Source organism: Pantoea sp. PSNIH1 (assembly GCF_007680655.1).
Taxonomy (GTDB): domain Bacteria; phylum Pseudomonadota; class Gammaproteobacteria; order Enterobacterales; family Enterobacteriaceae; genus Pantoea; species Pantoea eucrina.
The window spans coordinates 1201921-1259591 of record NZ_VEIP01000001.1 but is presented as its reverse complement, the minus strand read 5'-3'; the positions used below and the strand labels follow the sequence as shown (position 1 = coordinate 1259591).

General features: G+C 58.9%; 50 protein-coding genes (2 of these 50 only partly in view). 34 read left to right on the top strand and 16 right to left on the bottom strand.

Annotated elements, in window-relative coordinates; genetic code table 11:
• The 3 genes from FS690_RS05850 to FS690_RS05840 all read left to right on the top strand — a co-directional run.
• Positions 1–169, top strand: the 3' end of a protein-coding gene (locus FS690_RS05850) for a Yip1 family protein (RefSeq protein WP_039383350.1). It extends 419 nt beyond the left edge of the window; only the last 169 of its 588 coding nucleotides appear in the window; the start codon falls outside the window, past its left edge; it ends in the stop codon at positions 167–169.
• A gap of 186 nt (positions 170–355) precedes the next feature.
• Positions 356–1294, top strand: a complete 939-nt coding sequence (pbpG, locus tag FS690_RS05845) for a D-alanyl-D-alanine endopeptidase (RefSeq protein ID WP_071669009.1) — start codon at positions 356–358, stop codon at positions 1292–1294.
• Between the two features lie 162 nt (positions 1295–1456).
• Positions 1457–3910, top strand: coding sequence for a DUF3772 domain-containing protein (locus FS690_RS05840; RefSeq protein WP_108569713.1), 2454 nt, complete (start codon positions 1457–1459; stop codon positions 3908–3910).
• Positions 3911–3958: 48 nt separating this feature from the next.
• On the opposite strand, the gene dld is transcribed toward FS690_RS05840, so the two are convergent.
• The gene (gene dld, locus FS690_RS05835) at positions 3959–5668 is read right to left on the bottom strand and encodes a D-lactate dehydrogenase (protein WP_108569714.1); all 1710 of its coding nucleotides are present in this window, start codon (positions 5666–5668) and stop codon (positions 3959–3961) included.
• A 155-nt stretch (positions 5669–5823) separates the two neighbouring features.
• Here dld and bglX point away from each other — a divergent pair, with 155 nt between their 5' ends.
• The 9 genes from bglX (at position 5824) to FS690_RS05790 (ending at position 17050) form a co-directional block, all read left to right on the top strand.
• On the top strand, positions 5824–8121 hold the full coding sequence (gene bglX / locus FS690_RS05830) for a beta-glucosidase BglX (protein ID WP_108569715.1): 2298 nt from the start codon (positions 5824–5826) through the stop codon (positions 8119–8121).
• A 74-nt stretch (positions 8122–8195) separates the two neighbouring features.
• The gene (locus tag FS690_RS05825; RefSeq protein WP_039383363.1) at positions 8196–9074 is read left to right on the top strand and encodes an oxygenase MpaB family protein; all 879 of its coding nucleotides are present in this window, start codon (positions 8196–8198) and stop codon (positions 9072–9074) included.
• A gap of 129 nt (positions 9075–9203) precedes the next feature.
• A complete protein-coding gene (locus FS690_RS05820; RefSeq protein WP_039383365.1) occupies positions 9204–10313 on the top strand; it encodes a suppressor of fused domain protein in 1110 nt (369 codons plus the stop codon).
• Positions 10314–10520: 207 nt separating this feature from the next.
• Entirely contained in the window at positions 10521–12416 is a 1896-nt protein-coding gene (locus FS690_RS05815) for a methyl-accepting chemotaxis protein (RefSeq protein ID WP_071669012.1), read from the top strand.
• A 202-nt stretch (positions 12417–12618) separates the two neighbouring features.
• The gene (gene idi / locus FS690_RS05810; protein ID WP_039383369.1) at positions 12619–13152 is read left to right on the top strand and encodes an isopentenyl-diphosphate Delta-isomerase; all 534 of its coding nucleotides are present in this window, start codon (positions 12619–12621) and stop codon (positions 13150–13152) included.
• Positions 13153–13312: 160 nt separating this feature from the next.
• The gene (locus FS690_RS05805) at positions 13313–14221 is read left to right on the top strand and encodes an ABC transporter substrate-binding protein (RefSeq protein WP_145339184.1); all 909 of its coding nucleotides are present in this window, start codon (positions 13313–13315) and stop codon (positions 14219–14221) included.
• Between the two features lie 3 nt (positions 14222–14224).
• The gene (locus FS690_RS05800) at positions 14225–15391 is read left to right on the top strand and encodes an ABC transporter permease (protein WP_108569719.1); all 1167 of its coding nucleotides are present in this window, start codon (positions 14225–14227) and stop codon (positions 15389–15391) included.
• Complete coding sequence (locus tag FS690_RS05795; protein WP_039383375.1) at positions 15384–16319, top strand: ABC transporter ATP-binding protein; 936 nt, start codon at positions 15384–15386, stop codon at positions 16317–16319. The genes FS690_RS05800 and FS690_RS05795 overlap by 8 nt, the downstream gene beginning before the upstream one ends.
• Complete coding sequence (locus FS690_RS05790) at positions 16316–17050, top strand: ABC transporter permease (protein ID WP_104084692.1); 735 nt, start codon at positions 16316–16318, stop codon at positions 17048–17050. Before FS690_RS05795 ends, FS690_RS05790 begins: the two co-directional genes overlap by 4 nt.
• Before the next feature lie 169 nt (positions 17051–17219).
• Here the strand turns inward: FS690_RS05790 and FS690_RS05785 are convergent, their stop codons facing one another.
• Positions 17220–17954, bottom strand: a complete 735-nt coding sequence (locus FS690_RS05785; protein ID WP_039385767.1) for a MerR family transcriptional regulator — start codon at positions 17952–17954, stop codon at positions 17220–17222.
• Between the two features lie 151 nt (positions 17955–18105).
• On the opposite strand from FS690_RS05785, the gene FS690_RS05780 reads away from it, so the two are divergent.
• The 4 genes from FS690_RS05780 to ybiB all read left to right on the top strand — a co-directional run bounded on the left by FS690_RS05780 (position 18106) and on the right by ybiB (position 22449).
• The gene (locus FS690_RS05780) at positions 18106–18669 is read left to right on the top strand and encodes a helix-turn-helix domain-containing protein (protein ID WP_145339183.1); all 564 of its coding nucleotides are present in this window, start codon (positions 18106–18108) and stop codon (positions 18667–18669) included.
• A complete protein-coding gene (locus FS690_RS05775; protein WP_145339182.1) occupies positions 18666–19181 on the top strand; it encodes a GNAT family N-acetyltransferase in 516 nt (171 codons plus the stop codon). Before FS690_RS05780 ends, FS690_RS05775 begins: the two co-directional genes overlap by 4 nt.
• A 92-nt stretch (positions 19182–19273) precedes the next feature.
• Positions 19274–21409, top strand: a complete 2136-nt coding sequence (gene dinG / locus FS690_RS05770) for an ATP-dependent DNA helicase DinG (protein WP_108569722.1) — start codon at positions 19274–19276, stop codon at positions 21407–21409.
• Between the two features lie 71 nt (positions 21410–21480).
• A complete protein-coding gene (gene ybiB, locus FS690_RS05765; RefSeq protein ID WP_039383385.1) occupies positions 21481–22449 on the top strand; it encodes a DNA-binding protein YbiB in 969 nt (322 codons plus the stop codon).
• A gap of 48 nt (positions 22450–22497) precedes the next feature.
• On the opposite strand, the gene FS690_RS05760 is transcribed toward ybiB, so the two are convergent.
• The 3 genes from FS690_RS05760 to hutH form a co-directional block, all read right to left on the bottom strand.
• On the bottom strand, positions 22498–23655 hold the full coding sequence (locus FS690_RS05760; protein WP_108569723.1) for a M20 aminoacylase family protein: 1158 nt from the start codon (positions 23653–23655) through the stop codon (positions 22498–22500).
• Positions 23656–23825: 170 nt separating this feature from the next.
• Positions 23826–25511 (bottom strand): urocanate hydratase, encoded by a 1686-nt coding sequence (hutU, locus tag FS690_RS05755; protein ID WP_071669017.1) that lies wholly within the window; start codon positions 25509–25511, stop codon positions 23826–23828.
• Between the two features lie 10 nt (positions 25512–25521).
• Entirely contained in the window at positions 25522–27075 is a 1554-nt protein-coding gene (hutH, locus tag FS690_RS05750) for a histidine ammonia-lyase (RefSeq protein WP_039383390.1), read from the bottom strand.
• Positions 27076–27393: 318 nt separating this feature from the next.
• Here hutH and hutC point away from each other — a divergent pair, with 318 nt between their 5' ends.
• Positions 27394–28149, top strand: coding sequence for a histidine utilization repressor (gene hutC / locus FS690_RS05745; protein WP_039383392.1), 756 nt, complete (start codon positions 27394–27396; stop codon positions 28147–28149).
• Here the strand turns inward: hutC and FS690_RS05740 are convergent.
• Together FS690_RS05740 and FS690_RS05735 are read right to left on the bottom strand one after the other, a co-directional pair.
• Complete coding sequence (locus tag FS690_RS05740) at positions 28133–28675, bottom strand: HutD family protein (RefSeq protein WP_108569724.1); 543 nt, start codon at positions 28673–28675, stop codon at positions 28133–28135. The genes hutC and FS690_RS05740 overlap by 17 nt on opposite strands.
• Positions 28672–30027, bottom strand: a complete 1356-nt coding sequence (locus FS690_RS05735; protein WP_108569725.1) for a formimidoylglutamate deiminase — start codon at positions 30025–30027, stop codon at positions 28672–28674. Before FS690_RS05735 ends, FS690_RS05740 begins: the two co-directional genes overlap by 4 nt.
• 85 nt (positions 30028–30112) lie before the next feature.
• Between FS690_RS05735 and hutI the strand changes: the two genes are divergently transcribed.
• Positions 30113–31330 (top strand): imidazolonepropionase, encoded by a 1218-nt coding sequence (hutI, locus tag FS690_RS05730; RefSeq protein ID WP_108569726.1) that lies wholly within the window; start codon positions 30113–30115, stop codon positions 31328–31330.
• A complete protein-coding gene (hutG, locus tag FS690_RS05725; protein ID WP_104084698.1) occupies positions 31327–32112 on the top strand; it encodes an N-formylglutamate deformylase in 786 nt (261 codons plus the stop codon). The genes hutI and hutG overlap by 4 nt, the downstream gene beginning before the upstream one ends.
• A gap of 4 nt (positions 32113–32116) precedes the next feature.
• On the opposite strand, the gene FS690_RS05720 is transcribed toward hutG, so the two are convergent.
• Positions 32117–32743: a flavin reductase family protein gene (locus FS690_RS05720; protein ID WP_071669021.1), complete on the bottom strand. Its 627-nt coding sequence runs from the start codon at positions 32741–32743 to the stop codon at positions 32117–32119.
• Between the two features lie 161 nt (positions 32744–32904).
• Between FS690_RS05720 and rlmF the strand changes: the two genes are divergently transcribed.
• Positions 32905–33828 carry a 23S rRNA (adenine(1618)-N(6))-methyltransferase RlmF gene (rlmF, locus tag FS690_RS05715; RefSeq protein ID WP_108569727.1) on the top strand — a complete coding sequence of 308 codons (924 nt, stop codon included), beginning with the start codon at positions 32905–32907 and terminating at the stop codon, positions 33826–33828.
• Between the two features lie 65 nt (positions 33829–33893).
• Here rlmF and glnQ read toward each other — a convergent pair whose 3' ends face one another.
• From glnQ to rhtA, 5 genes are all read right to left on the bottom strand, one after another.
• Complete coding sequence (glnQ, locus tag FS690_RS05710) at positions 33894–34616, bottom strand: glutamine ABC transporter ATP-binding protein GlnQ (protein WP_108569728.1); 723 nt, start codon at positions 34614–34616, stop codon at positions 33894–33896.
• On the bottom strand, positions 34613–35272 hold the full coding sequence (gene glnP / locus FS690_RS05705; RefSeq protein WP_039383407.1) for a glutamine ABC transporter permease GlnP: 660 nt from the start codon (positions 35270–35272) through the stop codon (positions 34613–34615). Before glnP ends, glnQ begins: the two co-directional genes overlap by 4 nt.
• A gap of 86 nt (positions 35273–35358) precedes the next feature.
• Positions 35359–36105: a glutamine ABC transporter substrate-binding protein GlnH gene (glnH, locus tag FS690_RS05700; RefSeq protein ID WP_039383409.1), complete on the bottom strand. Its 747-nt coding sequence runs from the start codon at positions 36103–36105 to the stop codon at positions 35359–35361.
• Between the two features lie 305 nt (positions 36106–36410).
• Complete coding sequence (gene dps, locus FS690_RS05695; protein ID WP_145339341.1) at positions 36411–36914, bottom strand: DNA starvation/stationary phase protection protein Dps; 504 nt, start codon at positions 36912–36914, stop codon at positions 36411–36413.
• Between the two features lie 305 nt (positions 36915–37219).
• Positions 37220–38110 (bottom strand): threonine/homoserine exporter RhtA, encoded by an 891-nt coding sequence (rhtA, locus tag FS690_RS05690; protein WP_039383412.1) that lies wholly within the window; start codon positions 38108–38110, stop codon positions 37220–37222.
• Positions 38111–38479: 369 nt separating this feature from the next.
• Between rhtA and ompX the strand changes: the two genes are divergently transcribed.
• Positions 38480–38992, top strand: coding sequence for an outer membrane protein OmpX (gene ompX, locus FS690_RS05685; protein ID WP_094111982.1), 513 nt, complete (start codon positions 38480–38482; stop codon positions 38990–38992).
• A gap of 138 nt (positions 38993–39130) precedes the next feature.
• On the opposite strand, the gene FS690_RS05680 is transcribed toward ompX, so the two are convergent.
• On the bottom strand, positions 39131–39322 hold the full coding sequence (locus FS690_RS05680; protein ID WP_071669023.1) for a hypothetical protein: 192 nt from the start codon (positions 39320–39322) through the stop codon (positions 39131–39133).
• A 224-nt stretch (positions 39323–39546) separates the two neighbouring features.
• Between FS690_RS05680 and mntR the strand changes: the two genes are divergently transcribed.
• The 8 genes from mntR (at position 39547) to FS690_RS05640 (ending at position 49940) form a co-directional block, all read left to right on the top strand.
• Positions 39547–40005: a manganese-binding transcriptional regulator MntR gene (gene mntR, locus FS690_RS05675; protein WP_039383416.1), complete on the top strand. Its 459-nt coding sequence runs from the start codon at positions 39547–39549 to the stop codon at positions 40003–40005.
• Between the two features lie 21 nt (positions 40006–40026).
• Positions 40027–41136 (top strand): SLC13 family permease, encoded by a 1110-nt coding sequence (locus FS690_RS05670; protein ID WP_039383419.1) that lies wholly within the window; start codon positions 40027–40029, stop codon positions 41134–41136.
• Positions 41137–41297: 161 nt separating this feature from the next.
• Entirely contained in the window at positions 41298–42455 is a 1158-nt protein-coding gene (locus FS690_RS05665) for an HlyD family secretion protein (RefSeq protein ID WP_104084701.1), read from the top strand.
• Positions 42452–44020: a DHA2 family efflux MFS transporter permease subunit gene (locus FS690_RS05660; RefSeq protein ID WP_071669025.1), complete on the top strand. Its 1569-nt coding sequence runs from the start codon at positions 42452–42454 to the stop codon at positions 44018–44020. Before FS690_RS05665 ends, FS690_RS05660 begins: the two co-directional genes overlap by 4 nt.
• A 1-nt stretch (position 44021) precedes the next feature.
• Entirely contained in the window at positions 44022–45536 is a 1515-nt protein-coding gene (locus FS690_RS05655; protein WP_108569730.1) for an efflux transporter outer membrane subunit, read from the top strand.
• Positions 45537–45778: 242 nt separating this feature from the next.
• A complete protein-coding gene (locus tag FS690_RS05650; RefSeq protein WP_108569731.1) occupies positions 45779–47257 on the top strand; it encodes a sugar porter family MFS transporter in 1479 nt (492 codons plus the stop codon).
• A gap of 404 nt (positions 47258–47661) precedes the next feature.
• Complete coding sequence (locus FS690_RS05645) at positions 47662–48063, top strand: H-NS family nucleoid-associated regulatory protein (RefSeq protein ID WP_039383432.1); 402 nt, start codon at positions 47662–47664, stop codon at positions 48061–48063.
• A 284-nt stretch (positions 48064–48347) separates the two neighbouring features.
• Positions 48348–49940, top strand: a complete 1593-nt coding sequence (locus FS690_RS05640; protein ID WP_039383434.1) for an ABC-F family ATPase — start codon at positions 48348–48350, stop codon at positions 49938–49940.
• A gap of 55 nt (positions 49941–49995) precedes the next feature.
• Here FS690_RS05640 and moeB read toward each other — a convergent pair whose 3' ends face one another.
• A complete protein-coding gene (gene moeB, locus FS690_RS05635; RefSeq protein WP_039383436.1) occupies positions 49996–50751 on the bottom strand; it encodes a molybdopterin-synthase adenylyltransferase MoeB in 756 nt (251 codons plus the stop codon).
• Positions 50751–51986 carry a molybdopterin molybdotransferase MoeA gene (moeA, locus tag FS690_RS05630; protein WP_145339181.1) on the bottom strand — a complete coding sequence of 412 codons (1236 nt, stop codon included), beginning with the start codon at positions 51984–51986 and terminating at the stop codon, positions 50751–50753. Before moeA ends, moeB begins: the two co-directional genes overlap by 1 nt.
• Before the next feature lie 284 nt (positions 51987–52270).
• On the opposite strand from moeA, the gene FS690_RS05625 reads away from it, so the two are divergent.
• The 5 genes from FS690_RS05625 to gsiD form a co-directional block, all read left to right on the top strand.
• Positions 52271–53221 carry an isoaspartyl peptidase/L-asparaginase family protein gene (locus FS690_RS05625; protein ID WP_145339180.1) on the top strand — a complete coding sequence of 317 codons (951 nt, stop codon included), beginning with the start codon at positions 52271–52273 and terminating at the stop codon, positions 53219–53221.
• Positions 53222–53233: 12 nt separating this feature from the next.
• Entirely contained in the window at positions 53234–55069 is a 1836-nt protein-coding gene (gene gsiA / locus FS690_RS05620) for a glutathione ABC transporter ATP-binding protein GsiA (protein WP_145339179.1), read from the top strand.
• A 61-nt stretch (positions 55070–55130) separates the two neighbouring features.
• Positions 55131–56666 carry a glutathione ABC transporter substrate-binding protein GsiB gene (gsiB, locus tag FS690_RS05615; protein ID WP_145339178.1) on the top strand — a complete coding sequence of 512 codons (1536 nt, stop codon included), beginning with the start codon at positions 55131–55133 and terminating at the stop codon, positions 56664–56666.
• A gap of 48 nt (positions 56667–56714) precedes the next feature.
• Positions 56715–57635 (top strand): glutathione ABC transporter permease GsiC, encoded by a 921-nt coding sequence (gene gsiC, locus FS690_RS05610; RefSeq protein ID WP_039383449.1) that lies wholly within the window; start codon positions 56715–56717, stop codon positions 57633–57635.
• A gap of 10 nt (positions 57636–57645) precedes the next feature.
• On the top strand, positions 57646–57671 hold the beginning of the coding sequence (gene gsiD, locus FS690_RS05605) for a glutathione ABC transporter permease GsiD (protein ID WP_039383451.1). 880 nt of this gene lie beyond the right edge of the window; the window shows 26 of its 906 coding nt (coding positions 1–26); it begins with the start codon at positions 57646–57648; the stop codon falls past the right edge of the window.

The window sequence follows — 57671 nt, the reverse complement described above, 5'->3', positions numbered from 1 at the left end:
GGTCTACACCGGCTACCTGCTCTATGTCGGCATCCCGGTGTTTTTGAATATCGACCGCGAAGAGAGCATGCGCTTCTCCGGTTCAACGCTGGCGATAGGGGTACTGGTATTTGAAGTGCTGCTGGCGCTGACGGTTGTGCTGTGGGGCTATGGACCAAGGCTGTTCTGATTTCCCTGCTTTTTTCTGAGGCCGCACATAACTGCGGCCTTTTTAACGCCCGGAAACAATCTCACTAAGAAATTTGCCGCATTTGCGCGTATTATGCCGCTGCCAGCCCGCACCCTGACAGGCCTGATGCGGGCGGCCTGTGGAGCTTTCACAGCGCAAAACTCCTGATCGGATCTCACTGACACGATGTCTGTTAAATTACCTGTTTCTCTGCTGTCGCTGGCGCTGTTTATGACGGCCCCGGCGGCGGTAACACCTGTACTGGCTGCACCGGCCGCGCTGTCGGGTCTGGCACCGCTGGCCCAGCCGCAAATCGCCTCCGGCAGCGCAATGATTGTTGATCTCGATACCGGCAAGGTGCTGTTCTCCAGCCATCCTGACCGCGTGCGGCCTATCGCCTCCATTACCAAAGTGATGACGGCGATGGTTGTGCTGGATGCAAAGCTGCCGATGGATGAGATGCTTTCGGTAGATATCAGCCAGACGCGCGAGATGCGCGGCGTGTTTTCGCGCGTCAAACTCAACAGCGAAATCAGCCGCCGCTCGATGCTGCTGCTGGCGCTGATGTCGTCTGAAAACCGCGCGGCGGCCAGTCTGGCGCACCACTATCCGGGCGGCTATAACGCCTTTATCCGCGCCATGAATGCCAAAGCGCGCGCGCTGGGTATGACGCATACGCGCTATGTAGAACCCACCGGCCTCTCCACGCAGAACGTCTCCAGCGCCAGCGATCTGGTTAAGTTGCTGAAAGCGACGCGTCAGTACCCATTGCTGGGCCAGCTCAGCACCACGAAAGAGCAGACGGCGGTGTTTCAGCACCCGAGCTACGCACTGCCGTTCCGCAACACCAATCACCTGGTTTACAAAGAGGGCTGGCGGATCCAGCTGACGAAAACAGGGTACACCGATGAGGCGGGCCACTGTCTGGTGATGCGTACCGTGATCAACAACCGCCCGGTGGCGCTGGTGGTACTGGATGCGTTTGGTAAATATACCCACTTTGCCGATGCTAATCGCCTGCGCGACTGGCTGGAAACCGGTAAAGCGGCCCCGGTTCCGGCGGCAGCGCTGGCATATAAAAAACAGAAAGCGGGCCTCACCACCAGCAATACGGTAGTGGAGTAACGGCGAGGGTGCGCCCGCCAGCAGGAGGGGCGCGCCACTTGCAAACTGGCGTATCATCAGTACCCTGATTTAGCCTTATCACACCTGTTTTCATCCCGGCGGCGACCTCCTGTACTGGCCGCCACACTCGTTTAACTGGCTTTTTCGCTGGAATGTCGTTCTATGATTAAGTTTCGTTTTTTCACTGTTCCGCTGTTACTGCTCATGCTGTGCGTGCCCGCGCTGAGCCAGGCGGATGACGCGCCCGATGTGACGCAACAGCAGCCGGCACAGGACGAAGAAGCGCCGCCGCAGGCGAATCCGGCGGTTGAGCTGCCAAAAATGCAAAAAATTCTCGATAAGATCAAAGGACAGGTATCGGGAGAAACCAGCGAAAACCAGCTCAACCAGCTTAATGAGATGGCGCTGGAGCTGTCGGGCAATGCAGAGACGCTGGGACAGGCGTTAGTCCCGCAGCGCCAGCAGCTTGATGCGCAGCTGGCGGTACTGGGTCCCGCGCCCAAAGCGGACAGCGGCGTTAAAGAGACGCCGGAGGTGACGCGCAAGCGCCGCTCGCTGGAAAACCAGAAAGGCAAGCTGGACGATCAGATCAAGCAGGCAGAAGGCATTAAAAACGGTGCGCTGGTGCTCTCTTCGCAGATTGTGAACCTGCGCCGCGATCAGCTGAAAAATCAGCTGGCGCTCAATTCCGGCAGTATTTTTGGCCCGCGCTTCTGGGCGCCGCTGGTGAGCCGTCAGGATCTCGACGGCGAAAAAATCAGTGACTTTATTACGGAGCTGAAGGCGTCGGCGGCACTGTCGTGGGAGCCGGACTGGCGCGTCGGTACCATCGGCTGGCTGGTGGCGGCGATGCTGGTGATGACGCTGGGACGGCGCTACAGCGAAGAGTTTCTCGCCTGGGTGAGTATTAACAAGCTGCCGGAAGGGCGGCTGCGGCGCAGCTTCCTCGCGGCTGCCATCGCGCTGACCACGCTGGCTGCAGTGGTGCTGACCTTTAACTTTAGCGCGCTGGCGTTTACCCGCCGGGATGAAGTCTCCGGCGACGTACAGGATTTTGTTACCCGCCTGGTGCAGCTGAGCGTCTACTGCGGGCTGATTGCCGGTCTGGGACGGGCGTTTCTCTCGACCCGTCGTCCCAGCTGGCGTCTGCCGGCCATCTCTAATGAGGTTGCGCTGGCGCTGAAGCCGTTCCCGCCGATTACCGCTGCGCTGGTGTTTATCTTTCAGACCGCAGAAGCGTTTAACTACACGGTAGGTACCAGTCTCAGCACGACGATTTTTGCTAATGGCCTGACCGCGCTGCTGATTGGCAGCACCGGGCTCGCTATCAGTATGCGTACCAACCGCGTGCGCCGCCGGATGGCCCGGCTCGGCAATCCGCCAGAGGCGCGTCCGACGGTGGTCGGACTGGTTCAGCTGGCGCTCACGCTGACTGCCGTTGCGATTCTGATTTCACTGACGATCGGCTATGTGACGCTGGCGCGCTTTCTGGGCTACGAGGTGGTGTGGTGCGGGATCCTGTTTGGCTCCTTCTATTTTTTAAGCCACGTCATTACCGACGGCTGTGAAAGCCTGTTTTCCACCAGCAGCGCCGCCGGGCGCCGCCTGCAGAGTTCGCTCAATATCGATGAGCGCTATCTGCAGCAGGCCGCCACGCTGCTCAGCGCGCTGGGTAAAGCGCTGCTGATGGGGATTGTGGCGCTGGCGCTGATGACCGGCACGTTCGCCTCCTCCACGCCGGTAGAGCTTATTCAGAAAGTCATTGAGTTCTGGGGTGGCAAAGGGCTGGAGTCGCTGAATATCGTACCGGCGCATATGGTAAATGCCCTTATTTGCCTGGTAGCGGGCATCTGGATATTGCGCTCAGTGCGCCGCTGGCTGGATAACGATTTTCTGCCGAAAACCACTATGGATATCGGCATGCGCGTCTCGCTGGTGACGCTGTTCAGCAATATCGGCTACGTGCTGATTATCCTGCTGACGCTCTCCATCATGGGGCTGCAGTGGAACAAGCTGGCGTGGATTGTCAGCGCGCTATCGGTGGGTATCGGTTTTGGTCTGCAGGAGATCGTTAAAAACTTTATTTCCGGTCTGATCCTGCTCACCGAACGGCCGGTCAAGGTAGGCGACCTGGTCAGCATCAGCGGCATTGAGGGCGATATCCGGCGGATTAACGTTCGCGCCACTGAGATTCAGCTGGGCGACAAGTCAACGGTGATCGTGCCTAATTCGCAGCTGATTTCACAGAACGTACGTAATGCCACTATGGGCAATGCACAGGGGGTGGTGACCATTCAGCTGACGTTCCCGCTCGATATCGATCCGGTGCGGGTGCGCGAGCTGCTGCTGGAGGTCTATAACGAGAATGAGCGCATTCTGGAGACGCCTGAACCTTCGGTATCGTTTAAAGATCTTACCCCGTCGGGCATAGTGCTGAGCGTAACCGGCAACGTCGCCAGCCAGCGCCAGATTTCGGGTGCGAAAAGCGATCTGCTGTTCGATATTCTGACGCGGCTGCGTAAAGAGGGCATTGTGCTGTCGGCGCCGCAGACCATGATCATCGAGCGCCGCGCTCTGGCGGCGGCTACGCAGGAGCAGGATGCGCCGCAATCCTGAGTCAATGGCAGGGTGGTTATCGGACCACCCTGCACATGACGACCGGTCTCAGGCTTTGACTGCCCAGCCTTTCTGCTTGCTGGTTTTACCGATGCCGGGGTTGAAGGTATTGGTCGGGTCCAGTTCACGATAAAACGCCTGCAGCTGCGGTTTCGCTTTGTAGAGATGGCCGACGTTATGTTCCGCCGGATACTCTGCCCCGCGCGCGCTGAGCAGCGCCAGCATCCTCTCTTTCAGCGCGTGCACATCCACGCCTTTTTTCACAATGTAATCCTGATGGAACACGTGGCAGAAGAAGTGGCCATAGTAGAGCCGGTGGATCAGATCGTTATCAAACTCCGGCGGCAGCTGTTCAAACCAGGCTTCATCGTTGCGGCGCAGGGCGATATCCAGCGCCAGAATATCCTCCACTTCATCCGCATGCACCGCGTGATAGCGCACGGCGGCACCGGCGGCGGCAAACCGATGCAAAAAGGCATGCGATCCCTCTTTGCTGTCGCAGGCGAAAAACTCGCCGCCACCCTCACGGAAATAGTCCTGCAGATACGCCTGCGCTTCGGCAACGCCTTCGCCGGACATCTTCAGCATCAGGTGGTGCTCATACTTATCGCGATAGTGCTTAAGACGTTTCGGCAGATGGGCCGGGAACAGGCGACTGATACGCTGCAGCAGACGGTCGGTGAAGTGCGGCTTCACAAAGCTGAGCTTGTTCAGCCAGGCATCAACCCGGCCCTTGAGGGTGAAAAAGAGCGGCATCTTATCGGTGCCGAGCTTGTCGATCATCACGAAAGTATCTTTGCCGTACACTTCGGCAATATCGAAGATATCGCGGTGCATATATTCACCCGCCACCGGCAGATGGGTGAACTCTGCCAGGATATGACGGCGGATGTCGCCCAGCACGGCGGGGTCGTTGGTGCCGATATAGAATACCTGCTGCTGTGGCTCAGTCGGAAAGGTATCCAGACGCACGGCAAACACCGCAAGCTTACCGGCGCAGCCGGAGGCTTCAAACAGCCGGCGGGCGTCAGCGTTAAAGCGCGCCGGCGTATCGGCGTGAATATCACGTACCCGCCCGGCGTATTCATGGTCCGAGGCGTGGCGCTCATCCCAGCGCACGTCGCTCTGCTGCCAGCGCTCATCATCCAGCCGCCCGAGGATCTCTTCCGGTGAGTGGCCCAGATCGATTCCCAGATGGTTAACCAGCTTGAGTTTACCGCTGGCGTCCACCTGCGCAAACAGCGCCATCTCACTGTAGGCCGGTCCGCGTTTGATCAGCGAGCCGCCGGAGTTGTTACAGATCCCGCCCAGCACCGACGCACCGATACAGGAGGAGCCAATGACCGAATGCGGCTCGCGCCCGAGCGGTTTGAGCGTTTTTTCCAGCTGATAAAGCGTGCTGCCGGGAAACGCGAGGATCTGTTTGCCGCCATCAATCAGCTGCAGCCGGTCGAGACGCAGGGTGCTGACGATCACCACCGGACGATCGTAATCGTTGCCGCTGGGGGTGGAACCCTCCGTCAGGCCGGTATTTGCCGCCTGCATCAGGATAATGGCGTCCGCGCTGACCAGCACCTGCAGGACCCGCCAGAGTTCAAGCAGCGACCCCGGAAAGACCACCGCCAGCGCATCGCCTGCGCCGGAGCGAAAGCCGGTCCGGTAGCGCGCGGTCTGCTCCGCGTCAGTCAGCAGATGAGAGGCACCAACCAGACGGCGCAGGTCGGCAACCAGTGCAGGGTGAGAAAGGTGAGAATTCATGAGCCTGTCCTTGTCGTTAACGTGGCGTTTCTACTGTAGCACGCGGCGCGGCTCTGGTCGCCGTGTGACAAAGGCGGCTACCTGCTATCCTCATCTTGTGGCACACTGCCCCGGTAATCTTTATTGTGCGCAGTTACTTAAGAGAACCCAACCTGATGAAATGGATTTACTCTGTTAGCCTCGCGGTCTCCCTGGCTCTGCAGCCGGCGTTTGCCGATACGCTGCGTGAAACACATCCCCTGACGGAGCAGGCGCGCGACGCGTATGTCAGCCAGCTGCTCAGCAAAATGACGCTGGATGAGAAAATCGGCCAGATGCGGCTGATCAGCGTCGGACCCGACACGCCGAAAGAGGCGATTCGCGACATGATCCAGCAGGGTCAGGTTGGGGCGATTTTTAATACCGTCACCCGCCAGGATATTCGCGCCATGCAGGATCAGGTGATGCAGCTTAGCCGCCTGAAAATCCCGCTCTTTTTTGCCTACGATGTGGTGCACGGGCAGCGCACTATTTTTCCGATTCCGCTGGGCCTCGCGGCCAGCTGGGATCGCGATGCGATTGGTGAAGTGGGACGTATTTCTGCTTATGAGGCCGCGGATGATGGTCTGAATATGACCTGGGCACCGATGGTGGATGTCAGCCGCGAACCGCGCTGGGGGCGTGGCTCAGAAGGCTTTGGCGAAGATACTTATCTTACGTCGCAGATGGGCAGCGCCATGGTCAGAGCGATGCAGGGCAAAAGCCCGGCCGATCGTTACGCCGTGATGACCAGCGTGAAACATTTTGCCGCCTACGGCGCGGTGGAAGGCGGGCGTGACTACAACACCGTGGATATGAGTCCGCAGCGGCTGGCACAGGACTACCTGCCGCCTTATAAAGCCTCGCTCGATGCCGGCAGCGGTGGCGTGATGGTGGCGCTGAATTCGCTGAACGGCACCCCGGCCACCGCCGATGGCTGGCTGCTGAAAGATCTGCTGCGTGACCAGTGGAAATTTAAAGGTATTACCATCAGCGATCACGGCGCGATTAAAGAGCTGATCAAACATGGTGTGGCGAGCGATCCGCAGGATGCGGTGCGCATTGCGCTGAAGTCAGGCATCGACATGAGCATGAGCGATGAGTACTACAGTAAATATTTGCCGGCGCTGGTGAAAAGCGGGGCGGTGAGTATGCGTGAAATTGATGATGCCGCCCGTCACGTGCTCAACGTGAAATATGACATGGGGCTGTTTAACGATCCGTACAGCCACCTCGGACCGCAGAGCAGCGATCCGCAGGATACCAACGCTGAGAGCCGTCTGCACCGTGCTGAAGCGCGCGACGTGGCGCGCAAGAGCATGGTGCTGCTCAAGAACTGGCACGAGACGCTGCCGCTGAAGCGTGACGCGACCGTTGCGCTGGTGGGACCGCTGGCGGACAGCCAGCGCGATATCATGGGCAGCTGGTCAGCCGCGGGTGTGGCAAAGCAGTCAGTGACGCTGCTGCAGGGGATGCGCAATGCCATGGCGGACAAAGGCACGCTGCTGTACGCCAAAGGGGCTAACGTTTCTGACAACAAAGGTATTCAGGGCTTCCTCAATCTTTACGAGCAGGCGGTGAGCGTCGATACACGCACCCCGCAGCAGATGATTGATGAGGCGGTAGCCCAGGCAGAGAAGGCGGATGTGGTCGTCGCTGCGGTGGGTGAAGCGCAGGGCATGGCGCATGAAGCGTCCAGCCGCAGCGAACTGGCGATCCCGGCCAGCCAGCAGAAATTACTGGCGGCCCTGAAAGCCACTGGCAAGCCGCTGGTGATTGTGCTGATGAATGGCCGGCCGCTGACGCTGGTGAATGAAGACCGCATGGCGGATGCGATGCTGGAAACCTGGTTCAGCGGCACCGAAGGCGGCAATGCTATCGCGGACGTGCTGTTTGGCGATTACAACCCTTCCGGCAAGCTGCCGGTCACGTTCCCGCGCTCAGTGGGGCAGATCCCGCTTTACTACAATCATCTGCCAACCGGGCGACCTTATAATCCGGAAAAGCCGAATAAATATACTTCTCACTACTACGACACCATCAACGGCCCGCTTTATCCGTTTGGTTACGGCCTGAGCTATACCCGCTTTACCGTTTCACCGGTGACGCTCTCCGCCCGCACGATGCCGCGCAGCGGCAGCATTGAAGCGAGCGTAACGGTGACCAACAGCGGTAAACGCGACGGGGCAACGGTGGTACAGATGTATCTCAACGATCCGGTGGCGAGTATCAGCCGTCCGGTTCAGGAGCTGCGCGACTTCCGGCGCATTATGCTGAAAGCCGGTGAGTCACAAACCGTGCGCTTTACGATTGATGCTGACGCGCTGAAATTCTGGAACCAGCAGATGCAGCACGTGGCGGAACCCGGCAAATTTAACATTATGATTGGCCTGGATTCCGTACGCACTCAGGATGCGCAGTTCGACTATCTTTAACGGATAACCGCGTCTCCCGGCCGCCAGGCCGGGAGCGCTATCCCTGACGCCTTTTTATCCGACACCACGCCACCATGACGCTTCGCAATCGCATTGAACAGCAGATCTTTCGCCTTAACGGGCTGGCACTCAACGAGTTTGACCTCTCACAGCCGCCCGGCGATCCCGGCCTGTTCGGCCCCGACTCCACTATCTGGCGCATCCACGGTGATTTTCCGGCGATGCTCTGCGGCGGTATCAGCGCCCTGATGCTGCAGATGCTGCATCCGGCGGCGCTGGCCGGGGTCTGGGATCACTCCAGCTTCCGTCAGGATATGCTCGGCCGGCTGCGCCGCACCAGCCAGTTCATCGCCGTAACGACCTTTGGCAACAGTGCCGATGCCCGGACGCTGATTGAGCGGGTGAAGCGCATCCATCTGCAGGTCAGCGGCACGGACAGCAACGGTAATCCTTACGCGGCCAGCGATCCGCATCTGCTGACCTGGGTGCACGTGGCGGAAACCAGCCGTTTTCTGGCGGCCCATCTGCGCTATAAAAACCCGGCGCTCAGCCGGGCTGAGCAGGATCGCTACTATCAGGAGGCGGCGCAGGTGGCGATTGCGCTGGGCGCAGAGCAGGTGCCGTGCAGCGTCACCGACGTTGAGCACTATCTGCAGGCGATACGTCCGGAGCTCTGTTTTGATGCGCGCACGCAGGAGGTGATGGCGCTGCTGATGAATGCGCCGGCACCCGGCTGGCAGGCGCGACCGGCAATGCGCACCATGCTGCAGGCGGGGATCGGTCTGCTGCCGGCGTGGGCACAGCAGCAGCTGCAGCGCCCGGTCAGCCCGCTGACGCAGTGGCGCACCGACCGGCAGATGCTGCTGCTGGCGCGCCTGCTGCGCTGGTCGATACAGCGCGGCGCCTGGTCACGGGCGATGCAGCGTATGGGGCGTGACGCCCGCTACCGCTGAAGCAAAGCCAGACGCTCAGCGCGAGCGCAGCCGCACTTTGAGAGTTTTACCCTTGTCTCACATGGCGCGAGTGCCGATCCTGCTCTATTCTCGGGGAAAATGGATCCCTCCAGGCATTGTCGAGGCGTTATGACCAGTTACCCTCTGATTGCTGAGGTGCCGAATCAGCAACATACTTTAACCGCGATCGTCGAACAGGATGCGCGCACCGCCTATTTTTATATCTGGCCCAACGACCTGTTTCGCAGCCAGTACGCTGTTCGCGGCTGCTGGCTGCGCAACCTTCTGCCGGCACCGGCAGAGGAAGATCGCGAAGCGATGGAGCAGGGGATCGCGCCGCTGCTGAGCGCAGAGTATTGCCGCACGCTGGAGGCGGAGCCGATGCTCGATCCCGCAGGCCTGCAGGTATTGTGGGAGCCGGATGATACCGGTGCTGCCCTGTGGTACTACGGCCAGCTGCTGGCGGTGATCCCCGGCTGGAGCCTCTATCAGAGCAAACAGGTCAGCTTCTCAGCCGGCTGTATCAGGAAAAACCGCCTGACGGCGCCGCTGGGTTCCGCCTCCACCAATGAATATTATGCGCGTGCTGAGCAGCAGCGTCACTTCTGGCGCGACTGGCACGACGACCAGCAGTGGGAAAAAATTCAGCATGAAATGCTGCAGGTCTACCAGGCGCGGTGGGGTGAGTCGGTCAAATATTACGCTATCGATCAGGGCAGCTGGCCGCCGATGGCGCTTTCTCAGCACTGGCATAACGGCGTCTGGTATTTTGTCACGCTGGGAATGAGCATTCGTCCGATGCCGCAGGTCGATTATCTGTTTGAAGAGCTGGCTCCCCAGTACCGGCGGGTTGAGCTGGCGCTGGCGGTAGATGGCGAGGTGATGACCGAGGCCAACGCGGTGCAGATGGCGAGCGCGCTGGCTGAGTTTGCCCATCTGCCGTGGGCGCGGCTGACGTGGATTGGCGAAGGGCATACGCTGGCATCTGAAGTGGCGCCGGTCGGCTTTGAAAGCTTTCTGCTGGCTAACGCGCTGGCACCGGAGGCGGTGTCGCTGCGATTGCCGAAGCGCGACGGCGATCGGCCGGAACTGCTCTGGGCGACGCCGATCACCGAAGCGGAACGCCACTTTGCGCAGTCGGATGAACAGGGCGGACAGCAGCTGCTTCAGCGGCTGCTGGCGGAGGGCAACAGCCATATCTTCCGCCCGCGTCAGGAGGTGGTGGCGCCGCCTCAGTAAACGCCCGCCCTTCTTCTGTGAAGAGGGGCGCGCTGTCTCCAGGCAGGCAATTCTCCGCTCTGCTTATCGCCGGTTATTCCTACCCTGTAAAAATAGTCACCCGATTCAACTATTTGCTTTTTTTGTGATCCCGCGCCTCTCAAGTTCCCCATTAACACGCCGTTAACCTCGATCAGGCAACTCGCCAACCAGGGTAAGGGCATCCGAATGTTTAAAACGACACAATCCCGTTTCACCGCGACGCTGGTCGCATTTTTTGTTGTGCTGATGCTGGTCACTGTACTGGTGATCAATCAGTTTATCGCACCGCAGCTGAGTCAGAATGAGAGCCGCCTGGTGCGCTATGAAGTTGATGGTCTGGCCGGACGCATTGTTGAACAGATGAACCGGGTTCAGGCGCAGCAGCGGGCGATAACGGAAGCAGCGGGCGTGATGGAGAGCGCAACGATAGAAACGCTGCTGCCGGCGCTGGTAAACCAGTACCAGGACAGCAACGTATTTGGCGGCGGGATCTGGCCGCTGCCGAACCGGCGCGATCCGGCAAAAGAGAAAGACAGCACCTTCTTTGCGCGCAACGCCAGCAATCAGCTGCAGGTCAATACTTACTGGAACTCCGATGCGGCCGATAAGTACTGGGAGCAGCCGTGGTACAAAGCGGGTATGGCGGCAGCAAAAGGGCAGTGCGCTTGGGCCAAAGCCTATCAGGATGCGGCCAGCCCGCAGCCGCGTACCAACTGTGCGATGGCTATCTATCGCGACGGCAGCGTCTGGGGCGTCGCCACAATCGATGTCACGCTGGGCTTTTTTAATCAGCTGGCGAAGCAGATGGGTGACGCCATTAAAGGCCGCGTGCTGATTGTTGAAGCGGATGGCAAAGTGGTCGGGAACGCGGCGCTGCTGGACGGTGCGCCAAAGCTGGAAAACCTGAGCGATACCCGGCTGCCGATGGCCACTGCGCTGAAGTCGCTGCTGACGCAGGCGGGGAGCGAGCCGGCGCAGACAACGTTTAGCGGTGAGGATGGTGAGCATACGCTGTTCCTGCAGGCGATCCCTGGCAGCCCGTGGTATCTCGCCAGCGACGTCCCCTCCAGCCTGCTGGATGCACAGACGCACAGTATGCTGACGCGGCTGGGCGTGGTACAGATCCCGCTGGCTATTATTCTGCTGCTGGTATCGCTGGGCTTTGTCCGCGCAATGATGAAGCGTCTGGGCGTGCTGCACAAAAATATTGAAGCACTCTCAACCGGCGGCGCCGACCTCACACAGCGCCTGCCTGCCAGCAATAGCCCGGAATTTAACGCCGTGGCTGAGAGCTTTAACCAGTTCATCAGCTACCTGCAGGGGCTGATGCGTCAGGTGGGCGACAGCGCGCTGGCGATCACGGCGGCCTCGCGCGAAATTGCCAGCGGCAACGCCGATCTCTCTGCGCGCACCGAATCGCAGGCCAGCTCCATTGTCGAGACGGCAGCCTCAATGGAGGAGCTGACCGGCACCGTGCGCCAAAACGCCGATAACGCCACCCACGCTAATCAGCTGGCTGACGGCGCAGCCACCGTGGCGGCGCGCGGCAGTGAAGTGGTGCGTCAGGTCGTGACCACTATGGGGGAGATCCACCACTCATCGCGTAAAGTCGTCGATATCATCAGCGTCATCGACAGCATCGCGTTTCAGACCAACATTCTGGCCCTGAACGCGGCGGTTGAAGCGGCGCGCGCCGGAGAGCAGGGGCGCGGTTTTGCGGTGGTGGCCTCAGAAGTACGCAACCTTGCGCAGCGCTCAGCTAACTCAGCGCGCGAGATTAAAAAGCTGATTGAAGAGTCAGTGGCAAATATTGATACCGGCAGCCAGCTGGTTGAGCAGGCGGGACAGACCATGGATGAGCTGATGCAGGGCGTCAGCAGCGTCACCACCCTGATGAGCGAAATTATGTCCGCCAGCCGTGAGCAGAGCATGGGTATCGATCAGGTTAACGTCGCGATCACGCAGCTGGATGGCAGCACGCAGCAGAACGCCGCGCTGGTAGAGCAGGTCTCTTCAGCCGCGCGTGCAATGGAGGAGCAGAGCGTGCAGCTGGAACAGGTGGTGCAGAGCTTCAGACTATAACCGCACTCATCACTATTGCGGCGGCTTACAGGCTGCCGCAATCTCATTGTGCTTTACCTCTGCATACCTTCTTCTTCGCCGATTCAGATTATGCCTGCTAAGCTTATTTTTTACCGCGCCAGCGCACGAAACGTGCGCCTTTTTCTCCGCTGCTGCCACGGCGATTGTGTACAATAGCAGGGATTTTTCTGAAGGAGCCCTCATGCCTGCCATAGAAGTTATTCTTGTTGACCACCTCGATCGTCCCACCGGCAAGATGGAAAAGCTGGAAGTGCATGAAAAAGGCTTACTGCATCGCGCAGTAACGGTTTACGTGTTTAATTCGCGTCATGAGCTGCTGCTGCAGCGGCGTGCCAGCAGCAAATACCACTGCGGCGGACTCTGGAGTAATACCTGCTGCAGTCATCCGTTTCCGCAGGAGCCGACGCTCGATGCCGCTGAGCGCCGTCTGCGTGAAGAGATGGGACTGAACCTGGCGCTGACGCCGGTATTTGAGCTGAGCTACAACCTGCCGCTCAGTAACGGCCTGATTGAACATGAGTATGGACACGTCTTCTTTGCCATCAGCGATGAAGAGCCGGTGCTGAACCCGGAAGAAGCGGACGCCTGGTGCTACCGTTCAGTCGGGCAGATCCAGCAGCAGATGGAGACCGAGCCGGAACAGTTTACGCCATGGTTTCTGCACACCTTCCCGCGTATTCCGCATACGCTGGGTGACTTTCGCCTCACCGCCTGACACGCCCCTCTCTCCGGACACACCTCGCGCCTTCTGTGCGGGGCAATTTTTGCCCGGCTTAACAAAACAGACGTAAAATCTGCGCTTTTTTCCCGTCGCCTGCTGCGCCAGGCTACGCTTGTTTATCACCGGGTGCTAAACAGGGCATAAGGAAAACATCATGATTAAACAGGGGTTACTGGGGCTGATTGCCCTGTCGCTGAGCATTGGCGCGGCGCACGCCGCCGATGCGGTCAAGGTCGGGTCGAAAATCGATACAGAAGGCTCGCTGCTGGGCAATATTATTCTGCAGGTGCTCAATAAGCACGGGGTCAAAACTGTCAACAAAATTCAGCTCGGCAATACGCAGGTTGTTCGCGGTGCCATCGTCGCGGGCGAGCTGGATATCTATCCGGAATATACCGGCAACGGCGCTTTCTTTTTTAATGATGAAAAAGCGAGCGCGTGGAAAAATGCGCAGCAGGGCTATGAGAAAGTCAGACAGCTCGATGCAGAGAAGAACCATCTTATCTGGCTGACGCCGGCACCCGCCAATAACACCTGGACCATCGCCGTGCGTGGCGACGTGGCGCAGCAGAATAAGCTGAACTCGCTTGACGATCTCAGCGCGTATCTGAAACAGGGCGGCACGTTCAAACTGGCTGCCTCTGCGGAATTTATTGAACGCGGTGATGCCCTGCCGGCGTTTGAAAAAGCGTATAACTTCAAACTCAATCAGTCGCAGCTGCTTTCGCTGGCAGGCGGCGATACGGCGGTCACCATTAAAGCCGCGGCGCAGAAAACCTCTGGCGTCAATGCGGCGATGGCGTACGGAACGGATGGCCCGGTCGCGGCGCTGGGTCTGCAGACGCTGAGCGATCCCAAAGGCGTACAGCCAATCTATGCGCCGGCGCCGGTCGTGCGTGAAGCGGTACTGAAGCAGTATCCGCAGATGGCAGAGTGGCTGCAGACGGTGTTCAGCAAGCTGGATGAAAAAACGCTGCAGCAGCTTAATGCGCAGATTGCGGTAGAAGGGCAGGACGCCAGCCAGGTCGCAACCGCGTGGCTGCAGCAGAACAAGTTGCTGTAAAAGGTGCGACAGCTGCTGCTGCGCCCCGGCCGCCAGCCGGTCACGCTGCTGCTGACGGCGCTTATCACGCTGACGCTGCTGACGCTGCCGTTTCTGCGCTTTGCGGCTAACCGGCTGGTATCGGGCGAGCCGCTGATGGTGTGGCAGGTTGCGCACGCCGGCTGGCTGGCGCTGCCGATCGCGCTGCTCTGGCTGAGCCTGTTCGGGCCGCCGGGCCGGCGTACGGCTCTGCTAACCCTGCTGGGCGCGCAGGGTCTGTTTGCACTGCTTATCGGCCTCGGCGGCAGCGGTGCCAGCGAGCTGGCGCGCAGCAGTTCGCCGCTGGCGCGCACGGCGTTTGGCAGCGGTTTATGGTGTGCGGCCGGATTATCGCTGCTGCTGGCAGCAGAAGCGATCAGAGCAATAAGCCGGCAGGCTGTCTGGCGCATTCTGCTGAATCTGCAGACCGGCGTGCTGCCGCTGCTGCTTTTACTGACCGGCTGGCTGGATCAGCTGTCGCTGCTGAAAGAGTATGCCAGCCGCAGCACCACGTTCCATGCGGCCTTTAGCCAGCATCTGCTGCTGGTCTGCGGTACGCTGATGCCGGTGCTGCTGGCGGGGGTGCCGCTGGGGCTGGCCATTGCGCGCCGTCCTGGCTGGCAGCGGCCGGTATTCAGCCTGCTGAATCTTATCCAGACCATTCCCTCTGTGGCGCTCTTCGGCCTGCTTATTGCGCCGCTGGCCGGGCTGGCTGCACATTTTCCCGTACTCGGCCGTTTTGGCATCAGCGGTATCGGTATGGCGCCGGCGCTGATTGCGCTGGTGCTCTATGCGCTGCTGCCGCTGGTACGCAGCGTGGTGGCCGGGCTGGAGCAGGTGCCGCCTGAAGTACGCGAAACCGCACGCGCCATGGGCATGAGTTCCGGACAGCAGTTCTGGCTGGCGGAGCTGCCGCTGGCGCTGCCGGTCTGGCTTGCCGGTTTGCGGGTGGTGGTGGTGCAAACCGTGGGTCTGGCAGTCGTTGCGGCGCTGATTGGTGCCGGCGGCTTCGGGGCTATCGTCTTTCAGGGATTGCTGAGCAGCGCGCTGGATCTGGTTCTGCTGGGGGTGATCCCGGTAGTGGCGCTGGCGGTACTCTGTGATGCGCTGCTGCGGCTGCTGTCCGCGCTGCTGGAGAGAAAAGATGATTGAATTTCATAACGTGAGCAAACAGTTTGCCGGTAAAACGGCGATTTCCGATCTCTCTTTGCAGATCGGCCAGGGGAGTTTTACGGTTCTGATCGGCACATCCGGCTCCGGTAAATCGACCCTGCTGAAGATGATCAACCGGCTGGTGGAGCATGACAGCGGCGAGATCCGCTTTGCGGGCGAGCCTATCGGTCAGATGAACGTCCGCGCACTGCGCCGGCGCATCGGCTACGCCATTCAGTCAATCGGCCTATTTCCGCACTGGAGCGTGGCGAAAAACATCGCCACCGTGCCATCGCTGCTGGGCTGGCCCGCACAGAAAATTGCGGCACGGGTGGCAGAGCTGCTGGCACTGCTGAATCTCGATCCCCGGCTGGCGACCCGCTATCCGCATCAGCTCTCCGGCGGGCAGCAGCAGCGGGTGGGGGTAGCGCGCGCGCTGGCTGCCGATCCGGAACTGCTGCTGATGGATGAGCCTTTCGGGGCGCTCGATCCGGTAAACCGCCAGGCGCTGCAGCAGGAGATGCTGCGCATTCAGCGGCTTACCGGCCGCACCATCGTGCTGGTGACGCACGATATTGATGAGGCGCTGACGCTGGCTGACCAGCTGGTATTGATGGATAACGGTAAGATTGTGCAGCAGGGCGCACCGGTTACGCTGCTGACGCAGCCCGCCAGCGACTTTGTCCGCAACTTTTTTGGCCGCAGCGAGCTGGGCGTGCGGCTGCTGGCGCTGGGGCAGGCGGGCAGCATGGCGCGCCGCGGCGAATGGGTTGATGCCGAGCCGATTACCGCTGCGCTGTCGCTGCGTGAAGCGCTGTCGCAGTTTATCGCACGCGGGACCGATACCTTACCGGTGGTGGATCAGCAGCAGCAGCGGGTGGGCGTGTTGCATTTCAGCGATCTGCTGCGCCCGCGGGAGGCGCAATGAAGCGCCTGTTACGCGAGCCGCTTAGCTGGCTGATTGGGCTGTTTTTACTGCTGCTGTGGGGATTACCGCACAGTGAGGCGCTGTTTGCCTGGTGGTTTCCCCGGCTGGAGCGTCCGCTCTATCAGCAGGAGAGCTTCTGGCGTCTGACGCTGGCCCATCTCTGGCTGGTCGCCAGCGGCACTCTGCTGGCAACGATTGTGGGCGTGGGCGGGGCAATTTTTGCCACGCGCCGCGCTGGCGAGGCGTTCCGGCCAACGCTGGAGACGCTGGCTGCGGCAGGACAGACCATTCCGCCGGTTGCGGTGTTAGCGATTGCCGTACCGGTGATGGGATTTGGCGCAACGCCTGCAATTGTCGCGCTGTTTCTTTATGGCGTACTGCCGGTATTGCAGGGGACGCTGGCGGGTATTGAGAGCGTGCCGGCCAGTAACCGGGAGATCGCAACCGGGCTTGGCATGGGGCCGTGGCGGCGCCTCTGGCAGATTGAACTGGCGCTGGCTGCGCCGGTGATGATGGCGGGTATACGCACATCGGTGATGATCAATATCGGGACTGCGGCTATCGCGTCAACGGTAGGCGCGGCCAGTCTGGGTTCGCCCGTTATCATTGGTCTGAGCGGCTTTAACACCGCCTATGTCATTCAGGGAGCCATACTGGTTGCGCTGCTGGCGCTGATCTGCGACCGGCTGCTGGAGCGGGTGCAGCGCTGGTTTACCGGGTATGCAGAATAAGGCTGTAGCCTACCAGCATCATGCCACCCATACCGCCTATCGCCATGATGGCGAACAGCGTACCGATAAAAATTTTATTCCAGTTCATTGCAGTACCTGATTAATGCCGTGAGTCAGGCATGATAACGCGCGCCCGGCAGAGGAAAAAGGCCTGACGTGCGGTTTTACATTAAGCCGGTTCGTGCATCTGTATGGAAAACCCCTGCGCCTGCCAGTGTTCAAACTGCTCCTGCTGACGCCGCGTTGGCCGTTTCCCGGTCCAGATAAACAGATGCTGTCCCGGAAAGAGCTCAGGGCGCGGCATATCCAGCGGTTCAGCCAGCACATCCATGCGCCAGCCGTGCTGTGCCAGACGCCAGGCTTCCAGCCAGATTCGGGTGCGATCTTCCACGGCCCAGCCGATAATCAGCGCATCTTTACCTGGTTTTTTGCGGGCACCCGCCAGACAAAACGCGACGTAATCGATGATAGCGCCGTCCAGCAGGCTGCACATCGTGCGGGCAGTGTTTTGATCGAGACCCAGACGCTGGCGTACCGGCACAAAAACGTGATCGATCAGTGCATCAATCGGATGCTCACGACCGATGGTGGCAATCTTGGTGCGCAGCTTTGACGCGCGGACGTGGCGCAACACGCTCATCAGCTCTTCCTGCAGCGCAGTCCAGCCGTCGTGCACGTTGACCGTTTCACCCTCAAGCAGCGCTTTTACTTTACCGACGGGCACGCCGCTCTCTATCCAGCGTTTAATCTCTTCGATACGCTGAACATCTTCATCATCAAATTGTCGATGACCACCTTCGGTGCGCTGAGGCTTTAACAGACCGTAACGTCGCTGCCAGGCGCGAAGTGTTACCGGGTTTATTCCACAGCGCTCGGCAACATCGCCGATACTGTATAAGGCCATAATGTCCTCAAATATTGCGACCTGCATAAAAACACCTTAACCGTCGGGGCTGCCTTGTACAATCTTTATTTTATTGTACAACTTGAGTTTTTTCCCGATTTTCGGTTAATTCTCAAATAAGAGAGAAATTTCTCATATCTGAGATGGCACTATGTCAGTAACTGAAACGGATAACCGGCTGGCGCTGCAGCTCGCTGAGCTTCGCGAACAGCAGGGCTGGTCGCTGGATGAACTCGCTCAGGCGACAGGCATCAGCCGGGCCTCATTGTCGCGCATTGAACGCGCTGAGACCAGTCCTACCGCAGCATTGCTTAACCGGTTATGTCTTGCTTATGGCGTGACAATGTCACGTTTGTTGCAGGAGGTCGAAGATGAGACGTTGCTGCTGATAAAAGCTGACCAGCAAACCTGCTGGCGCGATCCCGATAGCGGCTTTCAGCGTCGCACCCTTTCTCCTCCCGCAAGGCAGTTTAAAACAGAATTGATTGAAGGGGTACTCCCGCCAGGCGCACATATTTACTATGACACGCCTCCTCTTCAGGGGCTTGAGCAGCATATCTGGCTGCAGAGCGGCGGCTTAACGATCGTGATGGAGCAGCAGCGCTGGACGCTGGCTGCCGGCGATTGCCTGCGTTTTCACCTGACGGGACGCTCCGCCTTCAGCGCCGATGCGCAAGCGGGCGCCCGCTATATTCTGGCGGTATGCAAACCATGATCACGTTTTCTCAGCTTACTGCTGCCAGCGCAGCACACGCTATCGCTCCGCTGAGCGATCTGCTGCAGGCCTGTGTCGCAGACGGTGCCAGCGTGGGCTTTACCGACGCCGGCGATCGGCAGGTTATAGAGCGCTTCTGGCAGGCGAGAGCCGCTGCGCTGGCAGATGAAAGCCATATTTTGCTGGTGGCCTGGCAGGATCAGATCCCGGTGGCGACCGTAACACTGAGCGGCAGCCCGATGCCTAATGGTTATCACCGCGCAGAAATCAGCAAGCTGCTCGTGCACCCGCAGCGGCGACGGCAGGGCATTGCGCGTCAGCTGATGCTGCAGGCGGAAGAGCTGGCCCGGGCGCAGAAAAAAACGCTGCTGGTGCTGGATACCCGCAGCGGGGACGTGGCCAGCCAGCTCTATCTCTCTCTGGGCTGGCAGAGCGCCGGAGAGATACCGCACTATGCCTGCTCAACGGAAGGGGTTATGGAGGCGACCACCCTGATGTACAAACTGCTGTAACGGGCAGCGGGTGCGAAAAAAGATGCGCTGAGGCTGACGCTGCCAGATTACTGTGTAAAAATACAGGCCGGATTAACTCAACAGTAATAATTATGGCTCTGACAGCAGCGATTAAAAGCCAGATTGCGCAATGGTATAAGGCGCTGCAGCAGCAGGTTCCTGACTTTATCCCGCGCGCGCCGCAGCGCCAGATGATTGCCGAAGTGGCAAAAAGTCTGGCGGGCGATGAGGGGCGCCATCTGGCTATTGAAGCCCCTACCGGCGTGGGTAAAACGCTCTCTTATCTGATCCCCGGCATTGCGGTAAGCCGTGCCGATGAAAAACGACTGGTGATCAGCACAGCCAACGTGGCGCTGCAGGATCAGATTTTCACCAAAGATCTCCCGCTGCTGAAAAAGATCATCCCCGATCTCACCTTTACGGCGGCCTTTGGCCGCGGACGCTATGTCTGCCCGCGTAATCTGGCCGCGCTGGCCGCCAGCGACGATCAGCAGGGCGACCTGCTGTTCTATCTGGATGAAGAGGCGGTGACCGGCTCAAAAGAGGAGCAGAAAATCTGTTCCGGGCTGGAGAAAGATTTCAGCCGCCATACATGGGATGGCCTGCGCGATCACGCGGAGAAGGCGATCGATGACAGCCTGTGGCGGCGCCTCTCGACCGATAAAGCCAACTGTCTGGCTCACCACTGCCGCTGGTATCGTGAATGTCCCTTTTTTGTCGCCCGGCGCGAGATTGAACAGGCTGACGTCGTCGTCGCAAACCATGCGCTGGTAATGGCAGCTATGGAAAATGAGTCGGTGCTGCCGCCGGCAAAGCATCTGATGCTGATACTGGATGAGGGCCACCATCTGCCGGAAGTGGCGCGTGACGCGCTGGAGATGAGCGCCGAGATCACGCCAGGCTGGAGCGGGCTGCAGCTCGATCTCTTCATACGGCTGGTGGAGACGATCATGGCGCAGTTCCGCCCCAAATCGCCCCCGCCGCTGACCAATCCTGAACGGCTCAAACAGCACTGCGAAGAGATGCGCGAGCTGCTGCAGGCGCTGAGTCAGGCGCTCAATCCGCTGCTGCCGCCCGATAATCAGCCGGGTGAGTTTCGTTTTGTGCTGGGGGAGCTGCCGGAAGCGCTGCTCACGCTCTGTGCGCGACTGTTTAAGCTTAGCGACGCGCTGCGCGGTCTGAGTGAGGGGCTGCTGAATGAGCTGGGCGAGCAGACCGGTAAGGCGGATATTATGCGCCTGCATAAAGCGATTCTGCAGCTCAACCGGCACTTTGGCTGGTTTGAAGCCATCAGTAAACTCTGGCGGCTGGCGGCGATGGAAAAAGCCTCAAACGCGCCGGTCTCTAAATGGGTTACGCGTGAACTGCGCGAGGGGCAGGCGCACCTGCTGTTTCACTGCGCCGGCATCCGCGTCAGCGACCAGCTGGAGAAGCTGCTGTGGCGTAAAATTCCGCATGTGGTCGTGACATCAGCCACGCTGCGTTCGCTCAGCAGCTTCAGCCGCCTGCAGGAGATGTCGGGACTGAGTGAGAAAGCGGGCGATCGTTTCGTGGCGCTCGATTCTCCGTTCAATCATGTCGACCAGGGCAAGCTGGTGATCCCGCAGATGCGCTATGAGCCGCTGCTGGCAAACGAAGCTGAGCACATCGCCGAAATGGCGCGCTTTTTCCGCCAGCAGATGGCGGAAGGGGAACATAAAGGCGTGCTGGTGCTGTTTGCCAGCGGACGGGCGATGCAGCAGTTTGTTGCGCAGCTGCCGGAGCTGCGTCTCACGATGCTGGTGCAGGGCGATCAGCCGCGCTCCCGGCTGGTGACGCTGCATCGCGAACGGGTGGCCGCAGGAAACAGCAGCATTCTGGTGGGCCTGCAGTCGTTTGCCGAAGGGCTCGATCTTAAAGGCGATCTGCTGTCGCAGGTGCATATTCATAAAATCGCTTTCCCGCCGGTAGACAGTCCGGTAATTTTGACCGAAGGCGAGTGGCTGAAAAGCCTGCGCCGCTATCCGTTTGAAGTCCAGAGCCTGCCCAGCGCCTCGTTTACGCTGATACAGCAGGTCGGGCGCCTGATCCGCAGTCATCACTGTTTTGGTGAGATTGTGATCTACGATCGCCGTCTGCTCAGCAAAAGCTACGGTAGCCGGCTGCTGGCGGCGCTGCCGGTGTTTCCGATCGAGCAGCCTGCGGTGCCGGAAGAGAAAAAAAGCGCCAGGCGCAAACGAAAAGCCTGAGTAGCCGCGCTGAGCGGCTACTCGTTCCGGCCGCCGCACTGCGGCGCGCCCAGAAAGCAGGAAGCGTAACTATGGAACTGAATAAAATTATTAAAGAGATCGGGCGCGGTAAAAACCATGCGCGCGATATCGATTTCGACACTGCGGTGGCGCTCTACAGCGCCATGCTGGCAGACGAGGTGCCGGAGCTGGAGCTGGGTGCGATCCTGATTGCGCTGCGGATTAAAGGCGAAGGCGAAGCGGAAATGCGCGGTTTCTATCACGCCATGCAACAGCGTATGCTGCGGCTGCAGGCGCCGGCCGGCCGGCCGATGCCGATTGTGATCCCCAGCTATAACGGCGCGCGCCGTCAGGGCAATCTGACGCCGCTGCTGGCGCGGCTGCTGGTAAAGCTGGGCTTTCCGGTGCTGCTGCACGGTGTCAGCGAAGACGCCACGCGCGTAACCAGTGAAGCGGTGCTTGCCGCATCAGGCATCGCGGCGGTAACGACCGCCGCGCAGGCGCAGGCGGCGCTGGATAACGGCGAGCTGGCGTTTATCACCATCGATAACCTCTGTCCGCCTGTGGCCAGACAGCTGGCGCTGCGCTGGCGGATGGGCGTGCGCAACAGCGCGCATACGCTGGCAAAGCTGGCCACGCCGTTTGCCGAACGCGCCGCGCTGCGTCTTGCCAGCGTGTCGCATCCTGAATATGTGCCGCGCGTCGGCGCATTTTTCCAGGCGATAGACGCGCCCGCTATTCTGCTCAACGGCACGGAAGGCGAGGTATATGCCAGTCCGCTGCGCTGTCCGGCGATCAACTATATTGCCGGCGCGGCGGGTGAGGCGCAGATCTGGGTTGAGCGGCAGCCGGAGCGTGTGGAAGCGCTGCCGGAGAACAAACAGGCTGAAACCACCGCGCGCTGGAGTGATGAGGTGCTGAACGGCACGCGTGCCGTGCCGCAGTCGCTGCGGCTGCAGCTCGCCTGCTGCCTGGTGGCAACGGGTGAAGCGGCAAACTTATCTGCTGCTGAGATCAGGCTGCAGCAGGCGGGCATGTAAGCGCGGTGCAGGGCGTGCTGCGCACCCGGTTTAGCAGACGGCAGCGGCTCAGCGTTTCGCCAGTACGCTCTCCACCAGTTTCTGCCAGAAAGTAATCCCCACCGGCAGCAGCGCATCATTAAAATCGTAGCTGGCGTTATGCAGCGGCGCAGAAGGCACCTCGCCGTCGGCGCCCAGCCAGAAGTAGGCGCCCGGACAGGCTTCCAGCATACAGGCGAAATCTTCTGACGCCATCGACGGGCTGCACGCCCATTTTACCTGCGCGTCCCCCAGCATCTGCTCCGCCACCTCGCGCACCTGCTGTGCCGGGGCAGGGTGATTTGCGGTCACCGGATAGCCGGGATACCAGTGAATGTCACCGCTGACGCCAAACGGTCGCGGCAGCGCGGTCACAAACTCTTCAATCAGGCCGCGCACCCGCTCGCGCACCTCCGGCTGCAGACAGCGTACCGTGCCGCGCAGCGTGATCTGCTCCGGGATGACGTTAATCGCCTCGCCGCCGTGGATCTGCGTCACGCTCACCACGGCGGACGCCAGCGGCGAAAGGCGGCGTGAAGGGATGGTCTGCAGCGCCAGCACCAGCTCAGCCGCCACGACCATCGGATCGGCGCCGCTTTCCGGCATGGCCGCATGACAGCTGCGGCCGGAAAGGGTGATCTCAAAGGAGTCGAGCGACGCCATCATCGCCCCCGGATTCACCGCCAGCGTGCCGAGCGGCAGTCCGGGCCAGTTGTGCATTGCATAGACGGCATCCATAGGGAAGCGCGAGAAAAGACCTTCTTCTACCATGCGGCGTGCGCCGCCGAGGTTCTCTTCGGCGGGCTGAAACAGAAAGTGGATGGTGCCGCTGAAATCGCGCGTGGCGGCGAGCTGGCAGGCGGCGGCCAGCAGAATAGCGGTATGGCCGTCGTGACCGCAGGCGTGCATCACGCCGGGCCGGGTCGATTTCCACTCCGCGCTGCCTTTTTCTGTGATCGGCAGCGCATCCATATCAGCGCGCAGTCCAATCACCGGCCCCGGACCGTTCTCCAGCGTACCAATGACGCCGGTGCCCGCTATGCCGCGGAATACCTGAAGCCCGGCCTGCTCCAGTACGCGGGCGACCAGCTCGCTGGTCTGCTGTTCCTGATAGCCCAGCTCAGGCAGTTGATGTAACTGATGACGCCAGTTAAGGGCATTTTCCAGCAGGAGAGCAGGCAGACTCATAACAGAGGGCTCCGTTTGCAACGCGCGCCAGCGCAGGGGATAAGTCATCACTGTAGTGATATGTCGCCGGAGCGTCTATCGCTAAAAGGAATAATTTGGCTATAGATTATATCCTTGTGGAATATACAACTCTCCCTGATAGCGGCTACGCTTCCCTGCGTAAACGGCCGTTACGTTAGCATCGGCAGGTTCAGCCCGTGCCGCACGGCGCACGCCTGCGCCTGCTCGTAGCCGGCATCGGCATGGCGCATTACCCCGGTGGCCGGGTCATTCCACAAAACGCGCGCCAGCCGTGCATCCGCCTCCGGCGTACCGTCACAGACAATTACGACGCCGGCGTGCTGGGAAAAACCCATGCCGACGCCGCCGCCATGATGCAGGCTGACCCAGGTGGCGCCACCGGCCGTATTCAGCAGCGCGTTAAGCAGCGGCCAGTCAGAGACCGCGTCCGAGCCGTCGCGCATCGCTTCCGTTTCGCGGTTAGGCGATGCCACCGAACCGCAGTCGAGATGATCGCGGCCAATCACCACCGGCGCTTTCAGCTCGCCTCTGCGTACCATCTCGTTGAACGCCAGCGCGGCCAGATGGCGTTCGCCCAGTCCGAGCCAGCAGATACGGGCGGGCAGGCCCTGAAAAGCGATACGCGCCTGCGCCATGTCGAGCCAGCGATGCAGATTGAGGTTATCCGGAAACAGCGACTTTAATTTTGCGTCCGTTTTATAAATGTCTTCCGGATCGCCCGAGAGCGCCACCCAGCGAAACGGGCCTTTGCCCTCGCAGAACAGCGGGCGGATATAGGCGGGAACAAAACCAGGGAAGTCAAAAGCGTTGCTGACCCCCTCGTCCAGCGCCACCTGCCGGATATTATTGCCGTAGTCCACGGTCGGCACGCCCATATGGTGAAAATCGAGCATGGCCCGGACGTGCACTGCCATGGAGGCGCGCGCCGCCTGTTCAACGCCTTTCGGATTGCGCTGGCGCTCCGCCTGCCAGCGTGCCACCTCCCAGCCCTGCGGCAGATAGCCGTTGACCGGATCGTGCGCAGAAGTCTGATCGGTCACGATATCGGGGCGTATGCCGCCGGCGCGGGCGCGGTTTACCAGCTCCGGCAGGATCTCCGCCGCATTGCCCAGCAGGCCGACAGAGATCGCCTCTTTTGCCGCCGTGGCCTGTTCAATCAGCGCCAGCGCCTCATCCAGCGTACGCGCTTTGTGATCGAGATAGCGGGTGCGCAGGCGAAAATCGATGCGCGACTCCTGGCACTCAATCGCTAATACGCAGGCACCCGCCAGCACGCCGGCCAGCGGCTGTGCGCCGCCCATGCCGCCGAGGCCCGCGGTGAGGATCCAGCGACCGGTAAGATCGCCGTTATAGTGCTGGCGGCCCGCTTCGGCGAAGGTCTCAAACGTTCCCTGCACAATGCCCTGGGCGCCAATGTAGATCCACGAGCCGGCGGTCATCTGGCCATACATCATCAGGCCGGCGCGATCCAGCTCATGAAAATGATCCCAGTTCGCCCAGTGCGGCACCAGGTTAGAGTTAGCCAGCAGCACGCGCGGTGCGTCGGCATGGGTGCGGAATACGCCCACCGGTTTACCGGACTGGATCAGCAGCGTCTCATCCGGCTGCAGCAGGCGCAGCGAGCGCAGGATCTGCTCAAAACAGGGCCAGTTACGTGCGGCTTTGCCGATGCCACCGTAGACCACCAGATCGTCCGGACGTTCGGCGACATCGGGGTCGAGGTTATTCTGGATCATGCGCCAGGCCGCTTCGATAAGCCAGTTAGCGCAGTGCAGTTCACTGCCATGCGGGGCACGGATTTCGCGGGCCACGGCCTGCGTCAGGGTTTCGCTCATGATTCACTCCTCAGTGCTGGTTCTGGCGCTGGCTCGGCAGCAAGGTTATTAGCGCGTCGGGCCACTGCGTGCCCGCAGCCCACAGACGCATCGCTTCGATATCGGGTGCCAGCAGGCGGTCGCTGGCAAGAAACGCCACCCTGCTGCGAATGCGCTGCATCTCCTGTTCAAGGATGGCCGAACTCTGCAGCGGCCGGTGAAACTCAATGCCCTGGGCTGCGGCCATCGCTTCAATGCCGACCACCGCAGCGGTGTTAAAACACATCTCCCCGAGACGGCGTGCTGCATAGGTGGCCATAGAGACGTGATCTTCCTGATTCGCTGACGTAGGCAGGCTGTCTACGCTGCCAGGGTGCGCCAGCGATTTGTTTTCTGATGCCAGCGCGGCAGCGGTCACCTGGGCAATCATAAAGCCGGAGTTGACGCCGCCATCCTGCACCAGGAAAGGCGGCAGGCCGGAGAGAGTGCTGTCAAGCAGCAGCGCCAGACGGCGCTCGGAGATAGCACCTATTTCGGCCACGGCGAGCGCAATAATGTCAGCCGCAAACGCCACCGGCTCGGCGTGGAAGTTGCCCCCGGAGATCACTTCACCGCTGTCGCTGAAAACCAGCGGGTTATCGGAGGCGGCATTGGCCTCAATCTGCAGGACGCGCGCGGCGTGGCTGAGATTATCAAGGCAGGCCCCCATCACCTGCGGCACGCAGCGAACAGAGTAGGGATCCTGAACCCGTCCGCAGTGGGTGTGCGACTGCAGGATCCCGCTGCCGCTGAGCAGCGAGCTGACGGCGGCGGCGACAGCGATCTGGCCAGGCTGGCCGCGCGCCTGATGAATGCGCGCATCATAGGGTTTAACCGAGCCTTTAATCGCCTCCAGCGAGAGCGCGCCCGCCATCAGTGCAGCAGCAAAGAGATTTTCCGCTTCAAACAGGCCGCGCAGCGCCAGGGCCGCTGAGACCTGGGTTCCGTTCAGCAGCGCCAGTCCCTCTTTTGGCCCGAGGACAATCGGCGTCAGTCCGGCGCGCGCCAGACCTTCCGTTGCCGGCCGCCGTTCACCGGCAATGCGCACCTCGCCTTCACCCAGCAGCATCAGCGACAGGTGTGCCAGCGGAGCCAGATCGCCAGACGCGCCTACTGAGCCCTTAGCCGGAATAGAGGGCATCACGCCGGCGTTAAACAGCGCCAGCAGGGCATCCACCAGCTCAATACGGACGCCGGAATGACCGCGCGCCAGACTGATAATCTTGCTGGCAACCACCAGACGCGTGACGTTATCCGGCAGCAGATCGCCGAGGCCAACGCTGTGCGACAGCACCAGGTTACGCTGCAGCTCAGCCAGGCGGGCAGCGGGAATTTGCGTCTGTGCCAGCTTGCCAAAGCCGGTATTAATGCCATACACCACACTGCCGGACGCGACGATATCGTCGACGGTCGCATGAGCGCGGTGAATAGCACTGCGCGCCGCTGGCGTCAGGTGTAACGTCACCGGCTGCTGATAGATAGTGCGCAGGGTCGCGAGATCCACCTTACCGGGTTCCAGGCAGATTTCCTGCAGTGCATGCGACATGATCTACTCCTGTATATACAAGTAAGTGGCGGGAAAAGTCACGCTTCTTAACGCCATGCGTCAGGTTACTTCACCCGCGGTAAACCGAGTGAAGCACAGGTTTGTTATTCCTGTCTATACAAGTAGCAAGCGCTATGCCAGTTTCACTGCAATTTGTGAAATGTGCCGCACTGCGGGCAGGCAGGCTAATCAGCCAATTTGATGCACGCTAAAGCAGCAGCCTCTGCACCCGCAGCCGCTGCGCTGCACTACTGCATGTCTATACATCTGCCTGGCGGAACAGTAAACTTTCCTTCTCAGAGCAGAAAGGAACAGCAGATGACCGAGCAAACGGCACTGGCGCAGTTAGCCGCCGCAATGGGCGATGAACCGGCACCGATTTACCAGCGCGTCAAACAGGCGATTATCAGCCAGATCCGCGCGGGAGAGTGGAAAGCCAGGCAGCGTGTGCCCTCCGAGAGCGAGCTGGTCAGCGAGCTGGGCGTGAGCCGGATGACCATCAACCGCGCGCTGCGTGAACTCACCGCCGAGGGCTATCTGCTGCGTATGCAGGGGGTGGGCACCTTTGTCGCGGAGATGAAAGGCTACACGGCGATGCTGGAGGTGCACAATATTGCGGATGAGATTGCGCAGCGCGGTCATCAGCACCGCTGCCAGATCCTGACCCTGACGCAGGGGCGGGCGGATCCGGAGCAGGCGGCGCTGCTGGGGATGCGCACCGGCCAGCCGCTGTTTCATTCGCTGATGGTGCATTACGAAAACGATCTGCCGGTACAGCTGGAAGATCGCCTGGTGAACCCGCAGATGGCGCCGGACTACCTGAAGCAGGATTATCACAGCGTTACCCCTTATACCTATCTGATGCGGGTCGCGCCGCTGACCGCCGGCGAGCATATTGTTGAGGCGGTACTGCCCGATTTGCGCCAGCGCAGGCATCTCGCGCTGGAGGAGCACGAACCCTGCTTATTGATTCGGCGGCAGACGTGGAGCGACAGTAAGATTGTGACCTATGCGCGGCTGCTCTATCCCGGCTCGCGCTATAAGCTGCTGGGACGTTTTAAAGGACACGGCTGAGCCGGCACCAGAGCAGCAGGGCATCGCAGCTCTGCGGCGTCAGCGTCAGTGGCTCATCCAGCCACCAGATCCCCTGCGTCTGGTGCAGGACCTCGCCGGAGGCGTACTGCCACGCACCGGCTAACACATACGACACCCCGTGCCGGCTCTGCTGCGGTGCCTGCTGCAGGATGCTGACCTCCGCCCGCCAGCTGTCGCGGCGGGTCATGATATTGAAATCGCTGCAGCGGCCGTGCACTGTCGCCTGCACCGGGGCTTCTCCGGCGAAGCGCCACGGCTGACAGGGCTGCAGCCGGTGCGTCAGCCCGCCGCTCTGCAGCAGCGGGCTGTCGCCCTGCAGCAGGGTAATCACCCGATCCACGCCAGGAAACAGCGAAAAAGGGCCGCTGGCGTCAAGCGTGGCGATGCTGGCACGCCAGGCGAAATCCGCCGCGCCGGGGGGAAAGCTGACGATTTCGCGCGTCTCGCCGCCGCCGTTGCGCCAGCGGCTGACCGGCAGCGCGTCGTGGCAAAAGCGGCGGATCACTGCAGCGCCCGCAGCGCGTCGGCAACGCGGATGGCCGCCTGCGCCTCTTCTGCATGCTGGCCGTCAGCGATCACCTGCCGGCCGGCGACAAACGTATCGCGGATCCCGCTGCGCGCGCCGGCAAACAGCCAGCGATTGAGCAGCGCATCGGAAGGGGTTGCGCTGAGCAGCGGGTCGTCGCGCAGTACCAGCCAGTCGGCGCGCAGGCCGGGTGCCAGCACGCCGCTGCGGATGCCGCACGCCTGAGCGCCTCCGGCCGCAGCCTGCTGCCACAGCAGATCGCCTACCGACGGCTGCTGCGGCAGCGCCAGACGGTTGCGCCGCCTGTCGCGCAGCCGCTGCCCGTACTCCAGCCAGCGCAGCTCCTCACGGGCGCTGACCGAGACGTGGCTGTCAGAGCCGATCCCCCAGCGTCCGCCCCGCGCAATATAGGTACTCGCCGGAAAAATACCGTCGCCGAGGTTGGCTTCAGTCGTCGGGCATAATCCCGCAACGGCCCCGCTGGCGGCGAGCTGCTGCAGCTCGCTCTCATCCGGATGGGTGGCGTGGATCAGGCACCAGCGTGCATCAACGTTAAAGCGGCGCATCAGCCAGGCGATGGGACGCTCACCGCTCCACGCCAGGCTGTCGCTGACCTCTTTTTCCTGCTCGGCAATGTGGATATGGACCGGCAGATCGCCCGGCGCTGCGGCCAGCACGTCGTGCATCTGCGCTTCGCTGACCGCGCGCAGAGAATGAAAACAGACGCCGTAGTTCAGCAGCGGTTTATCTGCGCAGACCGCGGCCACGCGCTGCAGCTGCTGCAGATAAGCGCCGGTCTGCTGGATAAAACGGCGCTGTCCGGCGCTGGCGGGCTGTGCGCCAAAACTGCTGTAGCTGTAAAGCACCGGCAGCAGCGTCTGGCCGATGCCGGTGCGCTCAGCGGCCAGCATCAGCTGCTGCAGCATGGCATCATCCGGATAGGGCTGGCCCTGCGGATTGTGATGCAGATAGTGAAACTCAGCGACCTGGCTGTAGCCCCCTTTCAGCAGCTCAATATAGAGCCAGGTCGCAATGTCGCCCACCTGCTGCGGCGTCAGCCGCGCTACCATGCGATACATCAGCTCGCGCCAGGTCCAGAAGCTGTCCTGCGGATCGCCCGCCACCTCAGCCAGTCCCGCCATCGCGCGCTGAAAAGCGTGCGAGTGCAGGTTGGTCATGGCGGGAATGACGGCCCCCGCCAGCGGTATAGCAGCGCCCGGCGCGCTATCTGGCGTAACGCGGGTGATAAAACCGGCGTCGCTGACCTCCAGCGTCACGTGGCTGTGCCAGCCATCTGCCAGCTGAGCGCGCGGGGCAAAATAGGTGGTCATGGTTGATCCTTCAGGCTGGAAAGTTGTATATACATATACATACTTTAACCGGGTGTGTAAATCGCCCGTACGCAGGGAACAGGGCATGAGAGACGCGAAGCAGATCGACAGCCTGTGGCTGGGCGCAGATATCGTTACGCTGCGCGACGGGCGCTACAACATCATCACCGATGGCGCGCTGGCCGTGGATAACGGCGTACTGATATGGGTCGGGGCGCGCGGTGAACTGCCGGCATTTGCGCCGCGTCAGCGGCATACGTTTAGCGGCGGCATCATCACGCCGGGGCTGGTGGATTGCCATACGCATCTGTTGTTCGCCGGCGATCGCAGCGCGGAATTTGAGCAGCGTCTCAACGGTGCCAGCTATGCAGAAATTGCTGCGCAGGGCGGCGGTATTCTCGCCACGGTACGCGCCACGCGGTCCGCCTCACAGGAGGCGCTGGTGGCGTCAGCGCGCGGGCGGCTGGCGCATCTGCTGGCGGAGGGCGTCACCACGGTAGAAATCAAATCGGGTTACGGGCTTGATGAAGAGAGCGAACTGAAAATGCTGCGGGCCATACGCCAGCTGGCAGCCGGCGTGCCGGCTGATGTCATCGCAACCTGCCTGGCCGCACATGCGATCCCGCCGGCGTTTCACGCCAATCCGCAGGGCTGGATCGATATTATCTGCCAGCGGCTGCTGCCACGGGTAAAAGAGGAGGGGCTGGCGGATGCGGTGGATGCGTTCTGTGAACATCTGGCGCTGTCGCCTGCGCAGGTCAGCGCGGTGTTTGATGCGGCGCGCGCGCTGGATCTGCCGGTCAAACTGCACGCTGAGCAGCTCTCGGCGCAGGGCGGGGCGGCGCTGGCCGCACGCTATGGCGCGCTCTCCGCTGACCATCTGGAGTACGCCAGCGAGGAGGATGTCCGCGCGATGGCAGAGCATGGCACCGTTGCTGTGCTGCTGCCGGGAGCGTTCTATCTGCTGCGCGAAACGCAGCGGCCACCGGTCGCGCTGTTCCGCCGCTACGGCGTCCCGATGGCGCTCGCCAGCGATGCTAATCCAGGGACATCACCCGCGCTTTCACTGCGGCTGATGATGAATATGGGCTGTACGCTGTTTGGCATGACGCCGGAGGAGGCGCTGGCGGGGGTGACGCTGTGGGGCGCGAAAGCGCTGGGTCTGCAGCAGACGCACGGCTCACTGGAGGCGGGCAAAGTCGCCAGCTTTGTTCACTGGCCGCTGACGCGTCCGGGCGAGCTGGCTTACTGGCTGGGCGGCGAATTGCCGTGCCGGGTTATCTATCGTGGAGAAGCACAATGAGCTTTGATTTTGTACCGGGCAGGCTGCCGCTGCTGATCTCAATACCGCATGCCGGTACGCAGCTTACGCCGGAGGTTGAGGCGGGGCTGAGCGATGCGGCACGCCCGCTGCCGGACACCGACTGGCATCTGCCGCAGCTGTACGATTTTGCGCAGGATATTGGCGCCAGCGTGCTGACCGGACGCTATTCCCGTTTCGTTATCGATCTCAACCGGCCGCCTGACGACCGGCCGCTCTATACCACCGCCACTACCGGACTCTGGCCAGAGACGCTGTTTGACGGCACGCCGGTGTTCAGACCGGGCATGACGCCGGATCGGGCGACGCGTCAGCGCTATCTGCAGACCCTCTGGCAGCCCTATCATCAGCAGCTGCAGCAGGAGCTGGCGCGCCTGAAAGCGCAATATGGCTATGCGCTGCTGTTTGATGCGCACTCTATCGCTTCACGGGTGCCCCGGCTGTTCAGCGGCGTGTTGCCCGATCTGAACCTGGGAACCAGTGATGGCGCCAGCTGCTCAGCGGCGGTGAGCGACGCGCTGGGGCAGGTGTGTAAGGCTCAGCAGCGCTATAGCTGGGTGCTGAATGGCCGTTTTAAAGGCGGTTATATTACGCGCGCCTATGGTCAGCCGGCGCAGGGCGTCGAGGCGGTACAGCTGGAGCTGGCGCAGCACAACTATATGGATGAGTCGCTGACTTTTGCCTGGCAGCCAGCGCGCGCCTCACAGCTGCAGCCGGTGCTGCAGCAGCTGATCGGCGCGCTGCTGGCGGCAGGAAAGCGTTAAACGCTTACCGCTTACGCGCGTCCGGGCGGACCAGATCAAAACGCTGCGCCTCACTGATGCCGTAATAGGCAGAAGGCCCCCCGGCGCGCAGAATCGGCTGCGCTCTGGCGGTCTGGTAAATGCCATCCTCCAGCAGGGCTTCATCAATATGAATGGCGACCGCTTCACCCAGCACCAGCCAGCTCTCCAGCTCCCCGCCCTGCGCATCCTGCAGCCGGATCAGCTGCGTCAGGCGACACTCAAAGTTAACCGGGCTCTCTGCCACCATGCTGCAGTCGATATGGGAAGCGGCAACCGGCGTCAGGCCCGCGAGCGCGAACTCATCGCTGCTGACCGAGGCGGAGCTTTCGTTCATCGCTTCCGCCAGCGGACGCGTGGCCAGATTCCAGACAAACACCTTGCTTTCGCTGATGTTCTGCACGCTGTCTTTCCAGCCGCTGCTGGCAAAGCCGATGATCGGAGGCTGGTAATTAAAACAGTTAAAAAAGCTGTACGGCGCAAGATTATCCTGGCCGCTGCCGCTCCGGGAGCTGATCCAGCCAATCGGACGCGGACCGATAATGGCGTTCAGCGGATCGTGGGGCAGGCCGTGTCCGGTCCGGGGCTGGTAGCTGTAGCGATGGCGCGTCATAAAAACTCCTGAGTCAGGGTGAAGGCACGTCGCGGCAGGCGGCGTGCATTGCAGTAAAAGGGTTCGCAGAGAGTCTGGTGTAAACGTAAAATTGCGGTAAGCGGATTGTGCGCTGGCGGCAGCCGGAGTATCTTACGCCCGCCTTACTTTCCGGAGAGACTATGAATAAGCCAGCCGCCAGTGCGCCCTTTCATCCGCGTAATCGCCATCAGGGGCGTTACGATTTTCCTGCGCTGATTGCCGCGCATCCGCCGCTTGCGCCGAAGGTTCGTCCTAACGGTCACGGCGAGCAGTCGATCGATTTCGCCGATCCGCAGGCGGTAATGCTGCTTAATCAGGCGCTGCTGAAGCTCTTTTATAACCTTAACTGGCAGCTGCCGGAAGGGTATCTGACGCCGCCGGTACCGGGGCGTGCTGATTACGTTCACGCGCTGGCCGATCTGCTGGCGGGTGATAACGGCGGGGCGATCCCGCGCGATCTGGACGTCATGGATATTGGCTGCGGCGCCAACTGCATTTATCCCCTGATTGGCCACGCCGAGTATGGCTGGCGTTTTACCGGTACGGATACCAGCGCTGAGGCGATTACCGCCGCCAGCCAGATTGTGGCGGGTAATCCCGGCCTGCAGCGTGCGGTACGTCTGCGTCGCCAGAAACAGCCGCAGGCGATTTTCAGCGGCGTGATCCATAAAAATGAGCGCTACCATGCCGTGATGTGCAATCCGCCGTTTCACGCATCGGCAGCTGATGCCGCAGCGGGCAGCCAGCGCAAAGTACGCAACCTGGGACTGAAGCAGAACGCGCCGCTCAATTTTGGCGGTCAGCAGACTGAGCTGTGGTGTGAAGGGGGCGAGCTGGCGTTTATCGGCAGGATGATCGATGAGAGCGTCGCGCTGGGCAGCAGCATTGTCTGGTTTACATCGCTGGTTTCGCGAAAAGAGAACTTACCGGCGCTGCGCGACCGGCTCGCAGCAGAGGCCTGTGAGGTGCGCATCGTCAATATGGCGCAGGGTCAGAAACAGAGCCGCTTCCTCGCCTGGAGCTTTATGACGCCCGCCGCCCGCGCGCAGCGGATGAAGCGCTAAGCGTATCACCCGATAAAAAGGCCGCCCGGTTATCCGGTGCGGCCTTATTCAGCGCGCGCAGCGCGTCAGGAAACGTGCTGCAGGAACTCGCGCAGACGTTCGCTTGGCGGCGCGGTAATCAGGGTATCCGGATCGCCATCTTCCGCAATCGTACCTTTATCAATGAAGATCAGGCGCGACGCGACTTTCTGTGCAAACCCCACTTCATGCGTGACGATCACCATCGTCATGCCTTCCTCGGCCAGATCCTGCATCACTTTCAGAACTTCATGACGCAGCTCCGGATCGAGCGCGGACGTCGGCTCATCAAACAGCATCATTTTTGGCTTCACGGCCAGCGCCCGCGCAATGGCCACGCGCTGCTGCTGACCGCCGGAGAGTTCAGCCGGAAAATGATGCGCCCGTTCCGCCAGGCCCACTTTGCCCAGCAGCTCGCGCGCCAGCCTGTGGGCCTCCTCTTTTTTCGCGCCGCGGACGCGAATCGGACCAAAGGCGACGTTATCCAGCGCGCTCATCTGCGGAAACAGATGAAACTGCTGAAACACCATGCCCGCTTCCTGACGGATCAGCCGCTCATCCACTTTCGGATCGTTGACTTTCATGCCGTCCACAATCAGATCGCCGCTGGTGATCTCTTCCAGTTTGTTGATACAGCGCAGCAGCGTTGATTTACCGGAGCCGGAAGGACCGATAATCACCACCACTTCGCCCTGATTAATTTTCAGATTGATGTCGTGCAGAACCTGCGTCTGACCGAAATTTTTAGAGACGTTTTTAAATTCAATCACAGGATTTTCACCCTTTTCTCAATACGGCGCAGCACAAAGCTCAACACCAGCGTAATAATCAGATAGATAATGGCAACCGCGCTCCAGATCTCCAGCGCACGGAAGTTACCGGCAATAATCTCCTGGCCCTGTCGCGTCAGTTCCGCCACGCCGATAACAATAAACAGCGACGTATCTTTAATACTGACAATCCACTGGTTGCCCAGCGGCGGGAGCATACGGCGCAGGGCCAGCGGCATAATCACATAGCGCAGGGTCTCGCGGCGTGACAGGCCCAGCGCCAGTCCCGCTTCGCGAAAGCCTTTGTTGATAGAGAGCACGGCGCCGCGCGTAATCTCAGCAATATAGGCGCCTGAGTTGATCATGATGGTCACGACTGCCGCCGTGAAAGGATCGATGCGCAGATCGGGAAAAGCCATTGGCAGCGCAAAGTAGATAAACATGACCTGCACGACAATGGGCGTGCCGCGGATCAGCTCAATAAATACCAGCGCGACGTTATTGGTGATCCAGCCACCGTAGGCGCGGGCAAAGCCAGCCACCAGGCCGATAATCAGGCCGCCTATCAGGCCAAGAACGGAAATCAGCAGGGTCATTTTGGCGCCTTCGATCAGAATCGGCAGGGCTGGCCAGATGACGCTCCAGTCAAACTCCATGGTGTTACTCCGGAATATGTTGCAATGGAAAAGGTAAAAGCAGGGCGCAAAGGGCGCCCTGCTGCATAAGCCCGCTTATGCAGGCATTATTTTGGCTCAGTACCGAACCATTTTTTATAGATTGTGTTGTACGTACCGTTGTCGCGCAGCGTTTTCAGCGCGCCGTTGATTTTGTCACGCAGTTCATCACTGCCTTTTGGCAGCGCCACACCATACTGCTGAGCTTCAATCGACTCGCCAACCGCTTTGAAACGACCTTTACCGGCGGTATTGATAAAGTAGAGAATATTCGGCGTATCGTGCAGCACCGCATCGGCGCGATTGGTTCCCAGCTCCATATAGGCGTTATCGATATTCGGGAACTGACGCAAATCTTTGGTCTTGATATGCGCTTTGGCGTAGTCCACCGAACCGGTTCCGCTTTTTACCGCAACGGTTTTGCCGTTGAGATCGTCAATGCCTTTGATCTCGTTTTCGTTATTGCGCACCATCACCAGCAGACCGCTTTTATAGTAGCCATCAGAGAAGTCGATAGCTTTTTTACGTTCGTCAGTAATGGTAATACCGGCCAGCGCCAGATCGACATTTTTGGTTTGCAGAGCCGGAATAATCCCACTGAAATCCATAGGTTTCAGGGTGTAATCGAGCTTCAGCTCTTTTGCCACCGCATCCCACAGGTCGATATCAAAACCCACATATTTGTCGCCCTGCTTAAACTCAAAAGGAACAAATGCGGTGTCGGTTGCGACAATCAGTTTTTTATCTGCGGCAGTAGAAGAAAGAGAAAAGGCCAGCGCCAGCGCGGCCACAGAGACATTAAACAGAGACTTCATCATTTTATCCTTTATTGCTCTGCAGACCTGATGGTCTGCACTACGACTGTCATATGAAAAAATTATGCCAACTTTAATAACAGCCCGAAATTACCGGCGGCAGGGCTGTCAGCTGACACGATTTTGCAGAAAAATGATCCTTTGCACCATTTGTGGGCACTATTATGGTGCATGAAACATTTTTGGTGCAGCCACAGTGTGCATCAGGATAATGACAAGGAAAGGGTGGGATGAAAGAAGTGTTAACAGGGTCAAAAAAGCGGATCTGAAGCAATAAAAAAGGCGGGTTAACCCGCCTCTGATGATTATTCGATATTGGCTTCGATAAACCACAGGAACTTGTCGAGGTCACGGGACGCTGCGGTAAAGATATCGGCAGTATCTTCATCTTTGACTTCGGTGATCGCTTTGCGGGTATCGTTAGCCACAATGGCGTAGCGATCGGCCAGCGCTTTCAGGTGATCCTGAACGCTGTGAATGTTCAGCGGATAGCTCTGCAGCGGCGTTTTATCATTCACGACCTGCGTGATACCCAGCGCTACGCCACCCAGCTGGATCACGCGCTCAGCGATGGTGTCCTGATGTTCGGTGATAGCAGCACGGAAACCATCCAGCATCTCATGCACGCCAATAAAGTTTGCGCCACGCATGTTCCAGTGCGCCTGTTTGGTGATCAGGGACAGGTCAATGAATTCCACAACCAGACGGTTGAGCACCTCAATGGTGGCTTTCTTTTCGCTGTCAGCCACATCATTGCGGGTGTAAATCAGATCGGAAGCGTTGTTTTTAACCAGTTTTGCGGTACTCATCATTTATGTCCTCTAATTGATGTTGTCCTAATCAAGCACGGAAATAAGTATAGCAGCTGTTATAAAATATGCTGAAGCGATCTGGCCGATAGCAGAGATAGATAAAGACGTCATGCAACGTTGCGGATGCAATCATGAATTAAGTAACCATAATCAATGGTTTATTATATAGGTCTTAAAGATGTTATCTGTGTGACAAAATAATAACGGCCCGGCGATGCAATAACGGAATGATAATGATTCCGGATGCCGGCGCAGCCTGCTGAAATAACAGGCTGCGATAGACAGCGTTAATTAAGCGTAACTCAGGCGACTTCTTTCAGACGGGCTTTCTGGCGCATGGTCAGCGTGGTGCCTGCCGACGCGGCGATAATCGCCAGCAGTCCTGACCACTGCGGCAGGGTAAGCTGTTCACCCAGAAACAGCATGCCGGAAAGGGCCGCGACAGCCGGTTCGAGGCTCATCAGGGTGCCAAAGATCCGCGCCGGCAGGCGGGTCATGGCAATCATCTCCAGTGAATAGGGAATTGCGCTGGAGAGCAGGGCGATCAGCAGCGCCAGCGGCAGGATCTCCCAGTGCCAGATGCCGGGGGAGGCAAACAGCAGTCCCAGCGGCACGAAGATAACAGAAGCGATAAGCGAGCCCATTGCCACCGTTGCCGGGCCGTGCTCCGCGCCGGCACGCTGTCCGGAGAGGATATAGATTGCCCAGCAGACGCCGGCACCTACTGCCAGCAGTGCGCCGAGCGGATCAATATGGCTGATGCCGTCACCGATTGGCAGCAGAAACCAGAGCCCGGCGACTGCCAGCGCTATCCAGAGAAAATCAAGCAGGCGGCGCGCGCCTGCCAGCGCCAGCGCCAGCGGACCGAGAAACTCCAGCGCCACGCCCACACCCAGCGGGATTGTCCGCAGGGCGAGGTAAAACAGAAAGTTCATACAGCCGAGCGCCAGGCCGTAAATCAGCAGGGGTTTACGCTGCGCCGGAGTAAAGCGCAAACGCCAGGGTTTGAAAAAGAGACAAAGCAGCAGCGTACCGAGTCCGAGACGCAGCGCAGTGATGCCGGGCGCGCCCGCGACGTCAAACAGCGATTTTGCCAGCGAGGCGCCACCCTGCAGCGACATCATAGCGAAAAGCAAAATCACAATGGGCAGCCATACGGGAAAGCTATTTTTACGAGAAAGAGGCGCAGACATCCTGTTGTCGATTCCGGAAATGAGGGGTGAGCGAAGGAGAGTAGCTTAAAGCAATTGCAGGCTGACGGGAAAAAATAAGGCCAGTTTCGCTTCAGAAAATGGCTAAAAAAGAGCCGTTTACAGGGCCAATTTTGTAAAGAATTGTCAGATTACTTTAGGAATTTACTTAAAGGCATTTTTTGTTCGCAGAATTATTGAACTAAACAGGGAGGCATTTTATAAGTAAAATGAATGACATAGGAAACTTCATTAACTTTCTGTTACACCAAACAATCTCTTGGACAACAAAATCCGGGCAGAGTTTCTCCCTAACTTTTGTTATATTTTTAGCGTTGTCAGGAGAGAAGTATTTTCACATTTGAGGTGGTTATGAAAAAAATTGCATGTCTTTCAGCACTGGCTTGTGTACTGGCAGTTTCTGCTGGCTCAGCCATGGCACAGAGCACCGTTTCTGGCGGTTACGCACAGAGCGATTATCAGGGCGTTGCTAACAAAGCTAACGGCTTCAACCTGAAATACCGCTACGAAGACGGTTCAAACCCACTGGGCTGGATCGGTTCTTTCACCTACACCGAAAAAGATCGTACTGAAGATGGCGTTTATAACAAAGGCCAGTACTACGGCTTCACCGGCGGCCCGGCTTACCGTCTGAACGACTGGGCGAGCATCTACGGCGTTGTAGGTATCGGCTACGGTAAATTCCAGCAGAACGAATCTGCCGGTCAGTCTAAATCTGACAGCAGCGACGTAGGCATCGCTTACGGCGCAGGTATGCAGTTCAACCCAATTGAAAACGTTGCACTGGACGTAGGCTACGAGCAGAGCCGCATCCGCAACGTTGACGTAGGCACCTGGATCGCTGGCGTCGGCTACAGCTTCTAAGTTTAGCTTAGACCAGAGTTGCACATGAAACGGTCCCGCAGGGGGCCGTTTTTTTTTGCCTGAAGAGGGTGCCGGTGCAGCAGAGCAGAAAAACAAAAACCCGCCATCGGGCGGGTTAAGCAGTAGCCTTGCGGGCTTTCAGCCGCGCCAGATAATCTGGTTGCACGGGCGTTCGCACTTTTTGCCTGCGAGCTTTTCCAGCAGCATCAGGCGGAGCGCAAAGGGCGAGCGGCTGAACAGGCAGAGCAGCGATTTGATATCAAAAGCGGGCTTGCGCTGAGCGGCTTGCGGGCATTTGCCGCAATCAAGGCAGTTTTTCAGGGTGCTCATCTTCACCTCCCCATGAATAACAGATGATGCGTAAGCGCTGGTGCGTACCGGACATTGCTGCCTTTTCACGCTTTTCGCTTACATCATGTACAAAGATAGCATTGGCTATACTCTTTAGCCAACACTATTCATGAAAAATTTGTGCTTATTTGCGCCTGGTTTACAATGAGCGCAGCCAGTCCGCACGGCAGGTAAGGTGCGGCAGATAATAAAGAGGAAGCTTAATGAGTCGTCGTGCGAAAAATGCCATCAATACCCCTCAGGGGCCGCTTAAGGATATTGAGGAGCATGTTGAAGGCTTTCGTCAGGTGCGCGAAGCTCATCGTCGTGAATTGATTGATGATTACGTCGAGCTGATCTCCGATCTCATTCGTGAATTTGGTGAGGCGCGTCAGGTGGATATGGCGGCGCGCCTTGGCGTATCCCAGCCTACCGTGGCAAAAATGCTGAAGCGCCTGAGCACCACCGGCCTGGTAGAGCAGGTGCCCTATCGTGGCGTCTTCCTGACGCCGGAAGGTGAAAAACTCGCCGAGGCGAGCCGCGTTCGCCACCATATCGTTGAAACGTTTTTGCTGGCATTAGGCGTCAGCCCGGAGACCGCACGCCGCGACTCTGAAGGGCTGGAGCATCACGTCAGCGACGAAACCCTGGCCGTCTTTCAGAAATTTTATGAGAATCGCTAACTTATAAGGCCTGCCGCTATCATGCCCATCGTGCTTCGATCCTTAATGCGTGACCGTATTTTGCATTTGTTGTTACTGCTGGGTGTGATACTGCTGCCGCTGGCAGAGTATCGCTGGTCGCAGCTGCCGGCTTCCGTCGACTGGCAGACCATCATGACGCTGACCGGCCTGCTGATGCTGACGAAAGGGCTGGAGAACAGCGGTTATTTTGACGTACTGGGCGCCCGCCTGATTCAGCGCTTTCAGCATGAACGTGCGCTGGCGCTGTTTATGGTCTGCGCCGCCGCGCTGCTTTCAACCTTTCTGACCAACGATGTCGCGCTATTTATTCTGGTACCGCTGACGCTGACGCTGCGTAAATTTTCACATCTGCCGGTCTCGCGGCTCATTATCTTTGAAGCACTGGCGGTTAACGCCGGATCGCTGCTGACCCCGGTCGGCAATCCGCAAAATATCCTGCTGTGGAGTCACGGCTCGCTGAGCGTGGGCGGATTCATCCTGCAGATGCTGCCGCTGGCAGCCGTGCTGATGATAACGCTGGTCGCGCTGACCTGGTGGAGCTTCCCGGCGCAGCACATAGATAAACACAGTGACGCCGGTGCGCAGCAGTGGAGCCGGCGCCTGTTCAGCGTCAGCCTGCTGCTCTATATCGTATTTATCGTGGCGCTGGAGCTGAAGATGACGGGCTGGGCGCTGCTGCTGGTCGCCGCCTGCTTTTTGATCATGGCGCGAGGGGTGCTGGCCGCCATTGACTGGAGCCTGCTGCTGGTTTTTGTCGCAATGTTTATCGACGTCTTTTTGCTCATGCATCTGCCTGCGCTGCAGCCGTGGTTTGCCCGTATCGGACAGCTGGGGGAGGGCGGTATCTATTTACTGGCTATCGGCCTGTCGCAGTTTATCAGTAATGTCCCGGCCACTATCCTGCTGCTGCAAAAAACCGATCCCTCTGTGGTGCTTGCCTGGGCGGTGAATATTGGCGGCTTTGGCCTGCTGCCGGGATCGCTGGCGAACCTGATTGCGCTGCGCATGGCGCAGGATAAAAAAGTCTGGTGGCGTTTTCATCTCTTCTCACTGCCGATGCTGGCGTGGTCAATGCTGTGCGGCTGGCTGCTGCTGCAGTGGCTTCACTGAGTGCGGGCGCTGGCTCTTCAGCGCCTTAGCCACCGCTGTGGCATAACGTGCCGCCCGTCTCTGCTTATGTAAAGTTACACTGGAATTTGTCAATTTATTATCTAATGTTAAGTTGACCGTTTATGCCCGGGGATCGGGCTTTCAGCCAGTGATGAAAAATTATGAGCGAAAATCAGCAGCAGGACCCGCAGAAGCCGTCAGATAACGACAACGATCCGCAGCAGGACAACAGCCAGCAGCAGCAACAGGACAAAGATAATCAGGATGACGATCAGCCGCGTAAGCGGCCGGGTAAAAAGCCGCTGATTATTCTCGCGATTGTTGTGGTGATTATGCTGATCGTGGGGTTCTGGTTCTGGTTTACCACCCGCAATATTGAAACCACCGATGACGCCTTTACGGAAGGTAACGCCGTTACCGTGGCACCTAAAGCCTCAGGCTACGTGGTGCAGCTGCTGGTAAAAGATAACCAGCGGGTAAAAAAAGGCGATCTGCTGGTGGTGATCGATCCGCGCGACAGTGCTGCACAGCGCGATCAGGCAAAAGCACAACTGGGGCTGGCTCAGGCTCAGCTGCATCAGGCGCAGGCGCAGCTGGCGCTGTCGCGCGTGCAGTATCCGGCGCAGCGCGATCAGGCGCTGGCGCAGCAGGCGAGCGCGCAGGCGAACTTACTTAATGCGCAGGCGGATTACCGCCGGCAGCGCGGCGTGGATCCCCGCGCCACGTCTCAGCGTAATATCGATACCGCCGCGGCGCAGCTGCGCTCAGCGGAAGCGCAGCTGCAGAGTGCTAAAGCGCAGGTTGAGGTCGCCTCACAGGTCAAACTGCAGATCCGGCAACAGGAAACAAATGTGGAAGCGCGCCAGCAGCAGGTGGAACAGGCGCAGGCGCAGCTTAATACCGCAGAGCTCAATCTCTCTTACACCGAAGTGCGTGCCCCTTACGACGGTTTTGTCACCAAACGCAACGTGCAGCTCGGTACGCTGGTGCAGGCTGGGTCAGCCCTTTTTTCGCTGGTGTCACCCGACATCTGGATCACCGCTAATTTTAAAGAGTCACAGCTGGCGCGCATGAATCCGGGTGACAAAGTCGAGATCAGCGTGGACGCATGGCCTGATATGAAACTGCACGGCCACGTCGACAGCATCCAGATGGGGTCAGGCTCACGTTTCTCCGCCTTCCCGTCGGAAAACGCTACCGGTAACTATGTGAAAATTGTGCAGCGCGTCCCGGTTAAAATCGTTATCGATAGCGGACTGGATCCTGCTCATCCACTGCCGCTTGGACTCTCGGTAGAGCCTGAGGTGACAGTAGAATGAGTGCAGGCGAGAGCTGGCGCCCGGCCAGCAACCCCTGGCTGGTCGCCATCACGGTTACGCTGGCGGTGTTCATGGAGATCCTGGACACCACCATCGTAAACGTTGCGCTGCCGCATATTGCGGGTTCGCTCTCCTCCAGCTATGACGAATCCACCTGGGTACTCACCTCCTACCTGGTTGCGAATGGCATTGTGCTGCCGATCTCCGCCTTCTTTAGCCGTCTGTTTGGCCGCAAGCAGTTCTTTTTGATCTGTATTGTGATGTTCACTATCTGCTCGTTTCTCTGCGGCATTGCCACCGAGCTGTGGCAAATCATTCTGTTTCGTGTGCTGCAGGGCTTTTTTGGCGGTGGCCTGCAGCCGGTTCAGCAATCGGTACTGCTCGACTACTTCAAGCCTGCCGATCGCGGCAAAGCTTTTGGCCTCTCTTCGATTGCGATTATCGTAGCACCGGTGATTGGCCCGACGCTGGGCGGCTGGATCACCGACAATTACAGCTGGCGCTGGGTCTTCTTTATTAATATTCCGGTAGGGATTTTAACCGTGCTGGCGATTTACCAGCTGCTTGAAGATCCGCCGTGGGAGCGCAAGTGGGATAAAGGCCGGCTGAAAATTGACTATATCGGCATCAGCCTGATCACGCTTGGCCTTGGCTGTCTGCAGGTGTTTCTCGATCGCGGTGAAGATGAAGACTGGTTCGCTTCGCACTTTATTCGTCTGTTCGCCATGCTGGCCGCGGTGGGGCTGGTGGGCGCGGTCTACTGGCTGCTTTATGCGCGTAAGCCGGTCGTGGATATCCGCGTGATGAAAGATCGCAACTTCTGGGTCGCCGGTCTGCTGATGGCCGGTATGGCTATGATCCTCTACGGCAGCTCAGTGGTGCTGCCGCAGCTGGCGCAGCAGGATCTGGGGTATACCGCCACCTGGTCAGGACTGGTGCTGTCGCCCGGAGCCGTATTGATCGTGCTGACCATTCCGCTGGTACTGAAGCTGATGCCAGTTGTGCAGACTCGCTATATTATCGCCTTCGGCTTCAGCTGCCTGGCGCTGGCCTTTTTTTACTCCAGTACGCTGACGCCGGACGTGGATTTTAAAACCCTGGTGATGATGCGCAGCGCGCAATCTATCGGGCTGGGCTTTCTGTTTGTTCCGCTTACCACCATTGCGTTTGTCACCATCCCGCAGAAGCTTAACGCCGATGCGTCCGCGCTGTTTACCATGTTTCGTAACGTGGCCGGCTCTATCGGTATCTCACTGGCAACCGCCGGGATCACCGAGCGTGAACAGGTGCGTTCCGCGCACATGGTGCATAACATGTCGCCGCTGAATGAGCAGTTCAACCTGACACTGCAGCAGTGGGCTCAGGCGATCCGCGATTTTACGCAGGTAGCTGGCGATCCGCTGCAGCTTGCCGCGGGTCAGCTCTATCAGGAGATGATCGCTCAGGCGCGCATTCTGGCCTATATCGACGTGTTCACGGGACTGAGCATCGTCGCCATGATACTGATCCCTCTATGTTGGTTACTTTCGCCGATTAAGAGCGAAGGCAGTGCAGGAGCACACTAAAATGAGAACCTTTTCACGCGTTGCGCTGCCGCTGACGCTGCTGCTGGCGGGTTGTGCCGTCGGCCCCGACTATCAGGCCCCGCGCCCGCAGACGCCCGGCAGCTTTCGCGCACTGTCGTCACAGGAAACCTCTAAGCCACTGGCCGCCGCACCCAACCCGCTCTGGTGGCGCAGCTTTAACGATCCGCAGCTCAATAGCCTGATCGATCGCGCCATCAGCGGTAACCTCTCGCTGCAGCAGGCGGTGTTACGCATCGCCGGTGCGCGGCAGCAGCTGGCGCAGGCGCGCGGGGGGCTGTTTCCCGCGCTGAATGGCTCAGCTAAAGTCACGCGCCAGCAGCTGGGCCTGAAAGGTCTGCTGAAATCCAACGGCGTATACGATCGGGTGGATGATGATATCGCCGGACAGCTGGATGGACTGAACCATTCCGTAACGCTCTATCAGGGCAGCTTTGATGCCAGCTGGGAGCTGGATATCTGGGGCAAGGTACGCCGGCAGATGGAGGCCGCCGATGCGCAGCAGCAGGCGGCTGTCGCACAGCGTGACGACGTGCTGATTTCAGTGGAAGCTGAAGTGGCGCGCGCCTATCTGCAGCTGCGCGGGGCGCAGGCGGTGCTGGCTACGCTGCAGACGCAGATAAAGGTGGCGCAGGAGACCTGGGAGCTGACGCAAAGCCAGCAGCAAAACGGGCTGGCACCGGCGACAAATGTGGAAAATGCCCGGGCGCAGCTCGCCTCGCTTAATGCGCAGCTGCCGCAGTATGAGGCGCAGGCGCGGCAGGCGATGAACGGTCTGGCGGTCCTGCTCGGTAAAACGCCCGGTGCGCTGGATAGTGAGCTGATGACGGCGAAAGCGCTGCCAGCATTGCCAGGTCTGGTACCGGTAGGGATCCCGGCGACGCTGGCGCGCCGGCGGCCCGATATTCGTCAGGCTGAGGCCACGCTTCACGCGCAGACCGCCAATATTGGCGTCTCGGTTGCCAGCCTCTTCCCGGCTCTCTCCCTGACGGGGCAGCTCGGGGTCAGGAACACCGACGCCAGCTACCTTGATGACTGGAGCAGCCACTTTTTCAGCATCGGTCCGTCACTCTCTATTCCGATTTTCCAGGGCGGACGGCTGGTTTCCAGCGTGAAGCTGGCGCGGGCACAGCAGGCCAGCGCCGCGCTGGATTACCGGCAGACAGTGCTGACGGCGCTGCAGGATGTGGAGAATGCGCTGGTCAGCTACCGGGCGGATCAGCAGCAGGTTACCGCGCTGGATGAAACTACCGGCGCACTGCAGCGGACATTCGACCTGGCCAGCGACAGCTATCGACAGGGCCTGACGACCTTTCTTGACGTGCTGGATGCGCAGCGGCAGCTGGCGCAGGCAAAAGCACAGTCGGTTCAGGCGCGTACGCAAAGCGCGCTCGATCTGGTCGCGCTCTATAAAGCGCTGGGCGGCGGCTGGGAAAATTATCAGCAGGTGACTCTGCCGGATTACGCAGTATTTGGTCCGGCCACGCAGGTCAACTGACCCCCGGGTCGTCCCGCCACCGGGACGACCTGATAATTGAAATAAATGTTCCTTTTTATGTAAGGATTAAATTTTGAGCGTATTGTCGCTGACATAAAAAGATATTCACGCTGAGTTTATGTGATCGGTATCTGATTTCCTGGCATCAGTTATGATGAATATGGCAAAACTAAAATTTCATATTTAATTTTTATGGCAAAAATACTCTATTTTTGATGCATCTTTCAGAAATGGAGTTAGTTATGCCTCGTGAAACCTGGCTTACCCTCAATAAAGCCTCAGGGCCGAACAGTAATACGCGTACTGAACCCTTTGTTAAAGTTATTGCGGCCGTTGCCACCCTCGGCGGACTGCTGTTCGGCTATGACACCGGCGTTATCTCCGGCGCACTGCTATTCATGGGGGATGATATACATCTGACGCCATTAACCACCGGCCTTGTCACCAGCAGCCTGCTGTTTGGTGCGGCATTTGGTGCGCTGATATCGGGGCATTTTGCCGCAGCGGTCGGGCGGAGAAAAATCATTCTGGTACTGGCAACCATTTTTGCGGCCGGCGCGCTGGGCACGGCGCTGGCGCCGGATGCTGAATGGATGATTTTCTTCCGCCTGATCCTCGGGGTCGCCGTCGGCGGCGCGTCTGCCACCGTTCCGGTTTACATTGCGGAGATGGCACCTGCCAATAAACGCGGTCAGCTGGTCACAATGCAGGAGCTGATGATCGTCTCCGGCCAGATGCTGGCTTATATCTCCAATGCCGGGTTTCATGCCGCCTGGGGCGGTGAGAGTACCTGGCGCTGGATGCTGGCGGTGGCGACGCTGCCCGCAGTGCTGCTCTGGTTTGGCATGATGTTTATGCCGGATACGCCGCGCTGGTATGCCATGAAGGGGCGTCTGGCTGAAGCCCGCAGAGTCCTGGAGCGGACCCGCGCACGTGAGGACGTGGAGTGGGAGATGACCGAAATCACTGAGACGCTGGAAGAGGAGCAGCAGCAGCGCCCACGCCTGCGGGAGTTACGCCAGCCCTGGCTGCTGAAGCTCTTTTTCATCGGCACAGGCATAGCCGCTATTCAGCAGCTCACCGGCGTCAACACCATCATGTACTATGCGCCGGTAATGCTGAAAGCAGTCGGTATGGATGATAATGCGGCATTGGTTGCTACTATCGCCAATGGCGTTATCTCAGTGCTGATGACCTTTGCGGGGATCTGGCTGCTTGGGCGTATCGGACGCCGCCCCCTCGCGCTTATCGGACAGATAGGATGTACCGCCTGCCTGGTTCTGATCGGGGCCGTCAGCTACTTCATGCCGGAAACGGTAAACGGTCAGCCTGATATGCTGCGCAGCTATATGGTCCTGCTGGGCATGCTGCTGTTTTTAAGTTTTCAGCAGGGAGCGTTATCGCCGGTTACCTGGCTGCTCTTATCCGAAATTTTTCCGACGCGGCTGCGCGGTATATTTATGGGCGGGGCGGTATTTGCCATGTGGCTGACTAATTTTACTATCTCGTTACTGTTTCCGCTGCTGCTTGCATGGGTGGGGCTGTCAGGTGCCTTTTTTATTTTTGCCGCAGCCGGCTTGTTCGGAACGCTGTTTGTTTTCTGCTGCGTACCGGAAACCCGTAATCGTTCACTGGAGCAGATTGAACATTATCTGCGCGACTGGCTGACGGAAACATCGCCGCGTCAGGTAATGAGGCCATCGGCCCAAAAGGGTAGTTAAAAATAGATTTCCCTGATAAAACCGGCGCAGGCCGGTTTTTCTTTTTAGTCTGTCAGTCAGGCTGAGAGCCACGTCATTAAAACGCGCATTAAAAGTGAATAACGGATACATGATTAATTATTTTTACGCTTCGCCTGCAGAATGTCACAAACTAAAATTTTGCTAACTACTTGTTTCGCTCGCGGGATTAGCAAATGAAATCGATATCAATGCAACAGCTGCCGGGAAACCTTATCAGTTTATTAACGCTTAATGTTAACCGGTGAGGGTTATCCTTACTGAACAATAACAATAAGCGAACCTGTTAAGAATAATCCGGTCTGCAAAATTAATTTATTTTTTTATTTGAATTGGGTAATCTTGCCGCTACAGTTTATTTATACCCCTTAAACAAGGACATTGTGATGAGTGACGCATTTAAAGTACTGAACAACATTCGCACATTACGTGCGCAGGCGCGTGAACTGCCACTGAGCGATCTGGAAGAGATTCTGGAAAAATTAACTGTCGTTGTGACTGAGCGTCGTGAAGAAGTTGAAGCCGAAGAAGCGCAAAACCGCGAAAAAGAAGAGAAGCTGTCTAAATATCGCGAAATGCTGCTGGCTGATGGCATCGATCCTAACGAATTACTGGGCGCACTTGAAACCGGTAAAAAACGCGCCAAGCGCGCACCGCGTCCGGCTAAATATACTTATACCGACGAAAACGGTGATGAAAAATCCTGGACCGGTCAGGGCCGCACGCCAGCAGCGATTAAAAAAGCCCTGGATGCCGGCAAGAGCCTGGACAGTTTCCTGATTAAATAAGCGACGCAATCCTTGTATATGGGAGCCGGGGGCATATTGCCCCCGGCTTTTTTTATTGGCTGACGTTTTAATTTGTGTAACAAACTGCGCTAACTGATAACGATGACGTAACGTCGGCAGGCGAGAAGCGTCTGCTGCCGGATGCCGGCAACACTATTTTGCGTCTGCTAACAATCCCTTTGCGTAAAAGCTGCGCCAACGCCAGGCGCAGACTGGCTCATATAGCCCATCTCTGGCATAATGCCCGCTGTTTTTTCATCCACCGTGTAACAAAGGTCAATGCCGTGTTAGTTTCCAGCAATATCACTATGCAGTTCGGCAGCAAGCCGCTGTTTGAAAATATCTCCGTTAAGTTTGGCGGGGGTAACCGTTACGGTTTAATCGGTGCAAACGGCAGCGGTAAATCGACCTTTATGAAAATACTGGGCGGCGATCTGGTGCCTACCAACGGCAATGTCTCACTCGATCCCAACGAGCGTATTGGTAAGCTTCGTCAGGATCAGTTTGCCTTTGAACAATATAGTGTGCTGGATACGGTCATAATGGGGCATCAGGAACTCTGGGCCGTAAAAGAAGAGCGCGATCGTATTTACGCACTGCCAGAAATGAGTGAAGCAGAAGGCTACAAAGTTGCCGATCTCGAAGTCGCCTACGGTGAAATGGATGGATATAGCGCGGAATCCAGGGCCGGTGAGTTATTGCTGGGCGTCGGTATTCCGGTGGAGCAGCATTACGGGCCGATGAGCGAAATCGCACCGGGCTGGAAACTGCGTGTGCTGCTGGCGCAGGCGCTGTTCTCTAATCCCGATATTCTGCTGCTTGATGAGCCGACGAACAACCTGGATATTGATACTATCCGCTGGCTTGAGCAGGTGCTGAACGATCGTAACAGTACCATGATCATCATTTCGCATGACCGTCACTTTTTAAATATGGTCTGCACCCATATGGCGGATCTTGATTATGGTGAGCTGCGCGTTTATCCCGGTAATTATGATGAATATATGACCGCGGCGACGCAGGCGCGCGAACGTCTGCTGGCCGATAACGCGAAAAAGAAAGCGCAGATTGCTGACCTGCAATCTTTTGTCAGCCGCTTCAGTGCTAACGCCTCTAAATCCCGTCAGGCAACATCGCGCGCAAAACAGATTGATAAAATCAAACTGGATGAAGTCAAAGCCTCCAGTCGTCAGAACCCTTATATTCGCTTTGAGCAGGATAAGAAATTATTCCGTAATGCGCTGGAAGTTGAAGCGCTGACGAAAGGATTTGATAACGGCCCGCTCTTTAATAAGCTGAACCTGATGCTGGAAGTGGGCGAGAAGCTGGCAATTCTGGGTGCCAACGGTATCGGTAAATCCACGCTGCTGAAAACGCTGGTGGGCGAATTAACGCCGGACAGCGGCAGCGTTAAATGGTCTGAAAATGCGCGCATCGGCTATTACGCACAGGATCATGCCGAAGATTTTGCCGAAGACCTTAGCGTGTTCGACTGGATGAGCCAGTGGAAGCAGGATGGCGATGATGAACAGGCCGTGCGCAGCGTACTGGGCCGCTTACTGTTCAGCCATGATGACATCAAAAAACCGGCCAAAGTGCTGTCGGGTGGTGAGAAAGGCCGGATGCTGTTTGGCAAGCTGATGATGCAGAAGCCTAACATTCTGATTATGGATGAGCCGACCAACCACCTGGATATGGAATCGATCGAATCACTGAACATGGCGCTGGAGATGTATGAAGGCACGCTGATCTTTGTTTCACATGACCGTGAATTTGTCAGCTCGCTGGCGACGCGCGTGATGGAGATGAAAGGTGAGCGCATCGTTGACTTCACCGGCAACTATGAAGATTACCTGCGCAGTCAGGGCATTTCATAATCCTGCTCATTCTGTCTGCTTAACAGGCCGCCCCACCGGGCGGCCTGTTTGCGTTTCAGGGGGAGCCACACACGTCACAGTGTGCGTCCTGCATCACTTTCATGCTGCGAAATTCAGCGCGCATTGCGTCATACATCAGCAGGCGAGAGCGGGCGGGTTCACCAAACGCGGTAAGCAGTTTCAGCGTCTCCATCGCCTGCATCGCGCCAATTACGCCCACCAGCGGGGCCATGACGCCAGCTTCCACGCAGCTCAGCGTCTGTTCGCCAAACAGGCGGCTGATACAGCGGTAACAGGGCTCGCCAGGCTGCCAGGTAAAAACGCTCAGCTGACCTTCCATGCGGATCGCCGCACCGGAAATCAGCGGGACTTTTTGCCGGAAACAGAGGCGGTTCAGCTGCTCACGCGTGGCCACATTATCTGTGCAGTCCAGCACCGCGTCATGCCGCGCAATCAGTGCGCTCAGCGTCGCATCGTCGGCCTGCACGTCACAGGTTTCAATAATGCAGTGCGGATTGATTGCCGCCAGCTGCGCGCGCGCTGATTCTACTTTGGGCTGGCCAATCGTCTCATCACGATGCAGGATCTGCCGCTGCAGATTGCTCAGGCTGACGGTATCAAAGTCGAGCAGCGTCAGATACCCCACGCCGGCGGAGGCGAGCCAGGGGGCAGCCGCGCATCCCAGCCCCCCCAGGCCGACGATCAGCACGCGTGACTCAGCGAGCTGCTCCTGTGCGGTAAAGTCGAAGCCGCGCAGGACAATCTGCCGGTTATAGCGCAGCATCTCTTCATGCGTCAGTTCGCGTGACATTACCCCTCCAGCAGGCTGTTAAAGGGCTCAACCTCAACCCATTCACCCGCTTCTGCCGTACCGCGTTCGCGCTCCAGCACAATAAAGCAGTCGGCCAGCGCAAACGAACTGAAAACATGTGAACCCTGTGCACCGGTGGAGCGCACCTCCAGCACACCTTCGCTGCTGCGGCTGAGCACGCCACGCTGAAAATCGAGGCGGCCCGGCGATTTTTTCAGGCGATTCAGCGTTCGCGCACGCTGGCGCAGCGGCAATGCCGGCGTTGTCTGGCCGCTCAGCCTGACCAGCAGCGGCTGCACCAGCTGATAAAAGGTCACGGCGGCGGAGACCGGATTGCCCGGCAGCCCGCAGAACAGGCTATTCGCCAGCTGGCCGAAAGCGAACGGTTTACCTGGCTTGATCGCCAGCTTCCAGAAGCTGACAGATCCGAGTTCGTTGAGGATCTCCCGGGTAAAATCAGCTTCGCCCACGGAGACACCGCCGGTGCTGATGACCACATCAGCCTGGCTGTCTGCTGCCGTGAAGGCGTGACGCAGCGCGGCCGGGTCGTCCGCGATAACGCCGAGGTCGATGACCTCGCAGCCCAGCTTGCTGAGCATCAGAGAGACGGTAAGGCGATTGGTATCATAAATCTGGCCCTCTGCCAGCGGTTCGCCCACCGCCTGCAGCTCATCCCCGGTGGAGAATATCGCCACGCGCAGCCTGCGCCGTACCGTTACCCTGGCAATACCCAGCGAGGCGAGCAGCGGCAGCTCAGCGGCACCCAGCCGCACACCCGCTGCCAGAACCTGATGCCCGGCGCGAATATCTTCACCAATACGGCGGATATTCTGGCCTGCGCTTACCGGCGCAGCGATCACAATACCCTCCGCGTGCTGTTCCGTTTGCTCCTGCATGACCACTGCGTCGCAGCCTGCCGGTATCGGGGCGCCGGTCATAATACGGATCGCGCTGCCTGCCGGCCATTCACCGTGCCACGGAGCCCCGGCAAAGGCTTTGCCTGCCACGGCGAGCGGTGCGCCAGCGCGGAGATCGCTCAGCCGCACCGCGTAGCCATCCATTGCGGAGTTATCAAATGAGGGGACATCCAGCGGTGAAACCACCGCCTCTGCGGTAATACGCCCGGCAGCATTAGCCAGGCTAACCTGTTCAGTCCCGCTGACCGGTTGCAGCGGTTGCAGCATCATGTGCTGCGCCTCTTCCAGTGAAATTAAGCCTGCGGTGTTGGGTTCCATATCGCTCCCTGGCGGATAAATGTCAGATGTCACCTATTATGGGTTAAGGCGCTGGCGTAAGGCCAGACCCGTTTGGCGCGGCCGCACAGATCGCGCGGTAAGCCGTTAACGGGGTCTCCCGGCAAAGGAAAAAGATATATAGCCTGAAAAAAGGTTATGAGTGCTGATGCACTTTCTGCTTTACAAGCTGCCGGGTGCTTCCTATAGTCGAAAATTGTCTGAAAATGATGAAAACCATTCTAAATCAGTGTTTTTTCTGCTGATAATCCTGACAGGTGCAGCTAATGACCAGGGCAGTAATCGCTATCCACGGCGGCGCGGGCGCGCTTTCCCGCAGTACCATGAGCGCGACGCGCGAGCAGCAATACCGGCAGCAGCTGCACGACATTGTCGCAGCGGGGCAGCAGATTCTGGCCGCGGGCGGCAGCGCGCTGGATGCGGTGACTGACGCGGTGCGGCGGCTGGAGGCGTGCCCGCTGTTTAATGCCGGACGGGGCGCGGTGTTCACCCATCAGGGCACACACGAGCTGGACGCCAGCATCATGGATGGCCGCACGCTGCAGGCGGGCGCAGTAGCGGGCGTCAGCCATATTGAACATCCGATCCTCGCCGCGCGTAAAGTGCTGGAGGCGAGTCCCCACGTGCTGCTGATCGGCACCGGCGCAGAAGCCTTTGCCGTGGCGCAGGGGCTGGAACCCGTTGCCGCTGACTTTTTCTCAACGCCAGAACGCCTGGCGCAGCTGCTGCGCGTGCGCGACAGCAACACTACGCAGCTCGATCACGACGCGGCTGCTACGCCGCTGGATGAGGATCGCAAACTCGGCACCGTGGGTGCGGTGGCGCTGGATCTGCACGGCAATCTTGCCGCGGCGACTTCAACCGGTGGCATGACCAACAAGCAGGCTGGCCGCGTGGGCGACTCGCCGCTGATTGGCGCCGGCTGCTATGCCAGCAACGACAGCGTGGCTGTCTCCTGCACCGGTACCGGCGAAGTCTTTATGCGAACGCTGGCCGCTTATGATGTTGCGGCACAGATGAAATATGCAGGACGCTCGCTGCAGCAGGCGACCGCCAGCGTCATCCACGACACCATTACGGAGCTGGAAGGCAGCGGCGGGCTGATTGCGGTTGATGCACAGGGTAACCTTGCACTGCCGTTTAACAGCGAAGGCATGTACCGGGGTTTTGCTTACGTTGAGGGTGCCGTTGAGGTGGCCATTTACCGCGACAGCTAAGGAGCAGGCAGAATGGAACAGCAACAGGTGCTGGCGGTACGCGATCTGTGCGTCACTTTTCAGCATGAAGAGAGTAAAACTGAAGCGGTGCGTCATCTTTCGCTCGATCTGCTGCGGGGAGAAACCCTGGCGCTGGTCGGGGAGTCTGGCTCAGGGAAATCAGTGACGTCACTGGCGCTGATGCGCCTGATTCAGCAGGCGGGCAGCGAGATCAGCGGTGAGATAAAGCTGCGTCGCCGAAACGGGGAGATCCTGGACGTCATGCGCGCGTCGTCCGGTCAGATGCGGCAGGTGCGCGGCGCTGACATGGCGATGATCTTTCAGGAGCCGATGACCTCGCTGAATCCGGTATTTACCGTGGGCGAACAGATTGCTGAGTCAGTACGACTACACCAGAAGATGAGCCATCAGCAGGCGCTCGCTGAAGCACGGCGCATGCTGGATCTGGTACGCATTCCGGATGCGCACGCTATCCTGTCGCGTTATCCACATCAGCTCTCTGGCGGGATGCGCCAGCGCGTCATGATTGCGATGGCGCTCTCCTGCCGGCCCGCACTGCTGATTGCCGATGAGCCGACGACGGCGCTGGATGTCACTATTCAGGCGCAGATCCTGCAGCTTATCCGCGTGCTGCAAAAAGAGATGCAGATGGGCGTGATTTTTATCACGCACGATATGGGCGTCGTCGCTGAAATGGCCGATCGCGTGCAGGTCATGTATCGCGGCGATGTTATCGAACAGGCGCCGGTGCAGCAGCTGTTTAACGCGCCGGCTCAGCCTTATACCCGCGCGCTGCTGGCGGCCGTGCCCCGGCTGGGCGCGATGAGCGGGCAGCCACTGCCGGCAAAATTTCCTCTGCTGAGCACCACCGGGCAGGAGGCGCCGGCTCTGCCGCAGGATACCGTGCGTCGCGATCGCCCGCCGGTGCTGCAGGTGCGCGATCTGACAACCCGCTTCGACCTGCGTAGCGGTCTCTTTAACCGGGTTACGCGCCGGGTGCACGCGGTAGAGAAGGTGAGCTTTGATCTCTATGCCGGAGAGACGCTGGCGCTGGTTGGCGAGTCGGGATGCGGTAAATCGACCACCGGTCGTTCACTGCTGCGGCTGGTCGCCAGTCAGGGCGGCAGCATCACCTTTAACGGTCAGCGTATCGACGCGCTGCAGGGGAGCGCGCTGGCGGCGCTGCGGCGCGATATTCAGTTTATTTTTCAGGATCCCTACGCCTCGCTCGATCCGCGCCTCACGGTAGGCTTTTCTGTGATGGAGCCGCTGCTGGTCCATCGCGTGATGAGCCGCGCGCAGGCGGAGAAGCGCGTTGCCTGGCTGCTGGAGCGGGTAGGGCTGCAGCCGGAGCATGCGCAGCGCTACCCGCACGAGTTCTCAGGCGGCCAGCGGCAGCGCATCTGTATTGCGCGAGCGCTGGCGCTGAATCCCAAAGTGGTCATTGCGGATGAGTCCGTGTCAGCGCTGGATGTCTCGGTCCAGGCGCAAATTATCAATCTGATGCTGGATCTGCAGCGGGAAACCGGCATCGCTTTTCTGTTCATTTCGCATGATATGGCGGTGGTGGAGCGTATCAGCCACCGTGTAGCGGTGATGTATCTGGGGCAGATCGTTGAGACAGGACCGCGCCAGGCGGTGTTTGAGCAGCCGCGTCATCCTTATACCCGCAAACTGATGGCGGCCGTACCGGTGGCGGACCCGGCACACCGGCATCGCGAACGGGCGTTAATGGTTGATGAGATCCCCAGCGCCGTACGTCCGCTGGGGGATGAGCCGGACGTCGCGCCGCTGCTGGAGGTGGCGCCAGGACACTTTGTGGCACGCCATGCGATCGGTGGCGCCTGACGAATAACATAGCGTCCTGAACCCAGGACGCAGCACAAGGGACTACAGGAGAAGCACCATCATGCACCAGATTATGCGTAACGGGATTATCACCGCTGGCGTGCTGAGCGCTGCGCTGACGCTGCCCGCCTGGGCGGCAAAAGATGCGGTCATTGCCGTGAGCTCAACCTTTACCACGCTGGATCCTTACGACGCCAACGACACCTTGTCGCAGGCGGTTGCCAAATCTTTCTATCAGGGGCTGTTCAGCTTTGATAAAGAGATGAAGCTGGTAAACGTGCTGGCCGAAAGCTCTCAGGCCAGTGATGACGGGCTCACTTACACCATCAAACTGCGTTCCGGCATTAAATTTCAGGATGGTACCGATTTCAACGCTGAGGCGGTTAAGGTGAACCTCGATCGCGCCAGTAATCCTGATAACCATCTCAAACGCTATAACCTGTTCAAATATATTGCGACCACGGAAGTGGTCGATCCGCTCACGGTAAAAATCACGCTAAAGCAGCCTTTTTCAGCGTTTATCAACAACCTGGCGCATCCGGCGGCGGCGATGATTTCGCCCACCGCGTTGAAAAAGTATGGCAAAGAGATTGGCTTCCATCCGGTCGGCACCGGACCTTATGAGTTTGAAACCTGGAATCAGACCGATTTTGTCAAAGTGAAAAAGTGGGCGGGATACTGGAAGCCGGGCTATCCGAAACTCGATACCATTACCTGGCGGCCAGTCGTGGATAACAACACCCGCGCGGCCATGCTGCAGACCGGCGAGGCGACGTTTGCTTTTCCGGTGCCTTTTGAGCAGGCCAAACGCCTTGAAAGCAACGATAAGCTGAACGTCATTACCACGCCTTCAATCATGCAGCGTTATATCAGCCTGAACGTGACGCAAAAGCCGTTTGATAACCCGAAAGTGCGTGAAGCGCTGGAATATGCCATTAACCGCGAGGCGCTGGCAAAAGTGGCGTTTGCCGGTTATGCCACGCCCGCTACCGGTATCGTGCCGCCCTCTATCGATTTCGCTCAGCGTTATCCGGCTATCAAATACGATCCGGCTAAAGCGCGGGCGCTGCTGAAAGAAGCGGGCTACGGCAACGGCTTTGAGACCACGCTCTGGTCCTCGCATAACCACAGCACGGCGCAGAAAGTGCTGCAGTTTACCCAGCAGCAGCTGGCGCAGGTGGGCGTGAAAGTGAAAGTCACCGCTATGGATGCCGGACAGCGCGCTGCGGAAGTGGAAAGCAAAGGGCAAAAAGAGAGTGGCGTACGCATGTTTTATACCGGCTGGTCCGCCTCGACCGGTGAGGCCGACTGGGCGCTGACGCCGCTGTTCGCCACGACCTCCTGGCCGCCAGCGATCTTCAATACCGCGTTTTACAGTAATCCGCAGGTGGATAAAGATCTGGCTGATGCATTAAAGACCACCGATCGTGAACGCAAAGCGCAGCTCTATAAAGATGCGCAGGATCGCATCTGGAATGACCATCCGTGGATCCCGCTGGTTGTCGAGCAGCTGCTCTCGGCCAGCAACAAAAACCTGACCGGGTTCTACGTCATGCCGGATACCTCGTTTAATTTCGACGAAGCGGATCTGAAGTAACCAGACTGGCCAGCCGCTCCGGCTGGCCGCTGCTGCGCAGGATGTTGCATGCTCAACTACTTTTTAAAACGCTTGCTGGGACTGATCCCCACGCTGCTGATTGTTGCCGTACTGGTGTTTCTGTTTGTACATCTGCTGCCCGGCGATCCGGCCCGTCTGATTGCCGGCCCCGAAGCGGATGCCTCCGTTGTTGCGCTGGTACGCAGCGAACTCGGGCTGGATCAGCCGCTGATCCAGCAGTTCTGGCATTTTATTTTCAACGCGCTGCAGGGAGAGTTTGGCCAGTCGCTGGTCTCAAAACGCCCGGTGGCGGACGAAATTGCGCAGCGCTTCTACCCGACGCTGTGGCTGACGCTGACCAGTATGGCGTGGTCAGTGCTGCTGGGTATGGCGCTGGGTATTGTCTCTGCCGTGTGGCGCAACCGCTGGCCCGATCGCATCGGCATGACGCTGGCGGTTTCCGGCATCTCGTTTCCGGCCTTTGCGCTGGGTATGCTGCTGATGCAGATCTTTTCGGTGGAGCTGGGCTGGCTGCCCACCGTGGGCGCAGATAGCTGGCAGCACTATATTCTGCCTTCTCTCACGCTGGGCGCTGCCGTTGCCGCGATTATGGCGCGCTTTACCCGCGCCTCATTTATTGAGGTTTTGCAGGAAGATTACATGCGCACCGCCCGGGCTAAAGGCGTGCGCGAATCGCTGGTAGTGGTGAAACATGGACTGCGCAACGCCCTGATCCCGGTGGTCACGATGATGGGCCTGCAGTTTGGTTTTCTGCTGGGAGGATCGATCGTGGTGGAGGTGGTGTTTAACTGGCCTGGCCTCGGTCGCCTGCTGGTGGACTCCGTGGAGATGCGGGATTACCCGGTGATTCAGGCGGAAGTTCTGCTGTTTTCACTGGAATTTATCCTGATCAATCTGATTGTCGATATGCTTTACGCGGCAATCAATCCGGCTATTCGCTACAAATAAGGAGTCGCGATTGAAAAACTGGCGACGCGATGCGGT

Bases quoted from the DNA above. Each gene is read 5' to 3' on its own strand.
- FS690_RS05670 (WP_039383419.1), top strand. From the start codon at position 40,027: ATGCCCATCGTGCTTCGATCCTTAATGCGTGACCGTATTTTGCATTTG.
- FS690_RS05775 (WP_145339182.1), top strand. From the start codon at position 18,666: ATGATCACGTTTTCTCAGCTTACTGCTGCCAGCGCAGCACACGCTATC.
- hutG (WP_104084698.1), top strand. From the start codon at position 31,327: ATGAGCTTTGATTTTGTACCGGGCAGGCTGCCGCTGCTGATCTCAATA.
- dps (WP_145339341.1), bottom strand. From the start codon at position 36,914: ATGAGTACCGCAAAACTGGTTAAAAACAACGCTTCCGATCTGATTTAC.
- gsiC (WP_039383449.1), top strand. From the start codon at position 56,715: ATGCTCAACTACTTTTTAAAACGCTTGCTGGGACTGATCCCCACGCTG.
- dinG (WP_108569722.1), top strand. From the start codon at position 19,274: ATGGCTCTGACAGCAGCGATTAAAAGCCAGATTGCGCAATGGTATAAG.
- FS690_RS05785 (WP_039385767.1), bottom strand. From the start codon at position 17,954: ATGGCCTTATACAGTATCGGCGATGTTGCCGAGCGCTGTGGAATAAAC.
- rlmF (WP_108569727.1), top strand. From the start codon at position 32,905: ATGAATAAGCCAGCCGCCAGTGCGCCCTTTCATCCGCGTAATCGCCAT.
- FS690_RS05760 (WP_108569723.1), bottom strand. From the start codon at position 23,655: ATGAGTCTGCCTGCTCTCCTGCTGGAAAATGCCCTTAACTGGCGTCAT.
- hutI (WP_108569726.1), top strand. From the start codon at position 30,113: ATGAGAGACGCGAAGCAGATCGACAGCCTGTGGCTGGGCGCAGATATC.
- FS690_RS05650 (WP_108569731.1), top strand. From the start codon at position 45,779: ATGCCTCGTGAAACCTGGCTTACCCTCAATAAAGCCTCAGGGCCGAAC.
- FS690_RS05790 (WP_104084692.1), top strand. From the start codon at position 16,316: ATGAAGCGCCTGTTACGCGAGCCGCTTAGCTGGCTGATTGGGCTGTTT.
- pbpG (WP_071669009.1), top strand. From the start codon at position 356: ATGTCTGTTAAATTACCTGTTTCTCTGCTGTCGCTGGCGCTGTTTATG.
- glnH (WP_039383409.1), bottom strand. From the start codon at position 36,105: ATGAAGTCTCTGTTTAATGTCTCTGTGGCCGCGCTGGCGCTGGCCTTT.
- hutC (WP_039383392.1), top strand. From the start codon at position 27,394: ATGACCGAGCAAACGGCACTGGCGCAGTTAGCCGCCGCAATGGGCGAT.
- FS690_RS05825 (WP_039383363.1), top strand. From the start codon at position 8,196: ATGACGCTTCGCAATCGCATTGAACAGCAGATCTTTCGCCTTAACGGG.
- gsiA (WP_145339179.1), top strand. From the start codon at position 53,234: ATGGAACAGCAACAGGTGCTGGCGGTACGCGATCTGTGCGTCACTTTT.
- rhtA (WP_039383412.1), bottom strand. From the start codon at position 38,110: ATGTCTGCGCCTCTTTCTCGTAAAAATAGCTTTCCCGTATGGCTGCCC.
- glnP (WP_039383407.1), bottom strand. From the start codon at position 35,272: ATGGAGTTTGACTGGAGCGTCATCTGGCCAGCCCTGCCGATTCTGATC.
- FS690_RS05665 (WP_104084701.1), top strand. From the start codon at position 41,298: ATGAGCGAAAATCAGCAGCAGGACCCGCAGAAGCCGTCAGATAACGAC.
- moeB (WP_039383436.1), bottom strand. From the start codon at position 50,751: ATGTCACGCGAACTGACGCATGAAGAGATGCTGCGCTATAACCGGCAG.
- FS690_RS05680 (WP_071669023.1), bottom strand. From the start codon at position 39,322: ATGAGCACCCTGAAAAACTGCCTTGATTGCGGCAAATGCCCGCAAGCC.
- moeA (WP_145339181.1), bottom strand. From the start codon at position 51,986: ATGGAACCCAACACCGCAGGCTTAATTTCACTGGAAGAGGCGCAGCAC.
- FS690_RS05840 (WP_108569713.1), top strand. From the start codon at position 1,457: ATGATTAAGTTTCGTTTTTTCACTGTTCCGCTGTTACTGCTCATGCTG.
- gsiB (WP_145339178.1), top strand. From the start codon at position 55,131: ATGCACCAGATTATGCGTAACGGGATTATCACCGCTGGCGTGCTGAGC.
- idi (WP_039383369.1), top strand. From the start codon at position 12,619: ATGCCTGCCATAGAAGTTATTCTTGTTGACCACCTCGATCGTCCCACC.
- ybiB (WP_039383385.1), top strand. From the start codon at position 21,481: ATGGAACTGAATAAAATTATTAAAGAGATCGGGCGCGGTAAAAACCAT.
- ompX (WP_094111982.1), top strand. From the start codon at position 38,480: ATGAAAAAAATTGCATGTCTTTCAGCACTGGCTTGTGTACTGGCAGTT.
- FS690_RS05720 (WP_071669021.1), bottom strand. From the start codon at position 32,743: ATGACGCGCCATCGCTACAGCTACCAGCCCCGGACCGGACACGGCCTG.
- FS690_RS05655 (WP_108569730.1), top strand. From the start codon at position 44,022: ATGAGAACCTTTTCACGCGTTGCGCTGCCGCTGACGCTGCTGCTGGCG.
- FS690_RS05820 (WP_039383365.1), top strand. From the start codon at position 9,204: ATGACCAGTTACCCTCTGATTGCTGAGGTGCCGAATCAGCAACATACT.
- hutH (WP_039383390.1), bottom strand. From the start codon at position 27,075: ATGTCGCATGCACTGCAGGAAATCTGCCTGGAACCCGGTAAGGTGGAT.
- FS690_RS05735 (WP_108569725.1), bottom strand. From the start codon at position 30,027: ATGACCACCTATTTTGCCCCGCGCGCTCAGCTGGCAGATGGCTGGCAC.
- bglX (WP_108569715.1), top strand. From the start codon at position 5,824: ATGAAATGGATTTACTCTGTTAGCCTCGCGGTCTCCCTGGCTCTGCAG.
- FS690_RS05815 (WP_071669012.1), top strand. From the start codon at position 10,521: ATGTTTAAAACGACACAATCCCGTTTCACCGCGACGCTGGTCGCATTT.
- hutU (WP_071669017.1), bottom strand. From the start codon at position 25,511: ATGAGCGAAACCCTGACGCAGGCCGTGGCCCGCGAAATCCGTGCCCCG.
- FS690_RS05795 (WP_039383375.1), top strand. From the start codon at position 15,384: ATGATTGAATTTCATAACGTGAGCAAACAGTTTGCCGGTAAAACGGCG.
- FS690_RS05660 (WP_071669025.1), top strand. From the start codon at position 42,452: ATGAGTGCAGGCGAGAGCTGGCGCCCGGCCAGCAACCCCTGGCTGGTC.
- mntR (WP_039383416.1), top strand. From the start codon at position 39,547: ATGAGTCGTCGTGCGAAAAATGCCATCAATACCCCTCAGGGGCCGCTT.
- dld (WP_108569714.1), bottom strand. From the start codon at position 5,668: ATGAATTCTCACCTTTCTCACCCTGCACTGGTTGCCGACCTGCGCCGT.
- FS690_RS05625 (WP_145339180.1), top strand. From the start codon at position 52,271: ATGACCAGGGCAGTAATCGCTATCCACGGCGGCGCGGGCGCGCTTTCC.
- FS690_RS05645 (WP_039383432.1), top strand. From the start codon at position 47,662: ATGAGTGACGCATTTAAAGTACTGAACAACATTCGCACATTACGTGCG.
- FS690_RS05780 (WP_145339183.1), top strand. From the start codon at position 18,106: ATGTCAGTAACTGAAACGGATAACCGGCTGGCGCTGCAGCTCGCTGAG.
- FS690_RS05805 (WP_145339184.1), top strand. From the start codon at position 13,313: ATGATTAAACAGGGGTTACTGGGGCTGATTGCCCTGTCGCTGAGCATT.